A 57671-nucleotide genomic window follows, 5' to 3' on the forward strand; every position below is an offset into this window, starting at 1 on the left:
ATTGGGATCGCCCAGCCAGTCGAGCAGGGTGGTGGCCCAGCGGGGTGGCGGTCCAATGTTTCGGTTTGGATGATCTGGCCGTTTGATGGGCTCCATGTTTTTTCAATATCAAATATCAAATGATGAATATTAAATAATAAAGAGGCCACCCGCGCGGTGAATAATGATAAAGTATCCGCCCTTTATCATTTTACATTCATTATTTGATATTTAGCATTCATTAACTTTTCATTCCGAACGCAATGACTTCACCGGATTCATCAAAGCCGCTTTGATGCTCTGGAAACTGACGGTTAGCAACGTAATCACCAGCGCGCCCACACCCGATGCGGCAAAAATCCACCAGGAAAGCTCGGTGCGGTAGTCGTACTGCTGCAACCAGCTACGGAGGAAATACGCAGCAACGGGCGTGGCAATCCCGAAGGCAAGCAAGACCAATCCCAAGAAGTCTTTCGACAATAAACTCCACAGGTTGAGTACCGATGCGCCCATCACTTTCCGCACGCCAATCTCCTTGGTGCGCTGCTCCGCCACGAACGACGCCAGCCCAAACAAACCCAGGCAGGAAATAAAGATGGCCAAAACCGCAAAGAAGGTCGCCAGCTTGCCAATCCGTTCTTCGGCCCGGAACTTGGCGTCATATTCTTCATCAGCAAATTTGTACTCAAACGGGGCCGCCGGAATCAGCCTTTTAAATACCGCTTCAATTTGGGATAGCGCGTTGCCGGCATCAGCTCCGGGCCTGATTTTGATGTTGATCCAGTTGGGCGAGCCAAACAGGAAGAAAACCGTGGGTTTGATCGGCTTGAAGGGTGACTCCATCACCATGTCTTTCACCACCCCCAAAATCCGGAATTGTTTTTCCACATTGTTGGTCATCCATTGGCTCTTCCAGCGGACGAATTCGCCCACGGGTTGCCGAAAACCCAGCAGTTTGGCGGCTGTTTCGTTAATGACAAACCCGGCGGAATCGGACGCCAGTTTTTTCGAGAAATTCCGGCCCCCAATAAATTGCCAGCCGACGGTTTCGGCGTATTCGGGCGAAACCGTTAGCGTAGCAAATCGCTCGTTCAAACCGGGCGGCATGCCTTTCCAGCTAAATCCCTCACCCGACGACCAGACACCCGTAATCGGGCTTTGCGATTCAGCCACTTCGCTCACCACGCCGGTGTTTTTCAGTTCATTTCGCAGCAACGCAGTTTTTCCGTAAAAATCGTCCGACTGCATCGGCACCAGCAACAGCCCATCGCGGGCGTAACCGACCGGACGGCTTTTCGCAAACTGAATCTGCCGGTAAACGACCAGGGTGCTGATGATCAGCGCAATGGAAACCGTGAACTGCGTCACTACCAGAATCTGGCGGGGTATGGAAGCCGACCGACCCCGCTGCAATCGCGCCGATCCACCCCCCTTCAGGACCTGAATGGGCTGAAACGAAGTCAAATACAAGGCCGGGTAGCTGCCCGCCAGGAAACCCGTTACCCCAATGAAACCAAGGCAGAACAACCAAAAATAGCCATTCGCCCAGGGAATCTTCATCTGCTTGGCGGCCAGGTTGTTGAACCATGTCAACGAAACCGTTGCCAGCAGCAGGGCAATCAGAAAGGACAGGAAAACCACCAGCAGGGACTCGCTGAAAAACTGCCCCACCAACTGAGAACGACGCGAACCGACGGTTTTCCGGATGCCCACTTCCTTGGCGCGTTTTTCGGAGCGGGCTGTCGAGAGGTTCATGAAATTGATGCAGGCCAATAGCAGCACGAAAAAACCGATCAGGCCCACCATCCAGACGTATTGAACCGGCCCTTTCCCGACTACACCGTTTTTGAAATCCGAATACAAATGCCAGTCGCGCATCGGATGCAGCCACATTTGCGGCCGGGTTGCGGCTTCTTCCTTCATGCTCTCCAGGTGCCGAATGACGTTCAGTTCAGAGTCTTTGATGGTCGCCGTGGCCTTGTCAAAGTCAGTATTCGGCTGAATTTCCACGTAAATTAAAAGGGCGTGGTTATCCCATTTCTTTTCCCTCATATACCGGTTATGGGCCACAAAATATTCCCAGGACGCCAGAAACTGCGCATCGTGGAACTGGGTATTTTGCGGCAAATCTTCATACACTCCGGTCACTTTTACCAGCCAATCCGTATTGATCTTCACCGGTTTATTGATTGGATCAGCGTCGCCGAACAGGGCTTTCGCCGTTGAAGCCGACAGCAGAATGGATTGGGGGGCCTGCAAACCCGACCAGGTGCCTTTTACCATCTTCAACGTCAGCATTTCCGGAGCTTCTGCGCCAATAAATTGCCCCCGTTTCGAGAGCTTCGTTTCACCCGCTGTTAAAATGTGATCGTCCAGGTGCGTTGAGGTTACGATGTGTTTAAAGGGACTGCTGTAGTTACTTTTCAGTTCCTGAATAAAAGGATACGGCAGGGATTGCGACGTGTGCAGTTCGCCATTGACCACCTGATTCTGCATTATCCGGGCAATGCGGTCGTAATGCTGGTGGTACCGGTTAAACGATAATTCATCGTAAATCCAGAGGCCCGTCAACAGGGCCACCGCCATGCCCACCGCCAATCCCCCCATGTTGATACCCGAATACCCTTTGTGTTTGACCAGGTTGCGGAAGGCAATTTTGAAATAATTTCGTACCATAGCAGGATGTAGGAAAAATGGATTCGACTCGGCTTTTTTTCGTTTGGCCAGCGGCCGCAACAACTTCAACGCACTCAGGACATACCGCCAGCGGGCTTTTTGCACCCCCACGGTTTTCACCCAATACGCATACAGTTCGAGCAAATCGCCCTGTACTTCTTCCACCGTATTGGGATCACCCAGCCAGTCGAGCAGGGTGGTGGCCCAGCGGGGCGGTTTTGGGGTAGAAGACTTCATAAGTTTTTAATATCGAATACTGAATATTGAACACTGAATAGCGAAGTGCGTGATTTGGGTTGCGGTGTTTGATTTTGGTACCGCGCTGGCGGCCCAATCGTTATTCGTTCGTTATTCGTTCGTTATTCGATATTCAGTGTTTAATATTCATTTTTCATCAGCTATCCTCCCATCAACTGCAACGTCTGCGGAGGCAGGGCATCCCACAATTGCTCACGGATGCTTTTGACTTCCATGAGAGCTTTGCGACCAGCGGCAGTCACCGTGAAAAACCGCTTCCGACGACCTCCGCGCTCGGCTGTGGCTCCGCTCATTTTCGACGCCAGATACCCTTTTTCCTCCAGCCGTTGCAGCGTCGTATGAACCGTGCTGAAGCCCACCGCCCGCCCGGTTTTCTGTTCGATTTCCTGCGTAACGGTCACGCCGTACGCACTTTCGTCCAGCACGGCCACCGTCAACAAAACCACCTCTTCAAATTCTCCTAAAAAAGCCCTTTTCATGGCGCAGTGATATGATACGATAATGCCGATCAAATGCAGTGCCAACTGATAGAAAACCGCTTCAACAGGCGTTAAACGCATATTTTAGCTAAGCCGCATGGGAAACGTGTCCGGTTTTGGACATTATGACGTACCAAAACGGACAAGCCGGATGGCCGGTCGGCGTCGGTGGGGGGTGCGAAATGAAACCTTGTACATCGGCGGACAAATGATTGTACGATTTCGGACAAAAAAAGAAAAATAGATTTACAAAATATTGATAATCAGTACTATAATAGGCGCGGCATGGAAGTTGAGCGACCCAGGGCAACCGAACCGCTTTTCTAACTGGACCTATGATATGCTGCGAAACTACCTGACCATCGCCTGGCGGAATCTTCTGAAAGACAAATTCTACAGTCTGATCAATATTCTGGGCCTGACCATTGGCGTCACCTGTGGCCTGTTGCTGCTGCTCTACGTCACCGATGAGTTGAGTTTTGACCGGTACCACAAAAAAGCCGACCAGATTTACCGCATCGTCTCGTACATCACCGAACCCGACAAAATCAACAAGTGGCAGAGCACGCAGCCGCCCCTGGTGACATCACTGAAACGGGACTATCCTTTCGTTGAAAACTACGTGCGGTTTTTTCCCAACGGCCGGGTGGCCTTCCGGCAGGGGGAGAATCGGTTTTACGAAGAAGAGGTCTACGCAGCCGACTCCACGGTATTCGACGTCTTTACCCACAAATTTATTGAGGGCGACCCCAAAACCGCTTTGGCCCGGCCCGGCAGCGTGGTGCTGACCGAGAAAACCGCCCGGAAATTCTTTGGCGAAGGTGCCGCGCTGGGGCAGACGCTGCGTACCAACGACACGACTTCGTACCAGGTCACGGGCGTCATTGAAGACGTACCCCGAAACTCGCATTTTACGTTCAACGCACTGCTGTCGCTGAGCCCGAACGAGCGGAAGGCCGACGGCTGGGGCGGTTTTTACATCGTCAGCTACCTGGTTTTGCCGAAAAACTTCGACACCAGCATATTGGAAAGCAAGTTCCCGCAACTGTACGACAAAAACATGGCGTCGATCTTCAAGCGGATGGGCATCAAGATTACGTACCAGTTGCAGCCGCTGACGAGCATTCACCTGTACTCCAAACTCGACGGCGAAGCCAACGGCGATATCAGTTACGTCTACATTTTCAGCGCCGTCGCCTTTTTTATGTTGTTGTTGGCCAGCATCAATTACATGAACCTGGCAACGGCCCGCTCGGCCAAACGCTCGAAGGAAGTGGGGCTGCGGAAAGTGATGGGGTCGCTCCGGAGTGCGCTGATGGCCCAGTTCCTGACCGAATCGGTGCTGATGACGGTTTTGTCGCTCCTGCTGAGTCTGTTGTTTGTGGCGTTGCTGCTCCCGTTTTTCAATTCGGTTTCGGGAAAAGAGATTCAGTTTCGGGAATTGATTCAGCCGCAGTTTATGCTGATTGCCCTTTCCATTGTCGTTTTTACCGGTTTTATCAGCGGCAGTTACCCGGCTTTTTATCTGTCGTCCTTCGAACCGGCCACCGTGCTGAAAGGCTCGTTCAATGCCAAAGGCGGCAGTTTTTTCCGGAAAACGCTGGTGGTGGTTCAGTTTGCCATTTCGCTGATCATGCTGATTTGTACCTGGATTGTGTACGATCAATTGAACTACATGCGGGACAAGGATCTGGGGTATGACCGCGAGCAGGTGTTGACCATCGACTACCAGGACCGCCAACCCCGCGACCGCTACAACCGGCTGCGGAGCGACCTGTTGGCCAATCCGAACGTCCGCAGCGTGGCCACGGCTTCGTCGCCCACCAGCAACATTGGCGGGCGGGTTATTTTCGGCATTGAATCCAACGCCGGACTGAAAGAAATGGGCTTCAAACCGATGGGTGTCGACCACGACTACCTGCAAACGATGGGAATGAAAGTGGTTGCCGGACGGGCTTTTTCGGATAAAATTCCGGCGGATACGTCCAACGGCGTGCTGGTGAACCAGGCCGCCGTCAAACGCATGGGCTGGAAAGAACCGCTGGGCAAGAAAGTGTTGCTGGGTGGGTTGCCGCAGGCCGGTCAGCCAGCTCCGCCGGAGGCCAAGGTTGTGGGCGTGGTGAAGGATTTTCACCAGCAGTCGCTCTACATGCCCATCGAGCCGATGATTATGCTGTATCGGCCAAACAACGGGGTGATTCACATTAAGATCGATGCTAAAAATGCCGACAAAACCGTTGCGTTCATTGGCCGGAAATGGCGCGAAACCTACCCGGATCGCCTGTTTGAATACCGGTTCCTGGACCAGGATTTCGAGTCGGCCTACAAAGCCGACGAACTGCGGGGCCGGATTTTTACGGCCTTCTCCGGTCTGACGATTCTGATTGCCTGCCTCGGTTTGTTTGGTCTGGCGACGTTCACGACCGAACAGCGGGTGAAGGAAATCGGCGTTCGCAAAGTGATGGGTGCGTCGGTGTCGAGCGTGGTGCTGCTGCTTTCCAAAGATTTTACGAAGCTGGTGCTGTTCTCGTTCCCGATTGCCATTCCGGTCGCCTGGTATTCGATGGACCAATGGCTACAGCATTTTCCGTATAAAACCGACATTGGCGTCGGGGTGTTCGTGGTTGCCTGCGTGCTGACGCTGCTCATCTGCTGGACCACCGTGGTGTATCAATCCATCAAAGCGGCCATCGCCAACCCGGTGAAGTCGCTTCGTTCCGAATAAGGTTATGCTGAAAAACTATTTCAAAGTGGCCTTCCGCACGCTGTTGCGGCACCGGACCTACAGTCTGCTCAATGTGATTGGGCTGGCGGTGGGGCTGGCCTGCGGTATTCTGATTTTTCTGGTCGTCGGGTTTCAGCTTGGATTCGATACCTATCATCAGAAGGCCGACCGGATCTACCGCGTGGTAACGGAGCTGACCTACGAAACGGCCACCTATTCGCGTGGAACGCCGAAAGCACTGGCCGGGGTGTTGCGACGTGATTATCCCTTCATCGAAACGGTCGCCCGGATCAAACGGCTGCGGGGAAATTTGCTGAGTATACCCCGGGCCGATGGCGGTTTTCTCCGGAAGTTTCAGGAAGAGCGCACGGTTTGCTTTGCTGATCCCGACCTGTTCAGTGTGTTTGATTTTCAGTGGAAAACCGGTACACCGAAAACCGCCCTAACCGCGCCGAATTCCGTGGTGTTGACGGAAAAATACGTCCGCAAATACTTTGGTGATGCCAACCCGATCGGTCGAACCCTGCGACTGGATAATAACCTGAATCTGACGGTGACCGGTGTGCTGGAAGACCATCCGGTGGCGACCAATCTCAGCGATGAGGTGTATATCTCCTACAGCACGGTGTTGGGTTTGGAAGCCCGGTCGTTGCAGAACTGGGATGACCTCAATAGCGAAGAAATGACCTACGTTACGCTGCCGGAAAATACGCCGGTCGGCCAGTTGGAAGCGGTTTTTCCGGGCATTATCCAAACATATTACACCCCCGAAAACGCCCGATTCTATCATTTCCACGCCCAACCCCTGCATGACATTCACTTCAATACGACCTACGGCGGTCGGATGCAGCTAAAACTGCTGTATGCGATGGCGATTGTTGGGGTATTTCTGGTGCTGGCAGCCTGCATCAATTTTGTCAATCTGGCCACGGCCCAGGCACTCCGTCGTTCGAAAGAGGTGGGCGTTCGGAAGGCACTGGGCAGCACGCGGGGGCAGTTGTTCCGGCAATTTATGACCGAAACCGCCCTAATTACGCTGGCGGCTGTTGCGCTGGCGTTGGCCCTGGCGCAGGCCGGGCTGCCACTGGTCAACCAGACGATGTCGGTTTTCAACGCCAATTTTTCGCTGACAGACCTGCTGCAGCCGAAGTCGTTGCTGCTTTTTCTGGTGCTGATTGGGTGCGTAATCGGGCTGGCTGGTTTTTATCCGTCGCTCATTGTGTCGGGTTTCAATCCGATAGCGGCCTTGCGCCGGAAAATGACAACCGAGCAGGTGGGCGGCATTTCGGTACGTCGCGGTCTGGTCGTGGTGCAGTTTTTCATCACGCAGCTCTTTGTCATCAGTGTGCTTGTGATGATGTCGCAGTTGCGGTATGTTCGCAATGTCGATTTGGGTTTTACGAAAGAAACCGTTCTGACCATTCCGGTGCCGACGCCTGATCCGCTCAGGCAGGAAACGCTGCGGAGCCGGTTGCGGGAAATCGGGGGGATTCAGAACGTGGCCTTCGGCAACACTCCGCCTGCGTCTTCCATCATCAACAAGAGCCCGTTTACGTTTGACAACCGGGCCGAGCCGGAAAAATTTGAAACCCAAACCAAAATTGGAGACGGGAACTATGTGCCCCTGTTTGGCCTGAAACTACGGGCTGGTCGTAATTTTCTTTCCGGTGATACCGTCGCCAGGGAAATTATTGTCAATGAGATGCTGGTGAAGCGGCTGGGTTTGCCCTCGCCCGATGCCATTTTGGGAAAAAACCTCAATGTGCTGGGCATCGACCGGACGGTGGTGGGCGTGGTGAACGATTTTCACGTCAACTCGCTGCGGATGGCGGTGGCACCGACGGTTATTTTCAAAGCGTTTAGTGAAAACCGCATGGCCGCCCTGAAAGTCAGTCCGGCTCACCTGGCCGAAACGCTGAAGCAGGTCGAAAAAACCTGGAACGGTTTATTTCCCGAACTGGTCTTTCACTACCAGTTCATGGACGAAATCATGGATCGCTTTTACACCGCCGAAACCATCATGCTGGGTTTTGCGCAGGTGTTTTCCCTGATTGCCATTCTGATTGGTTGTCTGGGGTTATACGGTCTGGTATCGTTCATGGCCGAATCGAAGACGAAGGAAATTGGCGTGCGGAAAGTGCTGGGGGCCAATGTCGGGCAGATTCTATGGCTGTTTGGCCGGGAATTTGGTCGGCTGGTGCTGTTGGGGTTTGCGGTGGCCGCTCCTTTGGGCTGGTGGCTGATGAGCCGCTGGTTGCAGGATTACACCTACCGAATCGAGATTGAATGGTGGGTGTTTGGCGCAACCGGTTTGCTGGCCAGCCTCATTACGTTGGCAACGGTTTCGGTCCAGTCCGCAAAAGCCGCTTTGATGAATCCGGTTACCTCACTTCGTTCGGAATAAAGAGTTAAGAATTAAAAATGAAGCGTTGAAAATGCGTTAGCCAACCGCAAGGGCGGCCCCGTCATCATTTTTAACTAAAAAAATATGCTCAGAAACTACCTCAAAATCGCCATCCGGAACCTCCGCAAACAGCGGGGCTTTACGTTCATCAATATTTTTGGCCTGGCCACCGGTCTGGCCTGCTGTCTGCTGATTCTGCTTTATGTGGTGGACGAACTGAGTTTCGACCGGTTTCACGAAAAAGCAGACCGGATTTACCGGATCAATACCGACATCAAATTTGGCGGCAATGATATGCACATGGCCGTTTCGCCCGATCCGATGGGACCGACCTTGCTGAAAGATTATCCGCAGGTCGAAAATTTCGTGCGGTTACACGGGCGCGGTACGTTTCTCGTCAAGCAGACGGGGCAAACGAATAACCTGCGGGAAAACGACATCATGTATGCGGATTCGACGCTGTTCGATGTGTTTACGCTGCCGCTGGTGGTCGGCAACCCGAAACGGGCGCTGGTGGAACCCAATACGGTGGTGATTAGTGAATCGGCGGCCAAACGGCATTTTGGAAATGAGAACCCACTGGGAAAAACGCTGTTGTTTGACAATGCGTTTACCTATCGGGTAACGGGTGTCATGCGCGACATGCCGACCAACGCCCATTTCCGAACCGATTTTTTTGTCTGCATGCGGAGTGACAATTATGAGTGGGGACGTTGGCTTAGCAATAACCATCAAACCTATATTCTTCTGAAAAAAGGTGTTGATGCCCAACGGTTTAGTCAGAATTTTGAAACCGTCATTCAGAAATATGTGGGGCCACAGGCTCAGGAGTTTGTCGGCGCAACGATCGACCAGTTGCGCCAATCCGGGAACCGGTTCGAATACTCACTCATTCCCATGACCGACATTCACCTGCACTCCAAACAGAACATTGAACTGGCGCCCAACAGTGATATTCAGTACGTTTACACGTTCTCGGCGGTGGCGGTTTTTATTCTGTTGATTGCCTGCATCAATTTCATGAACCTCTCGACGGCCCGCTCGGCCAACCGGGCCAAAGAAGTGGGCGTCCGGAAAGTGCTGGGATCGGTGCAACGGCAGTTGATCGGGCAGTTTATGACCGAATCCGTGCTGATGGCCATTCTGGCGATGCTGCTGGCGCTGGTGATTGTCGCGCTGACGTTACCCTTTTTCAATGACATTTCAAGCAAACAACTGACCATCGATCAACTGTTTATTCCGCAATTTTTACCGGTTTTGCTCGTCCTGCCGCTGGGCGTCGGGTTGCTGGCGGGAAGTTATCCGGCCTTTTTCCTGTCGTCGTTCCGGCCCATCAGTGTCTTAAAAGGCAAGATCAATCTGGGGCTGAAAAGCGCTGGTTTGCGGAGTGGACTGGTGGTTTTTCAGTTCATGATGTCGGTGATTCTGATTGTGGGAACGATGGTGGTCTATCGCCAGATCAACTTCATTCAGACGAAAAAAGTGGGTTTCAACCGCAATCAGGTGCTGACCATCAACGAAGCCTATGCGCTGGGAGAGCAGACGCAGACTTTTAAAGACGAGGTGCGGAAACTGCCCGGTGTGACGAACGGTTCGGTGTCAGGCTATTTGCCCGTACCCTCGAACCGCAGCGATAGTCCGCTGTTTCCGGAGGGGCAGAGAGAGCAAAGCAAAGCGGTTTCGACGCAGCAGTGGGGTGTCGATTATGATTACATCCCGACCTTGGGCATGGAACTGAAAGAAGGCCGGAATTTCTCGCGGGAGTTTGGGGCCGATTCGACGGGAATCATTTTGAATGAAACCGCCGTCAAAGTTTTCGGCTTTAAAGATCCCATCGGAAAACGGGTTTGGCGGATGCTGGACGATGAAGGAAAAGTCTTCAAAACGTATACGGTGATTGGGGTCGTGAAAAACTTCCATTTTGAGTCGCTACGGCAGAATATCGGTTCGGTGGCCTTGATGATGGACCCCAACCAGGGTGCGGTCTCCTTCCGGCTCAACAGCCACGATATTCCGGCGCTGGTGAAACAGATCGAAGCCAAATGGAAGCAAATGGCACCGGGAATGCCGTTTAGTTATTCCTTTCTGGACGATAGTTTCGATGCCATGTACCGCGCCGAACAACGCGTCGGGCAGATCGTGTTGACGTTCTCGGTACTGGCCATTTTGATTGCGTGCCTGGGTCTGTTCGGGCTGGCGGCTTTCATGGCCGAGCAGCGGACGAAGGAAATTGGCGTTCGGAAAGTGCTGGGGGCCACCACCGCCAGTATTGTGGGCTTGTTGTCGAAAGATTTTCTCCGGCTGGTGCTCATTGCCATTCTCATTGCCACGCCCATTGCCTGGTATGGCATGAATGCGTGGCTGAAAGACTTTGCCTACAAGATCGATGTGCCGTGGTGGGTGTTTGTGCTGGCCGGTACGGTTGCGGTTTTCATCGCGTTTGTTACGGTGAGCTTCCAGTCGATCAAAGCCGCTTTGATGAATCCGGTGAAGAGTCTGCGGAGTGAGTAAGCCGTCCGATCCCGGACAATTTTGGAATTGGATAATTTGGTAAAGCACTGATAGAGAGGGTTTTGTTGGTTGTGGTATATTCTTTGAGTGTCTTTCGTCAGAAACGATGCAACTCCGTTCGTGTATTCTGCATCTTTTACCCAACTCTCCAACAATCTCAAACACAAATACCATGAAACGTTCATCTTTCCTCTTAACCGCTGCGTGTGCCATCGCCTTATCCTTTCATGCCTTTGCCCAGGACAAAGATGAAACCCCCTACGAGACCAAAAATTTCTCCGGTAGCCTGAACACCGTTCGGGTGGAAACCTCCGGCGGCAGCATCTCGGTAGAAGGCAGTCAGTCGAGTGGCGTAAAAGTTGAAATGTACGTACGGGGCAACAACTGGCCGAGCAACAAACTCTCCAAAGACGAAATCGACGAAAGGCTGAAAGAATACGACATCAAACTGGGCGTCGAAGGCAATACCGTCATTGCAACGGCCAAACGGAAAAGCCGCGATAACTGGGATTGGAAACGGTCGATCAGCATTTCGTTTAAAGTATACACGCCCAAAACCGTCGCAACCGACCTGCACACCAGTGGGGGCAGCATCCGGCTGAGCAACCTAGTGGGGAGCCAGAACTTTGCCACCAGTGGCGGAAGCCTGCACCTGACCGGTGTCGAAGGGCTGATCAAAGGCCGGACGTCGGGCGGGAGCATTCACCTGGATCGTTGCCGGAAAGACATCGACCTGTCGACCAGTGGCGGTTCCATCCACGCCGAAGATTCTGACGGCAACCTGGACCTGCGGACGTCGGGTGGCAGTGTCCACTTGGCTAACCTGAGCGGCCGGGTCAATGCGCGCACCAGTGGCGGCAGTGTGAAAGGCGACGGTATCAAGGGCGAACTGGTAGCCGGTACGTCCGGCGGTTCGGTTCGGTTGTCGGGCATTTCGGGCAGCGTCGAAGCCAGCACCAGCGGGGGCGGAATGGATGTTGAAATTACGAAGCTGGGCGAATACGTCCGGTTGTCGGGTGGTCCGGGCAGCGTGAAAGTCCGGATGCCGCTGGATCAGGGCATCGACCTCGATTTGTCCGGAAACCGGGTCGATATTCCGCTGAGTAAATTCGACGGAACGGTGGAGAAAGACCGCGTCCGGGGCCGCCTGAACGGGGGCGGTGTTCCCGTCCGCATCTCCGCCGGCAGCGGGAGTGTGTATGTAAATCGGTAAAAAATAATGATGAAGTATGAATGATGAACGATGAATGCTTACTGGTGAAGCTCACTCATCGTTCATCATTCATACTTCATCATTCCCTTTGTCCGTTTGTGAACAAAAGAGTGTCCGTCACCGGACACTCTTTTGTTTTTAATGTGCGTATGGTGTTAATTATCAGCCTTTTGGTTTTCTGGCATAAGCCTTGAGTCTTCCTAAGCAGTCTGATCCTCTGAACGCCATGTTCCGCAATTACGTCGTCATCGCTTTTCGCAATCTCTGGAAACACAAGCTGTTTTCCTTCATCAATGTCATCGGCCTGGCGTCCGGCATTATGGTGTGTCTGCTGGCGCTGATTGACATCAAAGGTGCTTTCGATTACAATAATTTTCACCCGAATTCAAACCGGACGTACCGGGTTCTGACCGATGTCACCGGCAATGACAATCAAAAAATCGCTTTTGCCTCGACGCCCCTGCCGTTGGCCGATGTACTGAAGCGGGAGTACGGTTTTGTGGAAAAAACCGCACGCATCATTCGGGATTATACGGAATTTACCGTTGATCAGAAAAAACTGGGCGATTATTACTGCGCCGTGGATCCGGCTTTTTTTACCGTTTTGGGATACAAACTGGCAACCGGGCAACCGGCAACGGCTCCCAACACGGCGGTTGTGACGCCCCAAACTGCCGAGAAATTCTTCGGGTTGGCCAATCCAATTGGCAAAGTGATTCATACGAAAGAATTCGGTTCGATCACGGTTACCGGTGTTTTTCAGACACTTCCGATCCGTTCGCACCTACACTTCGGCCTGGCGCTTTCGATGCCGACGCTTTCGACGGCAAACCGCAAACAGCAGCAAATTGACTGGAAACAATACACGATCGGTTATACGTATGTCTTGCTGAAAGAAGGTGCTTCTGTTGATCAGTTTGAAAAAATACTGCCCACCATTGCCGCGCGGGCAACCAAGGCTATTCGTTTCAGGTCTGAAAAAGGGTATACGTTTCGGGCACAATCAATGACTACCCTATCCCCTTCCCGTGAAGAGCTTCAAATGGGAACCTGGGAGCCAAGCTGGGGCAAACTGGCCACCGAGATGTCCGTCGGGTTGGTAACGCTGTTGCTGGCGGTTTTCAATTACGTCAATCTCACGCTGGCCCGGTCGTTGAGTCGCGCCCGCGAGGTCGGTATCCGGAAAGTGTCCGGGGCGGTACGCTGGCAACTGATGGGGCAATTTATGGCCGAATCGGTGGTTTTATCGGTGTTCGCGCTGGGCGTTGCTTATGTGTTCCTGATGCTGATCGAACCAATGCCGTTTGTGCAGCAGTGGCTGATTGGAGGGGTGCAATTGGATACGACGCTCTGGGCGGTTTTTGTTGGATTCAGTATCGTCACCGGTTTACTGGCGGGATTTGTTCCGGCACGGGTATTATCCGGTTTCCGACCCGCGCAGGTCTTGCGGAGCCAGACCGGTTTGAAAGTTTTTAAAGGAATTACGCTGCGTAAATCATTGATTGTGGCGCAGTTCGCCATTGCCCTGATTGCCATGATCGCGCTGCTGTCGATGGCGCGGCAACAGAATTACATGGCGACGGCGGACTATGGTTTTCGGAGTGATCGCATTTTAAACATTCCCCTGAACAATGTTCCCTACCAGCGACTGGCGAACGAACTGAACCGCATACCGGGTGTGGAGCACGTATCCGCAACATCGGAACTGTTTGGTAGCCACGGCGGAGCTTATCAAAACGTTCGTCGGCAAAAATCCGGAGGTGATTCAACCGCGGTTTTCATAACGGCCATTGATCAGAACTTTATCGCCAACATGGACCTGAGGTTGCTGGCGGGCCAGAATTTGCCGGAGATGGTGGCTGATACAACCGGAGAAGGTTCGCCGGGCCGGTTTGTGCTTATTAATGAAGAAGCCGTCAAAGCCTTCCGAATGGGGAATCCGCGGGAGGTTGTGGGGCAGTCGCTCTGGTTGAATGACACAACGGAAGTACAGATTGCCGGTATCGTGAAAGATTTCCGGTTTACAACCTTCAACTGGACCATCAAACCGCTCATTCTGAATTATCAGCCAAAGCGGTTTCGGTTTGTTAACGTCAGGATTGCCGAAAGGACTACGGAAACCACGCTTGTCGGGATACAGCGCGTCTGGAAAAGTCTGAATCCACGTGAGCCGTTTGCGGGCGAATGGTATAGCGATTTTCTTTACAAGCGCCACAGTCACGAAGACGATGTGAATTTCATGGGTTTGCTGACGGCGCTGGCCTTTTCCATTGCCTGTCTGGGCTTGCTCGGGATGGTTACCTACACGACCGAAACCCGCATAAAAGAAGTCGGCATCCGGAAAGTGATGGGCGCCGAGGTGCGGCAAATTATCTGGCTGCTGTCGTGGGATTTTGTTAAATTACTGCTCATTGCCGGTGCAATTGCCCTCCCGTTGGGGTATCTGGCCGGAATGGCTTTTCTGATTAATTTTGCCTATCATGTTTCGATCGGTTTCGAAACGCTGGGCGGCTGCATTGGTTTGTTGCTGGGCCTCGGCGGATTAACGATCGGTTTTCGAACCTACCGGGCCGCGCTGTCGAACCCGGCGGATAGTTTGCGGAGTGAATAATTAAGAGTGGTCCGCCAATGCAGTGTGTTTTTAACTCATAACTCTTAACTTTTAACTCCTTTAGGGAAGAGTTTACGATTTTCAACTATACCAAATTATGATTTCACTACAGAACGTTTCCAAGTACTACCCCGCCGGTTTCGGTAAGACGTACGTGCTTCGTAATATCACACTGGATATCAACGAAGGCGAGTTTGTCTCCATCATGGGGCCATCGGGATCGGGAAAATCCACGCTGCTGCACATTCTGGGGATGCTGGAAGAGCCGTCGGAAGGGGAGTACCTGTTTTTTGACCAGCCGGTACAGAAATTGTCGGAGAAACGTCGCACCGAATTGCACCGTAATTATATCGGATTTGTGTTTCAGGCGTATCACCTGATCGACGAACTGACGGTGTATGAAAACATCGAGACCCCTTTGCTCTACAAAGGCATGTCGTCGTCGGAACGGAAAAGCCGGGTGGCCGAATTGCTCGACCGGTTTAACATGGTGGCGAAAAAAGACCTTTTTCCGTCCCAACTCTCGGGTGGTCAGCAGCAGTTGGTCGGTATTGCCCGCGCCGTGGCATCGCAGCCGAAGGTGATTTTTGCCGACGAACCCACCGGTAACCTGCACTCCGACCACGCGAAGGAGATCATGGACCTGTTTAAAAAATTGAACAAGGAAGACGGCGTGACCATTGTGCAGGTGACGCATTCGGAAGTGAACGCCGAATACGGCAACCGGATTCTGCGGCTGAAAGACGGCTGGCTGGAGTCGTTTCAGGTGCCGACGCTGGAGCGCGAGTAAAACAGCCGAAAGCTACAAGTCAGTAAAAACCGGTCTGATTCGATTCATCAGCGTCTCGTCAAATGCGGTTTCGCCAATGCGCCGAATCCATTGAATACCGCTGATGTTGGTGCAGAAAACCGCATCGGCTTTGGTGAGCACCTCGGGCAGGAAGAGTCCTTCCTGCACCGAAAGGCCGTGATTGGGCGCCAGCCGGATCAGTTGTCGGCGCAGAATGCCCTCGATGCAGCCACTGGTGGGCGATGGTGTGAAGAGCACATCGGCCACCAGCCAGAAGAGGTTCGATGCAATGCACTCCGCGAGGTGGCCGTGCGTATCCAGCAGAATCAGGTCGTCGGCCTGTTGCTGCTGTTTGGCAATCCCGGCCAGCACATAAGGTAACGCATTGAGGGTTTTATAGGCCGAAACCGCTGAGGGCGACAACCGGACGGCGTCAAAGAAGCCCACAGTGGTTTTTTCGGAGAGGGCAAAATCCGAACCGGCTCGGGCGGTAATGAGGTAGTGGCTCTGAAAACTCGTTGGCGTGTATAGACCTCCGGTTTGCCGCCAGACCTGGAGTTTGATGCGCGAAGTCTGCTTGAGCAGGCGGTTGGCTTTCAGGAGTTCGATGACCTGGCTTTGGAGCCTGTCGGGTGTGAATTGGGGAGGTAACCGGAGCGAAAGGGCTTCCATTCCACGGGTAAGCCGGTCGTAATGATCCGGCCAGAACCGGACTTCATGGTGTTGGTAACGGAGGGTCTCAAACAAGCCGTCGCCGTACTGAAATGCCCGGTCGTTGAGGGGTAGCCCAACGGCGTCTTCCGGCACTACATCCCCGTTTAAAACCACGTTCATTTGCATTTTCACCGTTTATCTAAAATAGTTAATGAGTACGCAAGATACTTTGTAACATTGAACAACCATGAAGCGATTTACTATCAACAACGGTCCGGCGATCCGGTTTAGAACAACGATCCTGGCATCGCTACTGGGGCTCATCGTGAACGCAACGAATGCCCAGACAACGGTTCAGGCCAGCCAGACGGCCCCGGTTTCCCAGCGGTATTCATTGCGGCAATGTATCGACATCGCCTTGCAAAACAACCTGCAAATCAAGCAGGGCCAGTTGGACGTGCAGGGTAGTGCTTTGCAATTACGACAGGCAAGATTAAACTTGTTGCCCAGTGTGAACGGCTTCGCCAATCAGTCGTTCAGTTCAGGCCGGAACATCAACCCCGCAACGAATACATTTGTTACCTCTTCCGTTCGATCCAACAATTACCAGCTTCAGGGGCAGGTAACACTATTTAATGGCTTTGCCTTGCGAAATGCCATCAAACAGAATGATCTGTTTTTGCAATCGACCCAGCAGAATTTAAAGGCTACCCAGAATAACGTATCTATCCTGGTGGTTCAGAACTACCTGAACGTATTGACGTACCAGGAACAACTCGACATTGCCCGGCGTCAGGTTGAAACATCGCGTGGTCAGTTGGATCGCACGACGAAACTGGTCAATGCCGGCACATTGGCGGAGGCCCAACTGTATGACCTGCGTGCGCAGGTGGCCAATGATGAACTGGCGGTTGTGAATGCACAAAACAACCTGGATCTGGCTAAACTGGCGTTGTTACAGGCGATGAATGTACCCGCGGGCAGCAATGGTCTACCGGCATCCAGCACACTGGAAGTGGAAAAATACCAGCTTGATGATCCGACGCTGGAACCGTATCCGGCAACTGCACAGACGGTTTATGAAACGGCTCTCCAATTTATGCCTGATGTTAAAGCTGCCGAATTACGAGTGCGTAGTGATGCAGCAGGTGTGGATGTAGCCAGAGGAGGATTGTATCCAACTTTGACACTGAATGGTAGCATAAATACTATTTATTCCAGTGTGGCACAGCCTTATTTTGTGAAGGATGGAACTACCGTTCAGGAATTCTTTGGGGATTTTACAATTGGAAATATTACACAACCAGTCTACATAAATCGGGAAGGCGGTCGTAATGTAAACTATACCTACGGAGAACAACTCAACAACAACCTTAACCGCGGGGCATCGCTGAGCCTGAACATCCCCATTTTCGGCCGCTTTGTGGCCCGAAACCGGATTACGAGTGCGACAATCACCCAGAAAACGTCGGAGATTGCGGTTGATAATACGAAATTGACGCTGCGTCAGAATATTGAAACTGCCTATACCAACATGCTGGCCGGTGCTAACCGCTACCGGGCTACCCAGATTCAGGTGGAGTCGCTGGAGAAAGCATTCCAGGCCGCCGAAAGCCGGTTTAATGCCGGCGCATTGAACTCGGTGGATTACAACATTGCCAAAAATAACCTGGATACGGCCCGTGCCAATCTGGTACAGGCCAAATTCGACTACGTGTTCCGAACCAAGATTCTTGATTTTTACCAAAATAAACCGTTATCTTTTTAACGAATAATGGACAATGAATAATGAATATTGAATAATTTGCAAGTTCTGCCATTCAGGCGTTTGCGTATTCCGTATCACATTCATGCTCATTATTCATTGTTCATCTCTATGAAACGCAAATCGAACCGCATCTGGTGGATCTTAGGTGGAATTGTTATTCTACTGGTGGGTGGCCTGGTGGCTGCCAAACAAACGGGGCTAATCGGGAAGGCCAAGCCGACCGAAGTTGATTTTACCGCCGTCAAAAAAGTGGACATCATCGAACGGGTGAGCGCTTCGGGGCGGGTTCAACCCGAGGTGGAGGTCAAAATCAGCCCGGATGTTTCCGGTGAAATCATTGCCCTGTACGTCGCCGAAGGTGACTCGATCAAGCAGGGGCAATTGCTGCTCAAAATCCGGCCCGACAACTACGAGTCGTTGCTGGCCCGCGCCCGCGCCACGGTCAACTCCAGCCGCGCCCAGTATCTGCAAACCAAAGCCCTGGCCGCGCAGTCGGAAGCCCGTCTGATTCGGGCGAAAGCCAATTACGAACGGAACAAAAAACTGCTGGCCGACAAAGTAATTTCAGCCTCGGATTTTGAACAGATTGAAGCCGACTACAACGTTGCGAAACAGGACATCGAATCCGTTCAGGCGAACATCAAAGCCGCCGAGTTCAACGTCGCCGGTGCCGAAGCCGGTTTGCGCGACGCCACGGAAAACCTGCGCAAAACGACCATCTACGCGCCGGTGAACGGTACGGTTTCCAAACTCAATGTCGAATTGGGCGAACGCGTTGTGGGAACGTCGCAGATGGCCGGTACCGAAATGCTCCGGATTGCCAACCTCAACAACATGGAAGTTCGGGTCAATGTCAATGAAAACGATATTGTGCGGGTTAGCCTGGGCGATACAACGGACATCGACGTTGATTCGTATTCGACCACGGGGCGGAAGTTTAAGGGAATTGTTACCGAAATTGCCAATACCGCCAATGGATTGACCGGAACCGGAACCTCTACAGCGAGCATATCGACTGATGCCGTCACCGAATTTGAAGTCCGCATCAAGGTGCTGAACAGTTCGTACAAAGATTTGATGGCGCAGCGGGCCAAACGCAGCTATCCCCTCAAACCGGGAATGACCGCTTCCGTTGAAATCATTACGGATCGCCGTCCGGGTGTGCTGGCCGTTCCGATTGCCGCCGTTACGACGCGCGGAGCTGCCCAGGAAGCGATGAATCGCAGCCCGAACGACAATAACGACAACAATAACAACAACGGAGACAAACCGGCTAATCAGGCTCCCGCCAAAAAAGAGGAGATCAAAGAGATTGTGTTCGTTCACCAGAACGGCAAAGTAGTTCAGCGGGAAGTAAAAACCGGCATCAGTGACTTTGAAAACATCGAGGTTAAATCGGGACTGAAAGCGGGTGACGAAGTGATTTCCGGACCCTTCATTGCGGTTTCGAAGCGCCTGAAAGACGGCGACCCGGTGGTGAAACGTGACCCGAACAAAGACAAAAAGACGGAAAAGCCGGAAGAATAACTCCGCTTGAGCGATACGGTTGAAAAAGCGAAAAACGTCTGCCCGGTTAAAGGTGCAGGCGTTTTTCGTATTTTGCGAAATCAAATTTCAAGAAAAAGGACAATCGAGGTGAGACAAAAGACTTCATAACGGGTTGTAGAAGTCTCTGGTCCTTATTCTCACCTCGCTTGTCCACAATAAACACCTATGAATCAACCCGCTCGGATTACCGTCGTGGGCGGTGGCAGTTGGGCCACGGCGATCATTAAAATTCTGTCGGAAGGAAACAACCACATTCGCTGGTGGCTGCGGAGCCAGCGTGATGCCGGGCATATCCGGAAATTTCACCACAATCCGAGTTACCTCAGCGATGTTCAGATCAGTCCCCGCAAGGTGCGGGTTTGTACGAAAATCAAAGACGCACTCAGTACCAGCGACTACATCATTCTGGCAGTTCCGGCGGCTTTTGTCAGCGACGCCCTGCAAGGCGTCAAACCGGAACAGTTGGCAGGAAAGAGCATCGTTTCGGCGATCAAGGGCATGATTCCCGAAAAAAACCAGTTGATTACCGATTGGGCCGAGCAGGAATTTGGGGTGCCGTCGGGCCGGATCGCCGTCATTGCCGGGCCGTGTCACGCGGAGGAAGTGGCCCTCGAGAAACAGTCGTATCTGACCATTGCTTCGCAGAACCTGGATTTTGCGTCGGAAGTAGCGCAGTTCCTGAACGGCCGCTTTGTCCAGACCTCGGCGCTCGACGACATCTATGGGGTGGAATACTGCGCCGTCATGAAAAACATCATCGCGCTGGCTTGCGGTATCACGCACGGGTTGGGCTACGGCGACAATTTTCAGGCGGTTCTGGTCTCCAACGCCATGCAGGAAATCCGGCGGTTTGTCGACCGGGTGTATCCCATGCCACGCGATCTGAGCGCGTCGGCGTATTTGGGCGATCTGCTCGTAACGGCCTATTCGCCTTTCAGCCGCAACCGGACGTTCGGGCATCTGATTGGCCGGGGCTACAGCGTACAGTCGGCCCAAATGGAAATGAATATGATTGCGGAAGGCTATTATGCCGTGAAGAGCATTCACGAAATCAACCGGCAACACGGTGTTCTGATGCCGATTATGGAAATGGTGTACACGGTCTTATACGAAAAAACGTCGCCGGTCGTGGCGACGAATGCGTTAAAAACCGTATTGAAGTAGGTTAGAGGAAACTCCGGATGCGGGCGGCTATTTCGCTAAACTCTTCCGGGCTCACTTTCAGCTTGTTGTTGAAATTCATATCCGCCATGCTGTTCATCGGAATGAGGTGGACGTGCGCGTGCGGCACTTCCAGACCCACCACCGCCACGCCAATCCGCTGGCAGGGAACGGCTTTCTCGATGGCGGGCGCAATCTGCTTGGCAAATTTCATCAGCCCGAGATACAGCTCATCATCCAGATCAAAGAGGTAATCGACCTCTTTTTTCGGAATGACCAGCGTATGTCCCTTCACCGTTGGGAACACGTCCAGAAAGGCCAGGTAATCGTCGGTTTCGGCAATTTTGTAAGCCGGAATTTCGCCACTGACAATGCGGGAAAAGATGGAAGCCATGAGGGTAAGGAATAATGAACACTGAATTTGAATATCGAATTACGATGCAGCTCCGCATTCGACCCAGATTCGAAACTCAGTGTTCATTTTGAAACTTATCGTCCGATTTCGAGAACTTCAAACTCCAGCGTTCCGGCTGGCACTTTGATTTCGGTGGTGTCGCCCACTTTTTTGCCCAGCAATCCCTTGCCGATTGGAGAGCCCACCGAAATCTTTCCTAATTTCAAATCGGCTTCTTCTTCCGACACCAGGGTGTAGGACATGGTCGCGCCGTTTTTTCGATTTTTTATTTTAACCGTCGATAAGACCGATACCTGCGAAGTATCGATCGACGATTCATCCAGCAGCCGGGCGTTCGAAACAATTTCTTCCATCTTCGAAATTTTCATCTCCAGCAGTCCCTGCGCATCTTTGGCCGCGTCGTACTCCGCATTTTCGCTCAAATCTCCTTTGTCGCGTGCTTCAGCAATCTGGCGGGACATATCGCTCCGTCCTTTGGTCTTCAGGTCGTTGAGCTCAGCTTTCAGCCGGTTTAGACCTTCTTCAGTGTAATACGAAATTTTACCCATGTTACATCTACTCTATAAATTTCTTTGCCTTTGGTTTCGCTGCTCCCAAGACCCTACAATTCCCACTATAGCCGCTTATTTGGTGGTAAATGGCTACAAAAAAGAAAAGAACGGTTCGCTGACCGTTCTCCATACAAAATCTTGTTTCTTTGTAGGAAGCGTCAGGAGCCTTTCTGCGGAATTGTATGTATAGCTGTTCGACTACTCATAGTGGAACTCAGGAAGACAAAAATAACAATTCCGTGGCATTCTCCCAATGTCCTAATCAGCAATTCGAGCAAATAACCCGTTACTGTTTTGAGAAGTGATTCTTTTCGCATCGTATTTATGGGCACACCCGATTTTGCGGTCGCCAGCCTGAGCAAACTGCTCGGCGACGGCTGCCAGGTCGTGGCCGTGGTGACAGCGCCCGACCGACCTTCGGGGCGGGGGCAGCAATTGACGGAATCGCCGGTGAAACGGGCCGCCGTTGCTGCCGGCATTCCGGTTTTACAGCCCGAGAAACTGCGCGATCCGGCTTTTTTGGAACAATTGCAAAGCTACCAGGCTGATTTGCAGGTGGTCGTGGCTTTTCGGATGTTGCCGGAAGTGGTTTGGGCGATGCCCCGGATTGGTACCTTCAATCTGCACGGTTCTTTATTGCCGCAGTATCGCGGAGCGGCCCCGATCAATTGGGCCGTCATCAATGGTGAAAAAGAAACCGGTGTGACGACGTTCTTCATCGAAAAAGAAATTGACACGGGCCAGATGATTTTTCAGGAAACCGAACCCATTCATGCGGATGACACCGCCGGAACGCTTCATGACCGGTTGATGGAAAAAGGTGCCACGCTGGTGCTCAAAACCGTTCGGGCGATTGAAGCAGGTACTTATCCGCGAAAACCGCAGCCACAGGTCGGCGAACTGAAACTCGCTCCGAAAATTCACCGCGAAACCTGCGAAATCAACTGGTTTCAGCCCGCCGAAGCCGTTCGGAATTTTGTGCGTGGCATGTCGCCCTATCCGACGGCCTGGACGAAGATCAACGGGAAGGTGTACAAGATCTATGCGGTTTCGTTTGCGGATCATTCACCCCTTCCGGCTGAACCGGGTGAAGCCTGGTCCGATGGCAAAAAAACGCTGCTTATCAAAGCGGTCGACGGCTGGCTGTCGGTGGATGAATTGCAGGCCGAGGGAAAACGGAAAATGACCGTAGAGGAGTATTTTCGGGGGAATAAAATTTAACGTATGCTAATCAGCTTAATTGCAGCCGTGGCCGAAAACGGCGTTATTGGTCAGGATAATGACCTGGTCTGGCGTTTGCCTGACGACTTTCGATACTTCAAACAAACGACGTCTCATCACCCGATTCTGATGGGTCGAAAGACGTTCGAATCCCTCGGCAAACCGCTGCTGAATCGGCTTAATGTTGTGATTACCCGCAATCCGGACTACCAGCCCGACGGCGTTGTGGTGGTCGATTCGTTGGAAAAAGCGATTGACGAAGCCCGAAAAACCGGTATCGATGAAGCTTTTGTGATTGGGGGTGCCGAAATTTACCGGCAGGCCATTGACTCGGCCGACCGGCTTTACCTGACTGAAGTGAAAGCCTCTTATGAAGGCGATGCCACCTTTCCGGATGTTGACAAAAGTCACTGGCAGGAGATTAGCCGACGGCATCATGGCATTGACGACCGGCACGCCGTGGCGTTTGATTTTGTGGTTTGGGAGCGAAAACAGTGATTCTTAGCGTAACAGACTGAGATTAAACGTAAAATCCGGCAGCACATTCTCCCCAGAAAGGGTGTTGTCGAAGCCCTGGATAACCTGCACCGAACCGTCAAACCGGTAGATTCGGACGGTTTCGGTTTTTGGGTCAATGAGCCAGGCCAGACGGCAACCGTTGTCGATGTATTCACGCATTTTGTCCTCTGCCATGCGCAGCACGTCTGATTCGCTCATTAATTCAACTAGGAATTCGGGGCACAGGGGCGGGAATTTTTTACGTTCGTCGGATGACAAGGCATTCCAGCGTTCGGCCGTAACCCAGGCCGCATCCGGCGAACGGACGGCGCTATTTGGCAGTATAAACCCCGTTGATGAATCGAATACAAAACCGAGTTTTGTACTACGGTTCCAAATTGCTAAATCGGCATTCAGTTCGCTGTTGCGTTTTCCGGTTTCTCCGCCTGTTTGTCCCATTACAATGATTGTTCCGTCGGCAGCACGCTCAAATTTATGGTCCGGGTTTTCCTGACAGTAGTAGAAAAACTCATCATCGGTCATGGGACGAAAGTCCCGGGGCATCTTCAATACAGAAAACCCGTTGGTGAGTAGCATATTCATAGCCTGCTGAGTTGAATACGAAGATACAAATTCCAATTAACCCTTCATAAACCGGATCACTGCCACTTCGGCCAGCAGAAACATCAGGGCGGCAATGACGAAATATTTCCAGAGATTGGTGCCCAGATTTTGCTGGCGTAGTTCCTCCACAAAATCATCGTCCTGAATGCTGTCGAAAATCTCCACGTTGGGCTGGTTGGCAAAAATCCGCCGGAGTTCGTCGGGTTTGTAAAACTCCATCTGCGACTCCCGGTTGCCGTGGTTGAAAGCCAGCAGCTTTTCGGTTTTGCCATTCAATTGCAGCTCGTAATAGCCGGAGGCCAGTTGCTGTCCGTCGTTCAACTGATTGCTTTTCGGGAGTTCCATCAGCAATTGTTGCCCGTTGACGCGCTGTACGGGAATGATCTCCAGTTTGTCCCGCACCAATTTATACACGGCATTAGGCGACGCATTGCTGACGGGGACTTCAATGGTATTATCATCGAACGAATACGCCGTGCGTTGTGGGCGAACGCTCTGGGCGGCAATTTTGTACATGATCGGCACAAAAAGAGCATGTTGGGCGACATTCCCGTATTCGACATTCAACGGGCTGGCAAAAATGTAAACCTGTCCGGCTGTGGAGCCGCCCGTTCGGGATTGCGTCAGGTACGGGGTGCCATTGCGTAGTGTCAGGAGCCGCTCACCCACCACGCGCCATTGCCAGACCGGAACCGCATTGGGCAGGTTTTCGATGCCTTGTTGATTGGTCTGTTCAAAAATGTCGCGGAAAAACGGATTCTGGCGATTCGGAGCCGACAGCGGCTGCTGGGGTGGCAGGGGAGAAGCCTGCGTTTGCAAACCGCCAACGCCTAAACCGGCAAAAAACGGTGACCAGGTGGCCGCATCCGGCGTCGTCGGCGGAATGATCACCAGACTGCCGCCCTGCCGCACAAACCGTTCGAGTTCGCTCCGCAACGTTCCATTCACCTGGTTAACGCCCTCCAGAACCACCAGGTCGGCGGTTTTTAACTGGCCCACGTCCACGTTTTGCGCATTGAAACTCCGGCGGACAAACAGGCTGTCGTTGCCATAAACATTCTCGACGTAATTGGCTTCCGATTTCTGGTCGAACAGGTGCAGAACCCGGATCGAGGGCGATGCCTGAATGACAAAATAATATTCGTTATCGAACGTAATCGGGTAATCCTCGAAGGTGATGCGCCCCCGGCGGAACCCTTTCTGGGTCACGTTAAAATTGAGCGTGGCCGTAGCGGCTCCTTTGCCCGGCAGCGTGACGGAAGCCGTGGAAACCTGCGTCTGGTCGATGAAAAGTTTGATGGGCAGATTCCGCACCGACTCATCGCCACTGTTCCGAACGCGGACGTTGAGCGTATTGTTTTGCAGTTCCCGAATGAAGGGTGTACTGAGCCAAACCGAGTCGACAAAAACGTTTTTGGTCGGCTGGGTTTCCAGCGGGACGAGAAAAAGCCGGTTGGTCGTATCAATTTTCAGTCGGGACAAATCGCCGGTGGTGCTTTTCTGAAAATCGGAAAACCAGAACAACTGGTTGGGGCCGGTCGGATTGTGTGAGGCAAGGAGATTCAACTGTCGGCGGTATACATCGGGCAACGTGCGGGGTGTGTGAGCAAACCGGACGGTGGTGACGCGGTCGCGCAGGGCGTCGGCGGTTCCTACGGTTTGTTCCTGGCTGCTGAAATCGTTGGTGACGAGTTGCAGCGAGGTGGCGTTGCGAAACAAACCCAGCAGTTGATCCAGTTTGCTGGTTGCGATATCCAGGTACCGTTTCTCGTTTAACTCATTCTGCATACTGTACGAATTGTCGAGATACAGGCTCGTCAGGCCCTTTCGCGACAGGCCCAGTTTGCTTTTGCTGGGTAGAAACGGTTGGGCAAAGGCCAGCACGAGACAGATCACAAACAGCGACCGGAACAGCAGAATCAGGTAATGTTTCAACCGCCGGAACGACTTGGTTTCGGTCTGGACGGTTTTGAGCAGGGCGACGTTGGTAAAAAACACCCGGCGCGTCCGGCGAAAATTAAACAGATGGATGGCGACAGGGACAGAGACCGCCAGGAGCCCAAAGAGAAACGAAGGATATAGAAAACTCATTCAAACGGGTCGTTGTAGCGATTATTTTCTTTTATAACGGCCAAATAAACCAATGTTGTTCTGACCGTTACGAATTTAACAAGAATAGCACGCGGATAACATGAATTGGCCGGATTTACCCGGATAAATCGACGAACGCCTGATTTATATCGTCGAAATCGATGGTGTAAAAAGCTTGCCGCGTCTGTAAAACGTCCGTGTATGTAATCGAACCGGTTTCGTCGCCGATGGTGGTAAATTCCGGAACGGGCGTATGACCCACAATCTGGTGTAAACCGGGCAGGTAATCCGTCGATGTTTCGCGTTGATCGGCCCATAACGGCCCACCGGCTTCGTCGAAACCACCCCGCAGGTGGCTGACATCGAACAGCGATGTTCGCAACATCCGGTCCTGGTGCATTCGGTTCATCGCATTGGCCAATTGACCCAGGCCCTGTAAATTTAGTTCCAATTTTGCGCTTAGATTGCCTCTGGGGATATGCGCCAGCCAGCGATTCGTTACGCCCGCATGGGTGAACAGATAAAATCCTTCCTGGTAGGCAATCTGAAACAGGGATAGATTTTCCTTGAACAGGGATGTCAATGCGGGCTGCATCGACGGCCGAAAACCGGAGCAACGGTAATGCGGAAAATGCAGGTACTGGGCATCATGGTTGCCAATAAGCAGAATAACTTTATCGGGCGCCTGCTGTTTGAGCCGGATAATTTGGGAGAGATTTTCTAAAATAGCCGCATCAGTCAGGTCGTAGCTGTCGGTATAATCGCCCAGAAAGATCACTTTATCGTAGTGCCCGACATCGATTTGAAGCCAGTTGCTGCGTCCGTGGAGGTCAGAGATTGTAATAATTTTCATGGAACTCCAATATATCGAAAAAGCCTTTCCTGCAAATCGCAGGAAAGGCTTTTTATTGTGTTACCGGAATGACTTACAACGTCCGCTTCACTTCTTTCAGTTCGAAGCTTTCGATTACGTCGCCAACCAGAATATCGTTGAAATTTTTGATACTCAAGCCACACTCATAGCCAAACCGTACTTCGTTGACGTCTTCTTTGTACCGTTTCAAGGCACTGATTTCGCCGGTATGAACCACGATGAAATCGCGAACCACGCGGACTTTGTTGTTCCGTTTGATGGTTCCTTCCGTTACCATACAACCGGCTACCGTTCCGACGCGACTGATCTTGAACACATCGCGCACTTCGATATTGCCAACAATGACCTCTTCGGTGGTTGGGGCCAGCATGCCTTCCATCGCATCCCGGATTTCGCCAATGGCATCGTAGATAATGGAATACAGGCGGATTTCGATCTGCTCCTGTTCGGCCAGACGACGGGCACTGACCGAAGGCCGTACCTGGAAGCCGACAATGATCGCATCCGACGCCGACGCCAGCAGAATATCCGATTCAGAAATCTGACCCACGGCTTTGTGGATGATGTTGACCTGTACTTCTTCCGTCGAAAGCTGCAACAGCGAATCGGAAAGGGCTTCTACCGAACCGTCCACGTCACCTTTCACAATCACGTTCAGTTCTTTGAAGTTACCGATGGCTTTCCGGCGACCGATTTCTTCCAGCGTAATGTGCTTGCGGGTCCGCAGGTTCTGCTCACGCAACAACTGCTCCCGTTTGTTGGCAATTTCGCGGGCTTCACGCTCCGTTTCCATCACGTTAAACTTATCCCCGGACTGTGGAGCACCCGGCAGACCCAGGATCTGCACCGGCGTCGAGGGTCCGGCTTCTTTCAGCCGCTGACCGATGTCATCCGTCATGGCGCGAATGCGGCCAAAGTGCGCACCCACCAGCACGATGTCGCCCTGTCGAAGCGTACCGGTTTGCACCAGCATCGTGGTCACATACCCCCGGCCTTTGTCCAGCTCGGCTTCAATGACGGTACCAGTTGCCTTTTTATTTGGATTGGCTTTCAGATCGAGCAATTCGGCTTCGAGCAATACTTTCTCCAGCAGTTCCGAAATACCCAAACCGGATTTTGACGAGATTTCCTGTGTCTGGTATTTACCACCCCATTCTTCAACGAGCATGTTCATCTGCGACAGTTCTTCCCGTACTTTTTCGGTATTGGCACCCACCTTATCGACCTTGCTGAAGGCAAAGACAATCGGCACCCCGGCGACCTGCGCGTGGTTGATGGCCTCGCGGGTTTGTGGCATGACGCTGTCGTCCGCAGCAATAACGATGATAACAATATCGGTTACCTGCGCACCCCGTGCCCGCATGGCCGTAAAGGCTTCGTGACCCGGCGTATCGAGGAACGTAATCATGCGGTCGTCCGTGGTTTTTACGCTATAGGCACCAATGTGCTGCGTAATCCCCCCGGCTTCCCCGGCTGCAACGCGCGTCCGGCGGATGTAGTCAAGCAGCGAGGTTTTCCCATGATCAACGTGACCCATGATGGTCACAATCGGTGCGCGATGTACCAGATCTTCTTCGTTATCCGGTTCATCGACCAGACCCGATTCGATCTCTTCCTCGGCTGATACAAACTGCACTTCGTAATCGAACTCATCGGCAATGACCGTAATCGCTTCCGCATCGAGACGCTGGTTGATGGATACAAACATCCCCAGGCTCATACAGGTAGCAATCACTTCGTTGACCGACACATCCATCAGCGACGCAAGGTCGTTGGCCGATACGAATTCGGTTACTTTCAGGATTTTTGCTTCTTCGTTCTCCTGGTCGATCCGTTCGCGTTCGCGTTCGGCGCGTTCCTGGCGACGATCCCGGCGACGGTCAGCACCCCGATTCGGTTTGTTACCGGTCATCCGGGCCTGCGTTGCCTTGATCGAATCTTTTACTTCGCGTTGGGTAGGCTCTTCCCGGCGGTCACGTGTACCTCCCCGGGCTCCGGCTTTCCCTTTATTAGCGGCTCCAGCACCCGCGCCCGTTCCGGTGGCGGGCTTGTTGGCCTGACCCGGTGGTTGATTGCGGTTGGTGGGTGCGTTTGCATCCCGGGTGCGCGGTGCGCCACCCTGACCTTGGGGTTGTGCTGCTCCGCCGGCTGTCGGGGCACCACCGACCGGGTCACGACGCAGGCGTTTGCGTTTGCGTTTTTTATCCCGTTCGTCGGTCGACGCAACCGGGCCATTTTGTTTTTTCGAGCGTTCGGAAGGCAGTTCGATGGTTCCCAAAACCGTCAGACCACGCAGTTGTGCACCCCGGGCGCGGATGGTTTCAACAGGCTCATCGACTGGCAGATCAACGACGGGTTCGGACTGAACCGGCGTTTCTTCCATGCGGGGCGTAACGGGCCGTGGTTCTACAGGACGCGGGGGCTGTTGGCCCCGGTTGTCCTGCGGACGATTCCGGTCACGATCGGATGGCCGATTGCCACCCGGTCCCTGGCCTGGAATACCGGCACGGTTTTGATCACCGGGCCGATCCGGTCGGGGACCCACATTTCGTTGGTCATTCCGGTTCGGTTGTTGACCGGGCCGGTTATCGGGCCGCTGGCCATCCGGCCGGGGACCCGCATTCCGTTGATCATTCCGGTTGGGTTGTTGCTGCCGCGCATTCGGGTCGTTGGCCCGTTGCGAGGGCTGCGGAGAGGGTTTCCTCTCCAGGTCGATTTTACCCAAAACCGTCAATCCCGGTAATCGGGGACTGGAGATTTCCGGTTGGGCGGGTTCTTTGTTTTCCGGTGAGGTCACTTGCGGACGATTTTCAACCTGAGGGGTTTCGATTGGGCGTGGGGGCTCAACCAGTGTTGGTGCCACAGGCTGAATGGGTTCCGGTTTATTCTCTATAACGGGTACAGGAGCCACTGCTTCCGGTTTAGGGGCAGGTGCTGGTGTCGGCGCAGGAGGAGTTTCCTTTGGTTCCACCGGTGCGGGCTGCTGACGGACTTCAACAGGAGCAGGCTGGGGCGGAGCCACAGGTGCCGGCGCCGGTTCTGGCTTGGGCTGGCTCGGCTCGGGGGCCTTTTCTGCTACAACGGGTTCTGGTTGGGTAACCGGCTGCGGTTTCGGCGTTGCCGGTGCTTCCTGTACAGGCGCAGGTTTGGCAACAACCGGGTTGGCAACAGGCTGAGGTGGCACCGGCTGGGAAGGCCGGGCGGGTTCGCTGCGGAAATATTGCGGCAAATCATCATCTTCCCGACGTTTGGGTTCGGGCACAAAAGTCTCTGAAGCTGGTTTGCGAACAGCTCCACCATTCAACAGTTCAGTATTACCGAATTCTTTCGCCAAGATTTCCACTTGATCCGTAGAAATCTTGCCGTTAGGGTTACTATCAACCTTAATCCCTTTGGCAGAAAGACGACTCACCACAGTAGACGAACCTACTCCGAGTATTTTTGCCACTTGGCTAAGGCGCATGGATTTATCTTCTGCCATACAAATGGTTTAGAATGAAAAAAGCATTTTAATGATACACTATGTATGATGAACGATGAATGGATCGACTTAATTCATCGTTCATCCTCAATAGTTCATCATTTTACTCAAATTCCTGGCGCAAAATGGCCAGAATCTCTTCAACCGTATCTTCTTCCAGATCCGTCATCCGGACAAGTTCTTCTTTCGAACGGGCCAATACGCTCTTGGCGGTATCCAAACCAACCCGGCGCAGTTCCTCGATCATCCAGTTGTCGATTTCGTCGTTGAATTCTGACAAATCCACATCCTCATCGTCTTCCTGTCCTTCGACATCCCGGAATACGTCGATCTCCATACCCACCAGCCGACCGGCCAGTTTGATATTCTGACCGCCTTTGCCGATGGCCAGTGAAACCTGATCGGGTTTCAGGAAAACCGATACGCGTTTGGCTTCGCGGTCGACGGTCATCGTGCTGATTTTGGCCGGACTCAACGCCCGGCTGATCAACAGCTCAAAGTTGTCGGTATAGTTGATAACGTCAATATTCTCGTTCCCCAGTTCCCGAACAATGCTGTGAATCCGGGATCCTTTCATCCCGACACACGCACCCACCGGATCAATCCGGTCGTCGTACGATTCCACGGCGACTTTGGCCCGTTCACCCGGTTCGCGAACGATCCGGCGAATGGAGATCAAACCGTCGTAAATCTCCGGAATTTCGTTCTCAAACAGGCGTTCCAGAAAAACCGGCGATGTCCGGGACAAAACGATCTTGGGCGTGCCATTGATCATTTCAACCCGGTGGACGACGGCTTTGGTGGTTTCCCCTTTCCGATACCGATCTTTCGGAATCTGCTCGCTTTTGGGAAGGCTGATTTCATTGCCTTCATTGTCGAGCAAAATTACTTCATTTTTAAGCAATTGGTAAACTTCTGCGTTCAGTAAATCACCAACCTGGTTTTTATATTTATCGTAAAGAATTTCTTTCTCCAGATCTTTGATCTTCTGAATCAGCGTTTGGCGGGCGGTTTGCACAACCCGGCGGCCAAAATCCTCCAGCTTTACCTCTTCGGCTACCTCTTCACCCACTTCAAAGTCGGCCTGAATTTTGCGGGCTTCTGCCAGCGGGATTTTGTCATAATCCCAGATGTCTTCCGAATTGTCATCCACAATCTCGCGGGTGCGCCACATTTCGAGGTCACCGCTTTCGGCGTTGATGATAACGTCAAAGTTTTCGTCAGTGCCGTATTTTTTGCGAATCATCGTCCGGAATACATCTTCCAGAATTTTGATCATGGTCGGGCGGTCGATATTTTTCGACCGTGCAAACTCTGCAAACGACTCAATGAGTACTCCGCTATCCATAATTTCAGTTCTCAGTTTTCAGTGTAGGGATTCAGTTATAGGTTTCCAGTCAGAATAAACAGAAACTACGAACTGAAAACGCGACTTAGAAACCGACCTTCCTTTATTTAAATGAAACTTGTATTGTGCTCTTCTTGATTTCGGTAAACGGGATGGCCGTCGGTTCGATCGGAGGATCGTTTTTCTTCGGTTTTTTGAGCGGTATTTCGGTGATCACAATGTGATCGTCTCCAATGCTCTCCAGCTTTCCTTTCCGAATCTGACCGTCATTCAGTAATACTTCCACCTCACGACCCACGTTTTTCAGATACTGCCGTTTCAACACCAGGGGTTCATCCACACCCGGCGATGAGACCTCCAGGGTAAATGCCTGTCCGTCAAACACTTCCAGTTCTTCCAATTGGTTGCCCAACTGACGGCTGATTCCCGCGCATTCCTCAATAGTGATTCCGGTATCGCTATCCAGCAAGACGGTTATTTTAGCACGAGTACGGGAAGGGGATACCTGAATGCCAACGATAAAATACTGATCTTCGTTCAGATACGGCTGTAACAGTTCGTTGACTTTCGCCTTTACATCCATAAATTAACAAAAAAGGGAGTCGAAAACTCCCTGCCATGCACAAATGCTGATAAGTGGTGCAAAGATAAGTATTTTATGAATTGTTTCCCAATCAAATTGCCGAACTGCCGCTAACAATTTTTACGGCTGATTAAACGGGCTATTTTCCGAACAAACGTTCGTAACTTTGTACTCCTACGCCCTACATCTGTCGTTACTGAAAAAAGGCGGTCTGCGTGACCCGCACCCATCTGATTCGTTCGTATGAAATTTTCGCTTAGGCTTGGCGTACTGGTTTCTTCGTTTTTTTCGTCGCTGCTCTGGTCGCTGAACCTGTTGTTGTTTCTGTATACGCTGCTGGTTTATTACCTGCTCTACGAAGTGCCGATTGGACACTGGACCGCCAGTATTCTGATGATTTCATTGCCAGTCGCCTGGGCCTGCAATCTGTTTTTTATCCTGTTCTGGGTGTTGGTTCGCCCCTGGCGGGCGGTGCTGCCCGTGCTGACAATGCTGATCGGAATCCCGTTCTGGCGACGTACCCTGACGTATAGCCAACCGGCCAGCAACAGCGAGAAACGTCCGACACTGCAGGTCATGAGCTACAACGCAATGGGATTCAATAAATATGACATCGTGGATACCCAGCGCCCCGATGATGCCAATAAGATGATCGAATGGGTCCTGAAAGAACCATCGGACGTAAAGTGTTTTCAGGAATTTTACAACGACAATAGTTCGGTCGTCTTTAAAACCATCCGGCGACTGGAGAAAGCCGGGTATCCGTATTATGCCGTGCTGCATCCGCCGGAGCGGGAGGGGCCGGGAAAGTTTTTCGGCGTGGCGGTTTTTTCACGCTACCCCATCGTGAAGCGGGGTGATGAGGTGTTCGATAATTTCAACGGGCTGGTTTGGGCGGATGTCAAGGTGGGTGCCGACACCGTCCGGGTGATCAGTGTCCACATGCAATCGATGGGCATTCGGGTGGGCGGAATGCTGGATCAAACGGAGACAAACCGGGTCAAAAGCAACACACGTACGGTTTTACGGCAGCTTCGGCAGGGCCTGACCCTGCGTCGAAACCAGATTGTCAGGGTGGAGGAGTTTTACCGAAACAGCCCGCATCCCATTATCATCTGTGGCGATTTTAACGACACGCCCTACAGTTATACGTACGGAAAGCTGCGTCGGCTGCTGCGAAATGCCTTTGAAGATGCCGGGCGCGGGTTTGGCTTCAGTTACAACAAAGCCCCCGGTTTTCTGCGTATCGACAACCAGTTTTACAACGCCCGGTTTCTGGAACCGCTCAACTACGTCACCTACCGCGACGTCAAATTCTCCGACCATTACCCCATTATGGCCCAATACGCCATCAAACCGCGCGAAATCAGCAAAGACCGGACACCCCGAACGCATGTGGAGTTTGATTTCTAAATGATTGAAAAGTAAATAACGAATATTGAAAAAACGCAGAACGGTTATTTCTTTCCGTTTCTCCACAATTCGGCGTTCGCTATTCTGTATTCGATATCCGTTATGTAGAACTCTACGGATGGGCATCGACCCAGACCTGTCCGTCTTCAAAAATTTCCTTTTTCCAGATGGGCACCTGTTGTTTGAGGGTGTCGATGATGTAGCGACAGGCATCGAATGCATCGGCCCGGTGGGGCGTGGCCACGGCAATCAGAACGGCCATGTCACCAATCGCCAGGTTACCTTTGCGGTGAATGATCGCGTATTTTCGGACATCCCAGCGCTGGCAGGCTTCGTCGGCAATCTCCTGCATTTTCGTTAACGCCATGCGGTCATACGCTTCGTATTCCAGCCGCTCGACTGCGCGCTCGTTGGTGCTGTCGCGAACCGTTCCGAAGAAAAACGTGATGGCTCCTGCCGCATCCGTCGAAACGTATCGGTAAGCTGCATTCATATCGATGGGATCAGTCGTAATCGAAACCATAGAGGAGTTATGAGTTAAGAGTTATGAATTAAGAGTTAATTCCGATAAAAAGAATTGAACGCGTCAGCCAACTCTTCACTCATAACTCTTCATTCCTAACTGATTTTACCCTCCGCTGACGGGCGGGATGAGGGCGATTTCGTCGTTGGGATGTAACGGTTGATCCGCTTCGGCGTATTCGCCGTTGACGGCCACCAGCAAGGATCGGAGGCCATTCAGCGCGGGATAGCGTTCTTTCAGATTATTCAGTAATTCGCCCACCTGACCGGGTTGCGGCAGGTCGAGCGTGAGGGCCGAAGAGCCGACAATCTCGCGGGTGATGCCAAAAAGCTGAACAGAAATTCGATTGCTCATGCCCAAAGATACAAAACAGAACGCGGGTTTGGAAATGGCGAAACCGCTTACCGAAGTTCAAACAGCAGAACCACCTCGCCCCCCAGTTCGATCTGATCGCCATGCTGAAGCGGGTAGCCCATCCCGGCAATATCGGCCCGCTCGATGGTGTTGTCGGGGTGCATGATTTTCGTCTTGTTGCCGCTGGCGGGCAGCCCCCCCGGATCGACCAGCAGGGAATATTGTTTCTGCCCGGGATCATAGCGGATCGTGGCATGCGCCCGGCTAACCGCCCCATTTCCCGCGCCTTTGTCCGGGTCAAAACCGGCATCGTCGTCGTTGAGAATTACGATGTCGTTGGTTCGCACCCGGCCCGAGTTGGTTTGGGCGGTATGCCCGCGACCGATGCAAAACGTGCCTTTTCGGGACGAATCAAGGAGGTATTCTTCCTGCTCCGTCTGCCCTACCAGCGCCACAATGCGGGCCAGCAGCGGGGTGGCGTCGGGTTTTGACTGATCCTCGACCAGCAGACCCAGGTTGCCTTCCCGGTAGGTCGTAGCGGGCCATTCATCCGAAAAAAGGGCATAGTCGAACCGCCAGTTTTTGGGCAAAATAATGTAATTGTCGGCTAGCTGGCGGTTTAATTCCCGCTGAAACTTCCCCGGCTGGTTGGTCCACAAAACCACGCGGTAGAGTTCTTCTTCCTCCGGGGTTGCACAAAAAATCACAACCTTGAGTCCCACGGGAGCGGTTTCCGGCTCGTTCTGATAAGCCCGCAGTTTATGGATTATAAACCGGATGAGCTGCTCCCGTCGCGGAGCAGCCGGGGGCGGCCCGGACGGAGCCGGTTTGGGCAGAACAGGGGCCGGTTCGACGCGCCTGACCACCTCCGCCGGATGCTCCGCTGCGATTGGCGGTTCTGCCGGTGTAAATCCGAATAGTTTCTTTACCGTGTCCAGAATGCTCATAAAAAAGGGTGGTTTGGGTTTAAAAACTGCCCAGATACCGGCGTTGTTTTAAAATGGGCGCCACAACGGTATTGGCCAGGTTGACCGCATCGGCGGAGGATTTTCCCAACTCGATGCGCACCGTCACCACGGTATTCGATCGGCCGTCGGGCGTGGGTGCAAAAAAGACGTACCAGCCGTCATTCTCCTGAACGCCCTGCACAATCCGTTCGGGCGTACCGGTTTTGCCCGCTACCCGCGCCAGGCTGATCTTGCTGCGCCCCGCCGGGTTCGATTGTTCGATCATGAATTCCTTCAATTGCCCGGCGTAATCGGAACTTCGGGCTACGGATTTGCCGGTTCCAATCGGCTGCGTTTGTCCTGCTTTGGCCACCACGTAGCGAGAGGGCTGCAAGACGCCTTTGTTGGCAATCGCTCCCGCCATCCGGCCCAGGGCTGCGGGCGTGGTACTCAGTTGCCCCTGCCCCCAGGCCAGTCCCGAAAACTCACCGCGGTACCGTCTCGGATACTGCAAACTTTGGTAGAGCTTCCGGCGAACGACAAACGAAGAATCGCGCCAGTGCTGTCGAATCTGAACGCGTTCGGCCTCGGTGTGCGTATCCGAAAAGGAGTATCCGCCAATGTAATCGACATTCATCCCCGTGGCTAAATACAGATCAGCCAGTTCTTTATCCAGCGCCTGGTCGTTTGCCAGCCGGATAAAATAGACGTTACTCGACCGGACAATGGCCTTCCGCATATCGACGGATTCTCCACAGGGCTCCGACTCCCGCTCACCCCGCCGGATGATCTCCTGACACGAAATGGAATACCGAACCGCCGATGCCGACGACCCCAGTTTGTTAAAGGCCGCCATCGCCGTCAGAATTTTCGCCGTCGAACCGGGGGCCGTCGGAAAGGTCATGCCCAAATCCCGTTCTGTTACCAGATAGGGCAGTTGCAGCCGCTCCCGATCCGACAGCAGCATGGCTTCCGGGGTTTTCAGATTGGGCAAGGGGTGCATGGCCGACGCTAAAACGTCGCCCGAAGCCGCATCCAGTACCACCACCGAAAGCCGTTTGTCCCGGTATTCGGACTGGGCCAGTGACTTTTGCAACGCCACCTGAAGATCCGCATCGACGCTCAGAAACAGATCACGGTTTTTGGATTTTCGATTCGCGACCTCCCGGCTATCGACCCCGGCCCGCAAAGCCGGTGCCAGTTCCCGGTAATCGTAAACCGACAGCGTCCGGGTTTGCTCAACTGTTGGGCTGAAGCGGTCGGCCCGGTAGCTGGTAGCCACGAGGTTGGTTTTGCGGGGACGGCTGTTGAAACCGCGCAACTCGCTGAAGTGGGTGGCTTCCGCATAATATCCGTTGCTCTGGCCCCAGAATAGTTGCGTATTGAGATCACCCGTCCAGAAAAACAGGTGTTCGCCGAAGGGATAATACCGTTGCAGCCGCTTCTGGCTCATGGCCTTCACCTGATCCGGTTCCAGCCCGCTTTTTTTCAGCCGGGACAATTGCCGGGTAACCCGCTCCGGCGAACTGGTGGCCAGCACCAGGCCCTTCCGGTCGTAAATAGTACCCGAAGCCAGAACGCGGGTCAGTCGTTCAATCCGGGGATTATAGCTGTAAATGGGGTCGCCGTTGCGGGTGATGACCCGGGCGGGCCGGACAATATATTCGCTCCCGCGCCAGCCCACAATCGGCAACAACCGGCCAATCAAAACCGCTACGCCCAGTAGAAAACCGGCAATACCGGCCATCAGCACCACATCGTAGTTTTTTTCCAGGTATTCACGCTGTTCGGCCTGGCCGGGCCGATGGGCCACGCTGAACACAATACCCATCGCCATGAGGTTGATGATGAGCGAAATTTTTCCGTAACTCAGAAACGGTACGCTGATTCCGGTCAGGGGCAGCAGTCCGATGGAGCCACTCGCAATGATCAGAAACTGCACCCCCGTTGCGATGGCAATCCCGGCGACCAGAAAAAAACTGAACGGCTGACCCGCCCGGCGGGCGTGCAGGAAGGTCCGGTGCAGCAGAAGACCCATCAGCAGAAATACCGCAATGACCCCTAATCCGCCCAACTCTTCCCCGATACTGGGCAGAATCATGTCGGTGTGGGCGGCTGGCATCGCATTCGCAAAGCCTTTGCCCAGACCCTGTCCCGTCCAGCCGCCCGACGCCAGTGTCCAGAAGCTATGGGCCAGGTGATCACCGCCGTAGACGTCGTTGTTCCAGGGACTCAGCCAGATCGCTTTGCGGTCGGCCAGACGGCTTCCTACAAAAGGCAACTGATCGCCAAAGGCAAACATCGCGATCACCATCAGCAGCAGAACCGGCGCTTCCGTCAGCAAAGCGGCCCAACCCAGTGCGGTTTTGGAACGGGCCTCTCCCCGCCAGAACAGATACCCCATCAGCACTGCCAGACTCAGAAGGGTGGCGATCCAGCCCGGCAAAAACCACAGAGCAATGCCGTAGCCGACTCCTGTCGCGAGTGTCAGCGGCAGGTTGCCCCGGGCAATGCTGTAGAACAGCAAAAAAGTGAAGCAGACAACCAGCGCGGGGCCCATATCGCCCAGCAGGAGGTAAAGCAGCATGAGCAAACCGGCACCGGCCAGCGCGCCAAAACTCACCGCAAACCGCCAGCGCAAATCCGGGAGTTGCCGGATCTGTTGTTCATTCGCAGCAAAAAAACCGGCAAAAAAGACCAGCAACAGGTATTTGGTGATTTCGCTGGGTTGAAACGTCAGTCCCAGAACCGACAGGTTTACGCGGACGCCACTGCCTTCCGGCCCCGAACCGATGAACAAGGTCAGGGTCGCCAGACCGAGGGCGAGCACCAGCCACGTCCAGCCCGATAAACGCACGGAAGACCGGTTAAAAAGCGTAAACAGCCAATCAAACCGCCAGTCGGCATACAGGCGGCCGATGTTGATCTGGGATACGATGAGCAAGCCGAACAACCCAGCCGCCACGCCCTGCAAGGTTTGCCAGGCGTACAAGGTGTCCTGCAATGGGTCCTGAATGGCTAACAGCGTCAGCACGGAAATGCCGGTGAGCAATAAGAGAACCGACAGCAGCAGCGGATCGGGGTAAAACCGCCGGAGCATCCAGACGCCCTGCACGGCCCAGAAAGCCCCGATAAACAGCACGACGATGACCCAGAATTGTACGGTAAAAGCCGTTGGCGTGCGAACAAGGAAAGCGTGGTCCGACTTCAGTTGTCCGTAAACGACGGAACCAATCAGCCGCAGTTGGTGGGGGCGGGCCGTAAAGGTATAGGATTGATCGCTGGTCAGTTGGCTCGTTCCCCGGCGGCTGCCGAACTCAAAACCGGGTTTCAGGGCGACGACGCTGTAGCCTAGATCCGTCGTCAGGCCGGTGAACGAAAACCGCCCCCCGGCATCGGTGCGGGCGTAGGTAAACTGGTTGGGAAGCGTGTCGGGCTGGGCGGTGGCGGGGTGGCGTTTGAGTTGCACCAGCACATTTGCCACGGGTTGTTCCGTTTCCGTAAGCACCACCTGTCCCGAAATGGTGGCAGTTCCGCTCCCCGCGCTTACGGTGGCCGGATACGGTTTTGGATTGCTCAGTTCGCGGACGTACAGGATGGAGTCGAAGCCCATTTGCTGGCGGGACAGTTGCAGGCGGTTTTGAAAATCCGCTCCGCCAATCCGGCTGCGCCACGCCACCGGCGCCCGGATCGAAAATTGTCGCTTGTTGATGGCTCCCAGGTTGTCGGGTGAGCCGTTTATGCCCAGTTTAGCCGCCAGGGAGTCGGCTACCAGCGTCCGGTCGGCCGGATCGCTGTAGTAATTACCGCTGTTGAGTAAACGCTGGATCGGGGTGGGTTTCAAACCGGGCTGCAGCGTGATGGCCTGCCCGCTGGCGAGGGCTTCTTTGGCCTGATTCAAACCGGGAAGCAGGTTGATGTACAAACGCACAAACAGCAGAAGCAGCACGACGGATGCTCCCAGTAAATACAAACGACCAGACGATACAGACGTACCTTTCATGCAATGGGTTGAGTAGTTAATTTCCCGTCTTTGTGGTGTCAACGACGGTTTTCGATGAATCCGGGGGCGATGCCGGGACGACAGGGATTTCGGGTTCCGTCGTTGTTGCCGGACTGCTGTCCGATTGGGTCGAATCGGTGGTGCTTTCGATAAAACCATCCGACGGCGTCGTTGCAGTATCCTCGACCATTTCGCCTTGTGTTTCCGACGCGTTGGAGTCGATTTCCATCCGCGTCGAATCCGGTGCCGCCGTTGTGTTGACGTTGGTTTCCCTGGCCTGGTAAGTATAAAAAACTGCCAAACCGATCAGAATAACGACCAGGATACCCAGACCGATGTACCAGCCCGTCGGGCGGTTCGCGGGTTCTTCTTCCGGCTCTTCGGGTAGTTCCAGTTGCGGCAGCGGTTCGGCGGCTACCAACGTACGCGACGACACCGGCCCCCGGCGATCGTTCGACCGGCCGACCTGCAATTGCTCCACATTGGCCTGGCCGAACAGCAATACCAGCTCGTTGACATCACTCAGCCGTTCCGCCGGGTTTTTGGTGAGCATCCAGTCGAGGAGTGTGTTGAGGCTGGGGGGCATAAACTGCCCCGTCGGCAACACCAACGCTGGCGGGGGCGTACGCAACACCTGCCCCATAAAGGTGGCGATGCCGGCGTTATCGGCCATCGAAAAAGGCACCCGGCCCGACAGGCATTCGTACAGAACGACGCCCAGCGAATAGTAATCCGTGGATACATCCACGCCCCGGGGATTGTCAAACTGCTCGGGGGACGCGTATTCGTATGTCATCAGCGATTGCCCCGTCATGGTTTGCGACTGTTCGCGCAGCCGGGCCACGCCGAAATCCGTCAGCAAAAAATGCAGTTCACCACTGGGCAGGAGCCGGAAAAGGATGTTCTCCGGTTTCAGGTCGCGGTGGATAATGCCCTGCGGGTGAATGGCTTTGAAGGCTTCGGCCATTTGCAGACCCAGCCGGATGACCGTCGGTATTTCCAGATGGCCTTTTTCCGCCAGGAGCGTCCGCAGGTTGCCGCCCTCAATCCATTCCATGACGATGAAGGGCATGGGCATGTCGAGTTGAACCTCCCGGACGCGCACCACGTTCGGGTGGCGGATGTCGGTCATCAACTGCGATTCGAGCCGAAACCGCCGGAGCGTTTCGGCGTCGGTGTTGAGGGTAAAATGTTTAATCGCCACCAGATCACCCGTTGCCAGGTGACGGGCCTTTAGAACGCGGGCGTTCGAGCGGCCCAGTTCGCCGATAATTTCATAACCCGGAAAATGCGTATTGACGCTTATGGTTGGCATGAGTTATTAAAGTAACGAGTCGGTTTTGACGGGCATCGTCTGCATCAGGGAGTCCAGATTCCTGGGTAAATCATACTTTAAGATCTTGCAACTGATTCGGATGCCCCGGTCACTGTCCGGCGCTGGCCGAACGGGGGAGGAATTGGGCTTTACATTCATAAAAAACATCTTTTCGGTTTTATACAGACCGCCTTTCTCCTTGAAATAACTCACCTGAACCGCCACCGCCGGAAAGGGAATGGCACTGGGATTGTTGAGTTGAATCTGCGCTTTTTTGATTCCGCCGAAGAAACCGACTTTAAAATCGAGGGGCTCTACGGTCAGGGTTTTTCCGGCCGCCAGAACCTGCGCCCGGAACTGTTCCCGTCGCCGGGCTTCTTCCGCGAGTCGCAGGCTTACCGTGTCTTCTTCTTGTTCCAGATCACCCGGCACATCCGTCCCCGCAGTCTGATTCCCTGCTGGCGTATGGGTCGTATCGTTTGGTGCCAGCACGCTGGCGATGGGTTTCGTTCCAAAACCGGTAAGAACATAATACAGCCCCGCTCCGCCCGCCAGCATCACCAGCACGAGAGCCGCCAGTTTCAAACTTTTGCCCGACGACTGGCTTTGGGGCGGTTTAATCGATTCGGGTTTGACAACGACCGGATCGGGTGAAGGAACCCTGGCTGCTTCGGGGTCTGGCTTCGCTGGATTCGGTTGCGTAACCCGGGTTGAAGGGGCGGTTTTAGGGCTGATCCGACCGGCCTGCAAATAATTCAGTTCGGCCCGTTTCAGCAACCAAGTCAGTTCGTCCGGATCATTCAGGCGTTCACTGGCTTTCTTTTTCAATAGTCCCTCCAGAAGCTCAGCGAACAGGCCCACGGTTTGGTCCTGGCTGGTCAAGGTCAGGGCTGGTGGCGCTTCGGTCAGTACTTTGTTCATGAATGTCACGATGCCCGAATCATCATCGAGTGCGAAGGGGACGCTTCCGTGCAGGCATTCATACAGCACGACGCCCAGCGAATAATAATCCGTGGCCGTTCCGACGCCTTTCGGGTCATTGAACTGCTCGGGCGACGCATATTCGTATGTCATCAAGGATTGCCCCGTCAGCGTGCTCGATTGTTCGTGAAGCCGGGCAATTCCGAAATCCGTCAGCAAAAAATGCAGTTCACCACTCGGCAACGGGCGGAAAAGAATATTTTCCGGTTTCACATCCCGGTGAATGATGCCCTGCGGATGAATGGCCTTGAAGGCACTGGCCATTTGCAGCCCCAGCCGGATGGTGGTCGATACGTCGATGCGTTGCTGACCGGTAATGAGCTGTTTCAGGCTCCCGCCCTCAATCAGTTCCATCACGATGTAAGGCAGTTCGGCTTCCAGTTGCACCTCCCGAACCTTGACTACGTTGGGATGGGCGATGCTGGTCATGATGGCCGATTCCCGCTGAAACCGCCGGAGCGTTTCGGCATCCGTGTTGAGCGCAAAGTGCTTGATCGCCACCAGATCGCCCGTAGCCAGGTGACGCGCCTTGAGAATCCGGGCGTTGCTGCGTCCCAATTCACTCAGCACTTCGTAGCCGGGAAACCGTGTATCAAACCGAGTGGTAGACATCAGCGAGGGAGTGTTTTGGATGAATCAGTCTGGTTCTGCAAGGTAACCACAATAACGGCATCGCGGAAGGTTTCCTGTCCGATAACGGCCTGAACGGGCTGGCTCACGTTGCGAAAAGAGACCTTCGACAGATGCAGTCTCGTTCCGGGACTGGTCTCAATCCCGGTCTTGAAACCGCTAATGACCAGGTTTTGAAGCGCAACCGGCCCCGAACGGGTGATCCGTAACGCGACTTGTGCCACTGCTGTATCGGCGGGAACGAAAACCGTCAGTCCGTTCGCGCCCACAATGCTTTGCAGCGAGTCGGTGAGCAGCAGGGGTTGGGTCAGCCGAACTGTATCCACAGGCAGCGTCAGCCGGTGATCGCTGCTGCGATACGCCGTTTGCAACAGGGAATCAAAGCGAGAAACCGCTGGCGTTAACACCTGCGTCGAGTCGACCGGGTCAGTGACCATCGGTGGATTATCGGAAACCAGCGGATCGGATTGGCTGGGACTCTGGTTTTGATACCACACCAGTCCCGCGATGGTTCCCGCCAGCACCAGCCCGATCAGAATCCAGAAACCCGTCAGGCTCCGCTTGGCCGGTTCGGTCTTCCCCGAAGTCGGCTTGGGATTATCAACCGGAGCCGGTTTTGACACGGTTTTCGACTGTAAAGTCTGGTCGGCGGGGGTAGGAACCACCGGCTGCGGGCTGGCCGGTGCCGTGTTCCGGGCCAGAACGACGGTAATGTTGTCGTTGCCGCCCTGTTTATTGGCGAGCCGAATCAACTCAGTTACCTGTTTTTCAAGGGAAAGGTTCTGGTCCAGAACGCTCCGGATTTGGGCCTGGGTAATCATGTCGGTCAGGCCATCGCTGCACAGCAGCAGCAAATCGCCCGGCAGAAAGTCCGTTTCGCCGGATTCCAGGAAGTCCGGATCATCGACCCGGTGCGCCATCGACCCCACTTCGCGCAGAATTTCGTTCCGTCGCGGGTGTTGCATGGCTTCGGCTTCCGTCAGTTCGTTGGCATCTTCCCGAACGCCCACCATCGAGTGATCGTGGGTGAGTTTTTCGAGAACGCCCCGGCGGTACCGGTACAGGCGGGTGTCGCCTACATGCACAAAATACAGTTTTTGAGTACGGCTATCGGCTACCGCCGTCGTCAATACGCAACACATCTGCGCCAGTTGGGGATTTTGCTCGCGCTGCGCATTGATCTGGTTGTTGGCAAACACGACGGCTTCGCGCAGCATCGACAGCGGATCACCGTTGGGCGTCGCCATATACTGTTCGATCGACTCCTTCGCGATGGCCGCAGCCCGGTCGCCCCCGGCATAACCGCCTACGCCGTCGATGGCGGCCAGCAACGCGCTGGATTCTGACCAGATCGTCGAGCAGATGAACGTATCCTGGTTATTTTTTCGGCGTTGGCCTACATCGGTCTGACCGGCAATGAGAAACGGATTCATTGAGCAAGGGAACGTGATAAAGGAAACAGTTCTACTGGATAGAACCGCTGGCAGCGCATTCTGTTGGCTTTATCGGGGTAAATCCTGAAAATGCCGGACAACCAACACCAGCACAAACAGGAGCAGCAACACGACAAACAAGGCATCAATCATGGCGTTGAAAGGTTAGGGTGACCATGCTATTGAGCAGAATCTGAGCCTGATCCGGCAGCGCGTACCATTGCGGACTGGCGGGTTCGCTGCGCGGAATAAGCTGTTCGTTCACCCGGGTTTCGTTGCGGCTGAACGATGCAATCTGAAAAGCCTGCATCTCGTCGTTGTAGCGAATTCGGGCGTGGGGGTTCGATACATAAGCCGATTCGAGCAACAGGTAGTTGGGAAAATGCTGGTTATCGGGTTCCTTCCGCGCCACCACAATTTCGCGGTCGCGCATCAGGTACGAATCTTCCTTGTTCAATTCCGCAATGTAATGGTTGATCTGAGCCAGTCCGGCACCCAGACTGCGGGGCAATCCCGGCGCGTGACGGGTCGCGGGGGCTCCGGCTGGTGGTCGTGCGGTGGTCGGTGCCGGTGTCGAAAACGTAAACTTCACGACAAACGCACCCGGTTCCCGAAAATCAATGTGCTGGAAGGTGTTCGGATCAATGTCCACTTTCTCAAACCGGTTGGTCTGTTTGACCCGTCGCGTGACGTGAATCCGGTCGGGTGATTGCGCCGGGTCGTTTCCGGGTAAAATACCGGTCAGGGCACCCACCACTTTGACATCCGTTGGCGTGACCGGTTCTCCACCAAATTCACGGCCGCCCCCAAACTTGAAGAACCAGTTGGCGGCCACCGGCACCACGCGTTCGTAGTTCGACTTTTGGGACTCAATGAAAGTCGTAAAGGCATTTACCGCTTCGTTGACAATCACCGGGAACGCATTCTGGCGTGCTTCGTAGGTGTCGGGATGCAGAATGATCAAAAAATGCGCATTGAAAAGCATGCTTTTTCCGACGGATTCCCGCGGCACGGAATCCTGAAACGACGCCACCAGTTCGTTCAGAATGCGCGTATTGGAAACGGTAGCAACCGGATTGGTTTTGGGCTGACTGGAGGACGGCACCAGGAGATTCCCTAATTTACTAAGCCAGTCGCTGGGCTGATCTGCCATGAATGAATTCCGTTAGGATGGTATTGTCTCTTTAACGCTGAATGTAAAAGATTTCTTTTGATGAACCAATAAGTTCCTGCGTCCGGTTTGGAGTAGGTTATACCGGTTCCAGCCCTTTTCCGTTCAGATTTATAGTTTTTACAAAATAAGTCTGATATTTGATGCCCGGCTTTCCATTCGAACCCGAAGAGAGATAGCCGGTTTATAAACCCCGATACTTCTAAACGTTCGTATGAAACAATTCTTTCTCTCCGCCGTCCTGCTGGGGATGCTCGTCGGCTGTAATAACTCCCAAAAACAACAAGAATCGTCAACCATGTCGGATAGTACAAGCACAGCGGCCGCTGATTCAGCCAGCGGTTTGCCTGATCGTTCGCGTTTTCAGAAAGACGTCGAAGGAAAACAGGCTGATTTATTCGTTTTGACCAATGCCAGCGGAATGAAAGTCGCCATCACAAACTACGGCGGCCGCATTGTCAGCATTCTGGTGCCGGATAAAACCGGTAAACTGCTGGATGTAAACCTGGGCCATAGCAGCATCGATGACTACCTGGAAAACGAATCGTTCTTCGGAACGCTGGTGGGTCGGTATGGCAACCGGATCGGAAAAGGAAAGTTTACGCTCGACGGTAAAACGTATCAGCTCGCGACCAACAACGGCCCTAATTCCCTGCACGGGGGCAAAAAAGGTTTCAACGCCAAAATGTGGGATGCCACGCCGGTGGGCAGCAACGGCCTGAAACTGCACTACGTTTCGCCGGACGGGGAAGAAAATTATCCGGGAACGCTGACGGTCGATGTGACGTATACGCTTACCGATGACAATGGCATTAAAATTGACTATCAGGCGACTACCGACAAAAGCACGGTCGTCAACCTGACCAACCACGCTTATTTCAACCTGAATGGCGAAGGCTCCGGCTCCGTGGCCGACCATCTGGTGGAAATCAAGGCCGATCGCTACACACCGGTGGACGCGACCCTGATTCCGACGGGCGAACTGGCTCCGGTGGATGGAACGCCGTTCGATTTGCGGAAACCGGTTGCCATTGGCGAGCGCCAGGATGCCGACCATCCGCAGATTAAAAACGGGGGCGGTTTCGACCATAATTTCGTGCTGAACGGCGGCCAGACCGCTGAACCACGGCTGATTGCTACGGTGACTTCGCCCAAAACCGGCATCTCGATGGATGTGCTGACGACGGAGCCGGGGGTGCAGTTTTACGGTGGTAACTTCCTGAATGGAAAGCGGACCGGTAAAAGCGGCAAACCGTACGACAAACGGTCGGCGTTCTGTCTGGAAACCCAGCACTTTCCCGATTCGCCCAACCAGTCCAAATTCCCAACGACGGTTTTGAAACCGGGTGAAACGTACAAAACCACGACGGAATACCGGTTTTCGGTGAAGTAATGTTTCCTTTTAATCATAAATGTAAAATGATGAATGCTAAATGTAAAAGTGATCGGCTGGCTGCTTCTAACTTTTACATTTAGCATTCATCATTTTACATTGAGCGTTAACAATCCTTATAACTCGTGAAAAACACAATTCAATTTAAGCTAAAAACCGCCATTCTGGTCTTGCTGGCGGTTTTGTCGCTCCAGGCAAAGGCGCAGCAGTGGACGCCCAAACAGGCCAACGATTGGTATAAAAGCCAGCCCTGGCTGGTGGGAAGTAACTTTATGCCGGCCACGGCCATCAACCAACTGGAAATGTGGCAGGCCGAAAGCTTTGATCCGAAAACGATCGACAAAGAATTGGGCTACGCCGAGAAGCTGGGCATGAACACGATGCGGGTTTTTCTGCACGACATGGTGTGGCGGCAGGATGCCAAAGGCTTCAAAAACCGCATCGATCAATTTCTGGCGCTGTGTGCCAAGCATAAAATCAAACCCATGCTCGTGTTGTTCGACTCATGCTGGGACCCACTGCCGAAGCTGGGCAAACAACATGCGCCGGTTATGGGGCGGCACAATTCGGGCTGGGTGCAGGGCCCCGGCGCGGCCATTCTGAGCGATAAAAGCAAGTGGGAAGGGCTGCGGAATTACGTGAAAGACATCGTGGGTTCATTCCGGGCCGACAAGCGGATTCTGGCGTGGGACATTGTCAACGAACCGGATAACGACAATGCCAACAGCTACGGCCGCAACGGCAAGATCAAAACCGAATTGCCCAACAAAGCCCAACTCGGCACCGAACTGGTGAAGGCCGGTTTTGGCTGGGCGCGGGAGGCCAAACCAACGCAGCCCATTACGTCGGCTCCCTGGAAAGGCGATTGGTCGTCGCTCGAAAAAATGGATGACATGAACCGGTTTCTGGTTCAGAATTCCGATGTGATTACGTTCCACAACTACGGAAAGCCGGAAGATTTCAAGAAGCGGGTAGCGGATCTTCAGAAATTTGGCCGACCGCTGATTTGTACAGAGTACATGGCTCGTCCGGCGGGCAGCACGTTTGAAGGATCGCTGCCCATTGCGAAAGCCGAGAATGTGGGCATGATGAACTGGGGCTTTGTGTCCGGTAAATCGAATACCATTTATCCGTGGGACTCGTGGCAGAAGCAGTACACCGCCGAGCCGCCGGTATGGTTCCACGATATTTTCCGCGAGAACGGACAACCGTATATCCCGGCCGAAACGGCTTTTATAAAGAAGATGACCGGGAAGAAATAATGGTTTTAATGGCTGAAAATGGTTAGATGGTTTTGATGGCTAAAATGGTTGAATTGCTACTAACAATTTTCAACCGTTTCGGCCATCAAAACCATCTAACCATTTTTAACCCTTCAATTCTTAATTCTCCTGCATTTTCTCACCGGCTTTTTCTACTTTCTTGCCGGTTTTGCGTTTCGCTTCACGCGCTTTCTGCTTGGTTTCTTTGGCCGTTTCCCGAACTTCATCGCCCGCGTCGTCGGCGGCTTTGTCTATTTTCTTACCGGCTTTTTTGGCTTTCTGTTTCGCTTCCTGCTTGGTTTCGCGGGCTTCGTCTCCTACCTCATCGGCGGCTTTTTTCACCGTTTGGCCGGCATGATGCGCGGTCTCCTTCGCTTCCTCTTTCACTGTCTGCGCATTTGCTGTGAAACCGAATGCGGCCAGCAAAGCAACAATCCACAATTTTTTCATGATGTTGGTTGGAATTATTTTGAATCTCCTTCTATAACCAGCGTCGAGGGGCAATTGTTGGGTAAAAACAGAAAATCCTCCCGGCAAAGGAGGATTTTCTGTTTGCTCTAAAAGCTAAGCGGCTGATTACTGGACGCTTGAGAAAAAGAGATACGTATTCAGGAGGTAGTCGATAACCGCCGTGCTATGGTCCTTTCCTTCCAGCGGTTTTCGTTCGACATTGGTAGCTCCCCGTTTCCGCATGGCGTCGTAGGCATCCTGCGTATTGAAAAAGAACACCAGATTGTCGGCGGTTCCGTGATACAAATGCGTTGGAGTTTTAGGCTTCCAGTCGTAAACATCGTTGTCTTTGACTGCATTCAAAAAACCGGTTTCGGTGCCGTCGTTCACCGCTTTCTTGAAACTATCCGTGAAGATATCGCTGATGCTCACGTTGATGTTGATGTTTATTCCATTCTGGGTGGCCTGCGTCGCATACGGCTCTTTCAGGTAATAACTCATCGGTTTGTTGAGCTTATACAAGCTGTTGTAGGTGAGCATCGTCCACAAATACAGGCGGTTGTAGCTGGCAATGCCGTGCGTTTTCTGGTTGATGATGTACTTCATGAAGGCCGTTTTGTGGTAGGCTCCCGCGCCAATGCTGGAAGCTGCCAGCGTAAATTCGGACGGAAATTCTTCTTCGATCTTTTTCTGCAACGACATCGTGGCAAAACCGCCTTCCGAATAGCCGGTGAGCAACAGCCGGTTATCCCATTTGATCGACTTTTGCTTGATGAATTCTTTCGCGGCCCGGATCATGTCCAGCGAGGCCGTGGCCAGCCCTTCGCGGTGTTCGTAGGTGTGCGGAATGGCCTTCGATTCGCCGTAACCGATGTAGTCCGGGCAAACCATGATGTAGCCGTTGGAGGCAAAAAACGTACCGCCAAAAGCGGCATCGCTGCCCGGCCCGAAATTGGACGGCGCATCGGCATCGTTCAGAATGGTTCCGTGTTGCTGGCTGATCATCGGCACCGCCGTTGGCACTGTCGGAACAATAATCGCTCCCGACGCTTTGGTGGCCGTTCCGTCGGGCAGTTTGGTGTTGTAAACCAGTTTATACACCTTGACATCGTAGCGCAGAAATCCCTTGATAAGGCTCTGGTACTGAACCGGGAATTGCTGGGCAATCTGCGCGCCAAGCTGATCCTTGGTGAATGCGTTGATATCGGAACTGCTAACCAGATACACATCCGGTTCGGGCTTGGGGTCAGAACCGGTTCCGGTCGTATCACAGCCCGACAGAAGAACCGTGATGGACAGAAGAAGGGACAGCAGAAACGCCTTGCGATTAATAAGCATACGAATGAGTTGGGTCGTAAAGGGGTAGAAAAAGGGCGTTTCCCGGATTCAGAAAACGCCTGTTTTGACAACAACGCTCCAAAGCGCTTAGTTCGTGTCGGTTAAAGCCGTTCTTCAAATAATTTCAGGATTCGCTTGTACTCGTCCATCCAACTGGTGGGTTCCACAAACGCGTGGTCTTCAACGGGATAGGAAGCCACTTCCCAATTTTCTTTCCGAAGCTCGATCAGTCGCTGGGTGAGCCTGACAACATCCTGATAATGAACGTTTACGTCGACCATGCCGTGGCAAATAAGCAGATGCCCTTTCAGGCCGTTGGCGAAATAGATGGGCGAACTCCGGCGGTAGGCCAGCGTATCGCTAAACGGTTCATTCAGAATGTTGGCCGTGTAGCCGTGGTTGTAAGCTGCCCAGTCGGTTACGGGCCGCAGGGCGGCTCCGGCCGCAAACACGTCGGGCGTCGTGAACATGGCCATAAGGGTGATAAAACCGCCGTACGAACCGCCGTACAGACCGATCCGTTTGGCGTCCACGCCCTGGGTTTTGACGAGCCACTGGGCTGCATCGACGTTGTCCGTTAAATCCTTGCCGCCCATGTGCCGATAGATGCCCGTCCGCCAGTCGCGACCATAGCCCGCACTGGCGCGGTAGTCGATGTCCAACACCGTGTAGCCCTTGTCGGCCAGCAGGTTATGAAACATGTATTCCCGGAAATACTGACTCCACCATTTGTGTGCATTTTGAAGATACCCCGCACCATGCACAAACACCACTGCTTTTCCATTCGGTTTGGTAGGTTTGTATAGCCGTCCGTAAATGGTTTGTCCATCGCGGGCCGGAATGGTTACAATGGCCGGGTCCCGCCAGGGATACGCCTGAAATTCAGGGGTTAGCGATGTTGTAAGCTGAACCGGTGTCGATGCAGGCGACGGTTTTTGTTTCCCTTTGTTCAGGCTTACCACTTCGTTTTTCATCAAAAACAACTCCCACGGTTTGTTGCTGTAGGAATAGCGAATGGCCAGTTGGGTTTCGTCGGGCGAAAGCGTTACGTCGTTGGCACCGGTCATCGTGGTCAGTTTCACACGTTCTCCGCCATCGACGGCCATCCGGTAAAAATGCTGCTCGCCGGGATGAAGCTCATTGGTGGTCAGGTAAAAGAATTTCTTGTCGTTCGACAATTGGATCTGCTGCACCTCGAACTTTCCCTTTGTCAACTGCTTTTTCTCGCCCGTCTCCACATTGACCGTGTAGAGGTGAGAATAACCGTCGGCTTCGGAAGGGAAATAGAAGGTCTGATTATCCGCCAGAAAACCGGTCATGCCCGTCAGAGGGCCAAAACCGCTGACCCACGCTTCGTCGCGCTGGCGGTCGAGGAGTTTCAACTGGCGGGTGGCGGGGTCGAGCCGCATGATCCAGCGGTCTTTGTTGTCGAAGGCGCGGATGATCACCACGGCGTATTTTCCGTCTTCCGACCAGATTGGGCCACTAATCGTCACGCTGCGATCCGCCAGTTTTTTCGTCTTTTTGATCGTGTCGGTGGTCACTTCGGCGGCCGATGGGCCGCGCCGGTTGCCATCCGGAACGGAGGCCGGCGACGGAGCGGTTTTGGCATAATCCGGCGCATCCGTAATGCCCGGAATCGATTTGGTCGAAACCGCCTGGATCGTATCCCGCTGAATATCATAAACGTAAAACTCGGAACTGGCAAGAGGAGCACCAACTTTGGTGCGGGCGGTGAGGTCTTCCGTAAAACCGGATTCCGTTACGTAGCTCGGCACAATGGCGGTTTTGGCCCCCTGCGCCGACTTTTGCAGTGAGAACGTCACAAACCGGCCGTCGGGGCTGAGTCGCTGATTCTGAACGGTTTTTCCTTCGGTATAGAACTGCTTCGGACGTTTGGGTTGCCCGGCTTTCGTAATTTTCTCGCCCTCGTCCTTCTTCGCTTTCCGTTCTTTCAGCACATCGAACAGGGCCAGTTGGTCGCGTTTGAGCCAGGTTTCCTGATCGTTGGTTTTGGGGTCCGGTTTTTTGGTGCCGGGGTCGAGGTGCGTGACCTGCATCCATTCGCCGGTTGCCAGCGAAACCGTGAAGATATTGTTCGACCGGGCAAAAACCACTTTTTGCTCGTCGCCACTGAACGTTGGATTGCTTTCCCGCTCAACGGTATTGGTCAGTTGCCGGACGGTTTGCCCGCCGGTTTTGCCCGGTTTGCAGTCGAGCAGAAACAGGTCGCCGTCTTTTTCGTAGAGTTTCAGGGTGCGGGCGCGGTTGTAGATTCCGCCGGTAGCGGGAGGTAGTTTTTGCCGTTCCGCAGCGGCCACTTTGACGGGTTTTCGGTCGCCGTTGAGGGGTATTTTATACAGCGAATCCCCTTTGGCTTTTGTCGGGTTCCAGTTGAAATAAATCGTTTTGGAATCTTCCGCCCAAAAAATGCCCGATGGCGACGTTCCGATCCACCCCTTCGGGTCCTGCATGATTTTTTCGACGGTGAGCGGGGATGCAGTCGGCGTTTGGGCTGTTGCCCTGACAATCAGCAGGCAACCCAATCCGATGAGTAGTTGTTTCATTGATGAATAAGAGGCTAGTACGGTTTTAAACAATGAAATTAGCGAGAAAAAGGGAAAAGGATTAGATTTGGACAAAAACAAGCGTTGGAGCCTCCAACTTTGGTGTTATTTTTTGTTTTAGTATTGAAAAAGGATGCGGTACGTTATTCACGCTTACGATTATACCGACGATCAGGCCATGGACCGGCGTCTGGCTGTTCGTCCAAACCACTTCGATGGTGCCCGTCAATTGAAAGCCGATGGGCATTTCGTCCTGGGTGGCGCGTTACTCGATCCCGAGGGCAAGATGATCGGCTCCATGATGTTGCTCGATTTTGATACGGAAGACCAATTGAACGACTGGTTGCAGAGTGAGGTGTATATTTCAGGGAAAGTTTGGGAACGAATTGACATCAAGCCGTTTAAGCAGGCGGATATTTAAGAAATGATTCAGGCAGCAATATTTGACATGGACGGCCTTCTGGTCGATTCAGAGCCGTTCTGGCGGGAAGTAGAGATTGAGGTATTTCGCACGGTTGGTCTGGAAATGGACGACGAGATGTGTAAACGGACGACTGGTTTGCCCACCGACACCGTGGTGCGGTATTGGTACGAAAAACACCCCTGGCACAACCGGAGCGTGGAGGAGGTGAATGCCGACATTATTCAGGGGGCCTACGATCAGATTGGAAAACACGCGGGGCCGATGCCGGGCGTTCCGGCCATTCTGGAGTTGTTTCAGCAGCAGGGGATTCCGATGGCAATTGCGTCGGCATCGCCCATGCACCTGATCGAAGTGGTGCTGGACCGGCTGAACATCCGGTCGTATTTTACCCTCTGGCATTCGGCTACCCTGGAAAAACGCAACAAACCGCACCCGGATGTTTATCTGGGAACGGCCCGTAAACTCGGCGTTGAGCCCCACCGCTGTATCGCGTTTGAAGATTCCGGAAACGGGCTGAAATCGGCCCACGCGGCTGAGATGCTGACGGTTTCAGTGCCCGCCGATTACGAATTCGATGACCCCAAATTCGACCTGGCTACGCTGAAAATTCCGTCGTTGACGGCGTTTACCCTGTCCCAATTGCGGGAACTGGAAAATCAATTGTCAATCACACAAATAACCCGCTGAAAACCTAAACCCACTATGCCTATCCGCCTTTATCAACTTGATGCGTTTACCGACCAGCTTTTTGGCGGAAACCCGGCTGCGGTCTGCCCGCTGACGGAATGGCTACCCGACGAAACCATGCAGGCCATTGCGGCAGAAAACAACCTGGCCGAAACGGCTTTTTATGTTCCGACCGATCAGGAAAACGGTTTTTATCACATTCGCTGGTTTACGCCCACGGTGGAAGTCGACCTTTGCGGCCATGCCACGCTGGCGTCGGCCTACGTGGTGTTTTTCCTGGAAAAAACCGCCGAAGGCGATGCCATCGCGTTCGATTCACGCAGCGGACTGCTGCGGGTTCGGCGCGAAGACGACTGGCTCGTGCTGGATTTTCCGACCGACAGCACCCACATTGCCATTCAGCCACCGGCCCTGGAAACGAGTCTGGGGGGGATTAAACCGATGGAAGTGCTAAAGGGAAAAACAGACTACCTGATTGTTTTCGAGAACGAGCAGCAAATTCTGGACATGCAGCCCGACTTCCGCGAACTGGCAACCATTCCGGCGCGGGGGGTGATCGTGACGGCACCCGGTAATCCGACCGAAAGCGGCCCCATCGACTTTGTTTCCCGGTTCTTCGGCCCGCAGTCCGGCATCGACGAAGATCCGGTGACGGGTTCGGCGCACACGACCCTCATTCCGTATTGGGCCGAAAAACTCGGCAAAACGGAACTGACGGCCCGGCAGGTTTCCAAACGGGGCGGTTTTTTGCGGTGTAAATTGCTGGACGATCGCGTTGAAATTGCCGGGCAGGTGAAACTCTACCTGACGGGCGAATTCGAACTTTAAAGTCCCTCGTCGACCGACGGTTTTCCGGGGCCATTCAGGAGCAGAAAGACACTCATTGCCACCAAATTAAGGGCTGGCATGGTGTTTTTGTACGTATCCTGAATGGCTACATGCCCCACCAAAACCGCTAACACAAAATTGATCAGCAGGAAAAAAGCCGCCCAGCGCGTCCAGAATCCGGCAATCATCAGAATCGCTCCCAAAAACTCCGCATAGGCCGACAGCGTTGCGCCGACCAACGGCAACGGAAATCCCAGACTTTTCAGCCAGTCGGCATACCCCGGAATCCCTTCGGCGGGATGCAAAGCCGTGTGCCCGGCCGCATCGATGAGCTGATAGCCGAACGCCAGCCGGAGCAGGAAGGGCGCATAGGGGCGAAGCCGGGATAGGCGGGCGAAGGTATCTTTCATGGAAAATTCTAATTAGTGGGTTTATCAGTTCGTGTCCCGTTTAAAAACAATATTTGTACTTATTCTAAATAAGTAATACTTTTGTTGCGCAATGTTGAAAGCGCCATGAATGAATTGACCGAAAAATCGTTTGAGTTCTCTTTTGTAGCCGAAAACGCCAAAGCGTTTGGTGCCAACCCTTTTCTGGGCGAAGCGGATTGTGTGTTCAAAAAGTGCTGCAAAAAATGGAAAAAGAAAGGGAATCACTGCAAAAAGTGCCCCGAAAAGTAAAAGTTTTTCCCAGTATACCTTCTTCTTTTTTAACCGTACCGTAAAAAGATAAGCGGTATTTCTGCCAACTTTGTGGCATGAAATGCCACTACGAAATTTACGACGGTTTTCCCCCCGAAACCACGCTGCAAGGAATAATCCAATTGCACCAGCGGGTATTCACCGGTCAGACACCCGAACAGCTTTTTCAGGAATTTGAGGAAATGAAAAACCGCCGGTTGCTGACGATCGTGGCGACCGACGATCAATCGATTGTGGGCTATAAAATGGGGTATCAGCGTAAACCGGGTCATTTCTACAGTTGGCTGGGCTGCGTAAACCCGGATTATCGGCGGCAGGGCATCGCGGGCGAACTGATGCGACAACAACACGACTGGTGCAAAACCAACGGCTACCAGACCGTTCGGACTCACACCCGCAATCAATGGCGCGACATGCTCATCCTGAACCTGCGACACGGTTTTGACATTATCGGAACCATCACCAGTACCAATAGCCACACCACACTGGTGCTGGAAAAGACACTGTAAAGCCCGACTTTCTACGGATACACCAGGTTCGCCCCGTCGGTTGCGGGGAACTTGATCCGGTTCAGATTTGTAGTTTCGCCGATGCATCTGTACATCCACATCCCTTTCTGCAAACAGGCCTGTCATTACTGTGACTTTCATTTTAGCACCAGTCTGAAGCAGAAAACGGCGCTGGTCGAGGCACTTTGCCGGGAAATCGAACTGCAAAAAGATTACCTGCCCACCCGCCATCTGGAGACCATTTACCTGGGCGGAGGCACGCCCTCGCTGCTGAACGAATCCGAATTGCAACAGCTTTTCGAGACGATTCACCGGTTTTATACCGTAGCGCCGGATGCGGAAATCACGCTCGAAGCCAATCCGGACGACTTGGTGGGACCGGCGGCCGACCCACTGGCTCCGTTGCGGCTTTTTCGGCAGTACGTCAACCGGTTGAGCATTGGGATTCAGTCGTTTCACGAGCCGAATTTACGCCTGATGAACCGCGCCCATTCGGCCACCGAAGCCGAAAAATGTGTGCAATTAGCCCGGGAAGCCGGTTTTGATAACCTCACGATCGATCTGATTTACGGCATGCCTGCCGAAACAAACGGTATTTGGGAGGCCGATCTGGCAAAAGCACTTTCGTTTGGCATCCCGCACATTTCGGCCTACTGTCTGACCATCGAACCAGGGACGGTTTTTGGGAATTGGCAGAAAAAAGGCCGGTTGCAGGCTGCCGACGACGAATTTGCCGCCGACCAGTTTACGATACTCATGCAAACGCTGGTGGCGAATGGTTACGAACAGTACGAAATCTCGAATTTTGCGCAGCCGGGCTGGGAAGCCCGCCACAACAGCAGCTACTGGAAACGACGGCCCTATCTCGGCATTGGGCCGAGTGCGCACTCGTTCAACAACCACAGCCGCCAGTATAATGTCGCCAACAATGCACAGTATGTCCGGGCCATCGAAAAGGGCGAAATTCCGGGTACAGTCGAGGAATTGTCTCGGGCCGATCAGGTAAACGAGTATGTCCTGACGGGAATCCGGACGAAATGGGGCTGCGATGTTCGGGAGCTGACGGCGCTGGCCGGAACCGATTTTGAAGCACTTCATCGGGCTGAATTACAAACGCTCTACAGCCGGGGCTGGCTCATCCTGCAGGACAACCGGTTGACGTTGACCGAAGCCGGCAAACTGTTCGCCGACCGCGTAGCTGCGGAGCTTTTTATGAGTTAAAAGTGAGGAATTAAGCGTTATGAGTTGGCTGACGTATGCTAACCACAAGAGCGGCCCCGTCTTAACTCTTAATTCTTCACTCATAACTCATCACTCTTTACTATTTTTACGTTTAATGAGTACTCTTCGTTCCGCTAAAGTCAATCGTTTGCGCTCGTCAACCCCTTCTTCGGCTTCCTCCCGTTCGGGCCAGTCCCCGCGCATGGGGGCTTCTCTCCGTCAGCGTCCGTGGCTGGAGCGGTCGGTTCGACTGGTTGCTAAATTGATCACGCTGTCCTTTCTACTTTCGTTTGGTTGGGTGGTGCTGCTGAAATACCTGCCGGTTTCGTTTACGCCCCTGATGATTTCGCGGAAACTGGAAGCGATGGGTGAGGATCAGGACAGCAAGCTCTACAAGAACTGGACGCCCTACGAATCCATTTCAAAGGAAGTGGCGCTGGCCGTCGTGGCGTCGGAAGACCAGGCGTTTCCAACCCATTGGGGATTTGATTTTGACGAAATTCAGGATGCGATCAAAGACAACCAGCACCGGAAACGACCGCGGGGTGCCAGCACGATTTCGCAGCAGGTGGCCAAAAATGTTTTTCTGTGGAATGGTCGCAGCTATCTACGCAAAGGGCTGGAAGTCTATTTCACGTTTCTGATCGAACTGATCTGGGGCAAGGAACGAATCCTGGAAGTGTATCTGAACGTGGCCGAAACCGGCCCGCTGACCTTCGGTGTCGAGGCCGCTTCCCGGCGGTATTATGGTCATTCGGCCCAATCCCTAACGCGAACCGAGGCTGCCCGCATTGCCGCCGTTTTGCCCAATCCCCGCTTGTTCTCCATCAAAAAACCGTCGGCTTATACCCAGAAACGGACCCGCCAGATTGCCCGCCAAATGCGCTACCTGGGTGGGCGCGCATACCTTAAAAATTTGTAAAACCGTTAATTTTTTGTATTTTTAATACGAAACAAAGGCTTGATTTAAAATCGTTATAAAGCATTCTAAATCTTACATCAAAGTAAGCAGGTTTTCATTTTAAGACGACTTGTTCCGGCCTTTAATTCATATGAAA

Annotated in this window: 44 protein-coding genes; 21 read left to right on the forward strand and 23 right to left on the reverse strand. The window is 53.3% G+C overall.

Features of this window, described 5'->3' with window-relative positions:
* Nucleotides 1–228: 228 nt before the first annotated feature.
* Both FH871_RS28035 and FH871_RS28040 read right to left on the reverse strand, forming a co-directional pair.
* Complete coding sequence (locus FH871_RS28035) at nucleotides 229–2892, reverse strand: ABC transporter permease (RefSeq protein ID WP_138994739.1); 2664 nt, start codon at nucleotides 2890–2892, stop codon at nucleotides 229–231.
* Nucleotides 2893–3053: 161 nt separating this feature from the next.
* Entirely contained in the window at nucleotides 3054–3392 is a 339-nt protein-coding gene (locus tag FH871_RS28040; protein WP_138994740.1) for a PadR family transcriptional regulator, read from the reverse strand.
* Nucleotides 3393–3732: 340 nt separating this feature from the next.
* On the opposite strand from FH871_RS28040, the gene FH871_RS28045 reads away from it, so the two are divergent.
* The 6 genes from FH871_RS28045 to FH871_RS28070 all read left to right on the forward strand — a co-directional run bounded on the left by FH871_RS28045 (nucleotide 3733) and on the right by FH871_RS28070 (nucleotide 15646).
* Nucleotides 3733–6117, forward strand: coding sequence for an ABC transporter permease (locus tag FH871_RS28045; protein ID WP_138994741.1), 2385 nt, complete (start codon nucleotides 3733–3735; stop codon nucleotides 6115–6117).
* Nucleotides 6118–6121: 4 nt separating this feature from the next.
* Complete coding sequence (locus FH871_RS28050; RefSeq protein ID WP_138994742.1) at nucleotides 6122–8521, forward strand: ABC transporter permease; 2400 nt, start codon at nucleotides 6122–6124, stop codon at nucleotides 8519–8521.
* Between the two features lie 84 nt (nucleotides 8522–8605).
* On the forward strand, nucleotides 8606–11032 hold the full coding sequence (locus tag FH871_RS28055) for an ABC transporter permease (protein WP_138994743.1): 2427 nt from the start codon (nucleotides 8606–8608) through the stop codon (nucleotides 11030–11032).
* Between the two features lie 172 nt (nucleotides 11033–11204).
* The gene (locus FH871_RS28060; protein WP_138994744.1) at nucleotides 11205–12245 is read left to right on the forward strand and encodes a hypothetical protein; all 1041 of its coding nucleotides are present in this window, start codon (nucleotides 11205–11207) and stop codon (nucleotides 12243–12245) included.
* 226 nt (nucleotides 12246–12471) lie between these two features.
* Nucleotides 12472–14856 carry an ABC transporter permease gene (locus tag FH871_RS28065; RefSeq protein ID WP_138994745.1) on the forward strand — a complete coding sequence of 795 codons (2385 nt, stop codon included), beginning with the start codon at nucleotides 12472–12474 and terminating at the stop codon, nucleotides 14854–14856.
* Nucleotides 14857–14953: 97 nt separating this feature from the next.
* Nucleotides 14954–15646 carry an ABC transporter ATP-binding protein gene (locus FH871_RS28070; RefSeq protein ID WP_138994746.1) on the forward strand — a complete coding sequence of 231 codons (693 nt, stop codon included), beginning with the start codon at nucleotides 14954–14956 and terminating at the stop codon, nucleotides 15644–15646.
* A 12-nt stretch (nucleotides 15647–15658) separates the two neighbouring features.
* Here FH871_RS28070 and FH871_RS28075 read toward each other — a convergent pair whose 3' ends face one another.
* On the reverse strand, nucleotides 15659–16480 hold the full coding sequence (locus tag FH871_RS28075) for an aminotransferase class IV (protein WP_171062981.1): 822 nt from the start codon (nucleotides 16478–16480) through the stop codon (nucleotides 15659–15661).
* 67 nt (nucleotides 16481–16547) lie between these two features.
* Between FH871_RS28075 and FH871_RS28080 the strand changes: the two genes are divergently transcribed.
* The 3 genes from FH871_RS28080 to FH871_RS28090 all read left to right on the forward strand — a co-directional run bounded on the left by FH871_RS28080 (nucleotide 16548) and on the right by FH871_RS28090 (nucleotide 20780).
* Complete coding sequence (locus FH871_RS28080; protein ID WP_138994748.1) at nucleotides 16548–18068, forward strand: TolC family protein; 1521 nt, start codon at nucleotides 16548–16550, stop codon at nucleotides 18066–18068.
* Between the two features lie 108 nt (nucleotides 18069–18176).
* A complete protein-coding gene (locus tag FH871_RS28085) occupies nucleotides 18177–19595 on the forward strand; it encodes an efflux RND transporter periplasmic adaptor subunit (RefSeq protein WP_138994749.1) in 1419 nt (472 codons plus the stop codon).
* Nucleotides 19596–19781: 186 nt separating this feature from the next.
* Nucleotides 19782–20780, forward strand: a complete 999-nt coding sequence (locus FH871_RS28090) for an NAD(P)H-dependent glycerol-3-phosphate dehydrogenase (protein ID WP_138994750.1) — start codon at nucleotides 19782–19784, stop codon at nucleotides 20778–20780.
* A 1-nt stretch (nucleotide 20781) separates the two neighbouring features.
* Here the strand turns inward: FH871_RS28090 and FH871_RS28095 are convergent, their stop codons facing one another.
* Nucleotides 20782–21171 carry an HIT family protein gene (locus FH871_RS28095; RefSeq protein WP_114409927.1) on the reverse strand — a complete coding sequence of 130 codons (390 nt, stop codon included), beginning with the start codon at nucleotides 21169–21171 and terminating at the stop codon, nucleotides 20782–20784.
* A 95-nt stretch (nucleotides 21172–21266) separates the two neighbouring features.
* Nucleotides 21267–21740 (reverse strand): transcription elongation factor GreA, encoded by a 474-nt coding sequence (gene greA, locus FH871_RS28100; RefSeq protein ID WP_138994751.1) that lies wholly within the window; start codon nucleotides 21738–21740, stop codon nucleotides 21267–21269.
* Between the two features lie 297 nt (nucleotides 21741–22037).
* On the opposite strand from greA, the gene fmt reads away from it, so the two are divergent.
* Both fmt and FH871_RS28110 read left to right on the forward strand, forming a co-directional pair.
* Nucleotides 22038–22964, forward strand: a complete 927-nt coding sequence (gene fmt / locus FH871_RS28105) for a methionyl-tRNA formyltransferase (RefSeq protein WP_255516986.1) — start codon at nucleotides 22038–22040, stop codon at nucleotides 22962–22964.
* Between the two features lie 3 nt (nucleotides 22965–22967).
* Complete coding sequence (locus FH871_RS28110) at nucleotides 22968–23462, forward strand: dihydrofolate reductase (protein WP_138994753.1); 495 nt, start codon at nucleotides 22968–22970, stop codon at nucleotides 23460–23462.
* Between the two features lie 3 nt (nucleotides 23463–23465).
* Here FH871_RS28110 and FH871_RS28115 read toward each other — a convergent pair whose 3' ends face one another.
* The 6 genes from FH871_RS28115 to rimP all read right to left on the reverse strand — a co-directional run bounded on the left by FH871_RS28115 (nucleotide 23466) and on the right by rimP (nucleotide 32463).
* Entirely contained in the window at nucleotides 23466–24065 is a 600-nt protein-coding gene (locus FH871_RS28115; RefSeq protein WP_138994754.1) for a Uma2 family endonuclease, read from the reverse strand.
* 36 nt (nucleotides 24066–24101) lie between these two features.
* A complete protein-coding gene (locus FH871_RS28120) occupies nucleotides 24102–26177 on the reverse strand; it encodes a BatA domain-containing protein (protein ID WP_138994755.1) in 2076 nt (691 codons plus the stop codon).
* A 115-nt stretch (nucleotides 26178–26292) separates the two neighbouring features.
* Nucleotides 26293–27030 (reverse strand): metallophosphoesterase, encoded by a 738-nt coding sequence (locus tag FH871_RS28125; protein WP_138994756.1) that lies wholly within the window; start codon nucleotides 27028–27030, stop codon nucleotides 26293–26295.
* Between the two features lie 73 nt (nucleotides 27031–27103).
* The gene (gene infB, locus FH871_RS28130) at nucleotides 27104–30532 is read right to left on the reverse strand and encodes a translation initiation factor IF-2 (RefSeq protein ID WP_138994757.1); all 3429 of its coding nucleotides are present in this window, start codon (nucleotides 30530–30532) and stop codon (nucleotides 27104–27106) included.
* 103 nt (nucleotides 30533–30635) lie between these two features.
* Nucleotides 30636–31880, reverse strand: a complete 1245-nt coding sequence (gene nusA, locus FH871_RS28135; protein WP_114409919.1) for a transcription termination factor NusA — start codon at nucleotides 31878–31880, stop codon at nucleotides 30636–30638.
* Nucleotides 31881–31983: 103 nt separating this feature from the next.
* A complete protein-coding gene (gene rimP, locus FH871_RS28140; protein ID WP_138994758.1) occupies nucleotides 31984–32463 on the reverse strand; it encodes a ribosome maturation factor RimP in 480 nt (159 codons plus the stop codon).
* A 243-nt stretch (nucleotides 32464–32706) separates the two neighbouring features.
* Here rimP and FH871_RS28145 point away from each other — a divergent pair, with 243 nt between their 5' ends.
* Nucleotides 32707–33876, forward strand: a complete 1170-nt coding sequence (locus FH871_RS28145) for an endonuclease/exonuclease/phosphatase family protein (protein WP_138994759.1) — start codon at nucleotides 32707–32709, stop codon at nucleotides 33874–33876.
* A 112-nt stretch (nucleotides 33877–33988) separates the two neighbouring features.
* Here FH871_RS28145 and FH871_RS28150 read toward each other — a convergent pair whose 3' ends face one another.
* The 8 genes from FH871_RS28150 to FH871_RS28185 form a co-directional block, all read right to left on the reverse strand.
* The gene (locus tag FH871_RS28150) at nucleotides 33989–34399 is read right to left on the reverse strand and encodes a molybdenum cofactor biosynthesis protein MoaE (protein ID WP_138994760.1); all 411 of its coding nucleotides are present in this window, start codon (nucleotides 34397–34399) and stop codon (nucleotides 33989–33991) included.
* A gap of 105 nt (nucleotides 34400–34504) precedes the next feature.
* Entirely contained in the window at nucleotides 34505–34753 is a 249-nt protein-coding gene (gene moaD, locus FH871_RS28155; RefSeq protein ID WP_138994761.1) for a molybdopterin converting factor subunit 1, read from the reverse strand.
* A gap of 47 nt (nucleotides 34754–34800) precedes the next feature.
* Entirely contained in the window at nucleotides 34801–35700 is a 900-nt protein-coding gene (locus FH871_RS28160; RefSeq protein WP_138994762.1) for an FHA domain-containing protein, read from the reverse strand.
* Between the two features lie 19 nt (nucleotides 35701–35719).
* Nucleotides 35720–39703, reverse strand: a complete 3984-nt coding sequence (locus tag FH871_RS28165; RefSeq protein ID WP_138994763.1) for an FtsW/RodA/SpoVE family cell cycle protein — start codon at nucleotides 39701–39703, stop codon at nucleotides 35720–35722.
* 16 nt (nucleotides 39704–39719) lie between these two features.
* Entirely contained in the window at nucleotides 39720–41018 is a 1299-nt protein-coding gene (locus tag FH871_RS28170; protein ID WP_138994764.1) for a serine/threonine-protein kinase, read from the reverse strand.
* 6 nt (nucleotides 41019–41024) lie between these two features.
* Nucleotides 41025–42611 (reverse strand): serine/threonine-protein kinase, encoded by a 1587-nt coding sequence (locus FH871_RS28175; protein WP_138994765.1) that lies wholly within the window; start codon nucleotides 42609–42611, stop codon nucleotides 41025–41027.
* Nucleotides 42611–44062, reverse strand: a complete 1452-nt coding sequence (locus FH871_RS28180; RefSeq protein WP_138994766.1) for a PP2C family serine/threonine-protein phosphatase — start codon at nucleotides 44060–44062, stop codon at nucleotides 42611–42613. The genes FH871_RS28175 and FH871_RS28180 overlap by 1 nt, the downstream gene beginning before the upstream one ends.
* Nucleotides 44063–44207: 145 nt before the next feature.
* A complete protein-coding gene (locus FH871_RS28185) occupies nucleotides 44208–45215 on the reverse strand; it encodes an FHA domain-containing protein (RefSeq protein ID WP_138994767.1) in 1008 nt (335 codons plus the stop codon).
* A 232-nt stretch (nucleotides 45216–45447) separates the two neighbouring features.
* Here FH871_RS28185 and FH871_RS28190 point away from each other — a divergent pair, with 232 nt between their 5' ends.
* Nucleotides 45448–46626, forward strand: coding sequence for an aldose epimerase family protein (locus FH871_RS28190; protein WP_138994768.1), 1179 nt, complete (start codon nucleotides 45448–45450; stop codon nucleotides 46624–46626).
* A 125-nt stretch (nucleotides 46627–46751) separates the two neighbouring features.
* Nucleotides 46752–47888, forward strand: a complete 1137-nt coding sequence (locus FH871_RS28195; RefSeq protein ID WP_229317665.1) for an endo-1,4-beta-xylanase — start codon at nucleotides 46752–46754, stop codon at nucleotides 47886–47888.
* Between the two features lie 120 nt (nucleotides 47889–48008).
* On the opposite strand, the gene FH871_RS28200 is transcribed toward FH871_RS28195, so the two are convergent.
* The 3 genes from FH871_RS28200 to FH871_RS28210 form a co-directional block, all read right to left on the reverse strand.
* Entirely contained in the window at nucleotides 48009–48338 is a 330-nt protein-coding gene (locus FH871_RS28200) for a hypothetical protein (RefSeq protein ID WP_138994769.1), read from the reverse strand.
* Nucleotides 48339–48464: 126 nt separating this feature from the next.
* A complete protein-coding gene (locus tag FH871_RS28205) occupies nucleotides 48465–49676 on the reverse strand; it encodes a S9 family peptidase (RefSeq protein ID WP_138994770.1) in 1212 nt (403 codons plus the stop codon).
* 101 nt (nucleotides 49677–49777) lie between these two features.
* Entirely contained in the window at nucleotides 49778–52150 is a 2373-nt protein-coding gene (locus tag FH871_RS28210) for a prolyl oligopeptidase family serine peptidase (RefSeq protein WP_229317672.1), read from the reverse strand.
* 226 nt (nucleotides 52151–52376) lie between these two features.
* Here FH871_RS28210 and FH871_RS28215 point away from each other — a divergent pair, with 226 nt between their 5' ends.
* The 3 genes from FH871_RS28215 to FH871_RS28225 are packed head-to-tail and all read left to right on the forward strand — an operon-like array spanning nucleotide 52377 to nucleotide 54182.
* The gene (locus tag FH871_RS28215; protein WP_138994772.1) at nucleotides 52377–52664 is read left to right on the forward strand and encodes a YciI family protein; all 288 of its coding nucleotides are present in this window, start codon (nucleotides 52377–52379) and stop codon (nucleotides 52662–52664) included.
* Nucleotides 52665–52667: 3 nt separating this feature from the next.
* Nucleotides 52668–53354 carry a hexitol phosphatase HxpB gene (hxpB, locus tag FH871_RS28220; protein ID WP_138994773.1) on the forward strand — a complete coding sequence of 229 codons (687 nt, stop codon included), beginning with the start codon at nucleotides 52668–52670 and terminating at the stop codon, nucleotides 53352–53354.
* A 15-nt stretch (nucleotides 53355–53369) separates the two neighbouring features.
* Complete coding sequence (locus FH871_RS28225) at nucleotides 53370–54182, forward strand: PhzF family phenazine biosynthesis protein (RefSeq protein ID WP_171062982.1); 813 nt, start codon at nucleotides 53370–53372, stop codon at nucleotides 54180–54182.
* On the opposite strand, the gene FH871_RS28230 is transcribed toward FH871_RS28225, so the two are convergent.
* The gene (locus FH871_RS28230; RefSeq protein WP_138994774.1) at nucleotides 54179–54592 is read right to left on the reverse strand and encodes a DoxX family protein; all 414 of its coding nucleotides are present in this window, start codon (nucleotides 54590–54592) and stop codon (nucleotides 54179–54181) included. The two genes, FH871_RS28225 and FH871_RS28230, sit on opposite strands and share 4 nt — an antisense overlap.
* 81 nt (nucleotides 54593–54673) lie before the next feature.
* Between FH871_RS28230 and FH871_RS28235 the strand changes: the two genes are divergently transcribed.
* The 4 genes from FH871_RS28235 (at nucleotide 54674) to mtgA (ending at nucleotide 57535) form a co-directional block, all read left to right on the forward strand.
* Nucleotides 54674–54862, forward strand: coding sequence for a hypothetical protein (locus FH871_RS28235; protein WP_138994775.1), 189 nt, complete (start codon nucleotides 54674–54676; stop codon nucleotides 54860–54862).
* 77 nt (nucleotides 54863–54939) lie between these two features.
* Nucleotides 54940–55392: a GNAT family N-acetyltransferase gene (locus tag FH871_RS28240; protein ID WP_138994776.1), complete on the forward strand. Its 453-nt coding sequence runs from the start codon at nucleotides 54940–54942 to the stop codon at nucleotides 55390–55392.
* Nucleotides 55393–55473: 81 nt separating this feature from the next.
* Nucleotides 55474–56613, forward strand: a complete 1140-nt coding sequence (gene hemW, locus FH871_RS28245; RefSeq protein ID WP_138994777.1) for a radical SAM family heme chaperone HemW — start codon at nucleotides 55474–55476, stop codon at nucleotides 56611–56613.
* A 232-nt stretch (nucleotides 56614–56845) separates the two neighbouring features.
* Complete coding sequence (mtgA, locus tag FH871_RS28250) at nucleotides 56846–57535, forward strand: monofunctional biosynthetic peptidoglycan transglycosylase (protein ID WP_138994811.1); 690 nt, start codon at nucleotides 56846–56848, stop codon at nucleotides 57533–57535.
* The last annotated feature ends 136 nt before the right edge of the window (nucleotides 57536–57671 follow it).

This window comes from Larkinella sp. C7, assembly GCF_006149005.1.
Lineage (GTDB): Bacteria > Bacteroidota > Bacteroidia > Cytophagales > Spirosomataceae > Larkinella.

Excerpts from the sequence above, each read along its gene's own strand:
- hxpB (WP_138994773.1), top strand. The coding sequence starts at position 52,668 with ATGATTCAGGCAGCAATATTTGACATGGACGGCCTTCTGGTCGATTCA.
- FH871_RS28190 (WP_138994768.1), top strand. The coding sequence starts at position 45,448 with ATGAAACAATTCTTTCTCTCCGCCGTCCTGCTGGGGATGCTCGTCGGC.
- hemW (WP_138994777.1), top strand. The coding sequence starts at position 55,474 with ATGCATCTGTACATCCACATCCCTTTCTGCAAACAGGCCTGTCATTAC.
- FH871_RS28240 (WP_138994776.1), top strand. The coding sequence starts at position 54,940 with ATGAAATGCCACTACGAAATTTACGACGGTTTTCCCCCCGAAACCACG.
- FH871_RS28115 (WP_138994754.1), bottom strand. The coding sequence starts at position 24,065 with ATGAATATGCTACTCACCAACGGGTTTTCTGTATTGAAGATGCCCCGG.
- FH871_RS28110 (WP_138994753.1), top strand. The coding sequence starts at position 22,968 with ATGCTAATCAGCTTAATTGCAGCCGTGGCCGAAAACGGCGTTATTGGT.
- FH871_RS28090 (WP_138994750.1), top strand. The coding sequence starts at position 19,782 with ATGAATCAACCCGCTCGGATTACCGTCGTGGGCGGTGGCAGTTGGGCC.
- FH871_RS28145 (WP_138994759.1), top strand. The coding sequence starts at position 32,707 with ATGAAATTTTCGCTTAGGCTTGGCGTACTGGTTTCTTCGTTTTTTTCG.
- FH871_RS28205 (WP_138994770.1), bottom strand. The coding sequence starts at position 49,676 with ATGCTTATTAATCGCAAGGCGTTTCTGCTGTCCCTTCTTCTGTCCATC.
- FH871_RS28200 (WP_138994769.1), bottom strand. The coding sequence starts at position 48,338 with ATGAAAAAATTGTGGATTGTTGCTTTGCTGGCCGCATTCGGTTTCACA.
- FH871_RS28035 (WP_138994739.1), bottom strand. The coding sequence starts at position 2,892 with ATGAAGTCTTCTACCCCAAAACCGCCCCGCTGGGCCACCACCCTGCTC.
- FH871_RS28085 (WP_138994749.1), top strand. The coding sequence starts at position 18,177 with ATGAAACGCAAATCGAACCGCATCTGGTGGATCTTAGGTGGAATTGTT.
- FH871_RS28160 (WP_138994762.1), bottom strand. The coding sequence starts at position 35,700 with ATGAGCATTCTGGACACGGTAAAGAAACTATTCGGATTTACACCGGCA.
- FH871_RS28065 (WP_138994745.1), top strand. The coding sequence starts at position 12,472 with ATGTTCCGCAATTACGTCGTCATCGCTTTTCGCAATCTCTGGAAACAC.
- FH871_RS28055 (WP_138994743.1), top strand. The coding sequence starts at position 8,606 with ATGCTCAGAAACTACCTCAAAATCGCCATCCGGAACCTCCGCAAACAG.
- FH871_RS28125 (WP_138994756.1), bottom strand. The coding sequence starts at position 27,030 with ATGAAAATTATTACAATCTCTGACCTCCACGGACGCAGCAACTGGCTT.
- FH871_RS28175 (WP_138994765.1), bottom strand. The coding sequence starts at position 42,611 with ATGTCTACCACTCGGTTTGATACACGGTTTCCCGGCTACGAAGTGCTG.
- FH871_RS28210 (WP_229317672.1), bottom strand. The coding sequence starts at position 52,150 with ATGCAGGACCCGAAGGGGTGGATCGGAACGTCGCCATCGGGCATTTTT.
- FH871_RS28185 (WP_138994767.1), bottom strand. The coding sequence starts at position 45,215 with ATGGCAGATCAGCCCAGCGACTGGCTTAGTAAATTAGGGAATCTCCTG.
- FH871_RS28180 (WP_138994766.1), bottom strand. The coding sequence starts at position 44,062 with ATGAATCCGTTTCTCATTGCCGGTCAGACCGATGTAGGCCAACGCCGA.
- FH871_RS28225 (WP_171062982.1), top strand. The coding sequence starts at position 53,370 with ATGCCTATCCGCCTTTATCAACTTGATGCGTTTACCGACCAGCTTTTT.
- FH871_RS28170 (WP_138994764.1), bottom strand. The coding sequence starts at position 41,018 with ATGCCAACCATAAGCGTCAATACGCATTTTCCGGGTTATGAAATTATC.
- nusA (WP_114409919.1), bottom strand. The coding sequence starts at position 31,880 with ATGGATAGCGGAGTACTCATTGAGTCGTTTGCAGAGTTTGCACGGTCG.
- FH871_RS28070 (WP_138994746.1), top strand. The coding sequence starts at position 14,954 with ATGATTTCACTACAGAACGTTTCCAAGTACTACCCCGCCGGTTTCGGT.
- FH871_RS28050 (WP_138994742.1), top strand. The coding sequence starts at position 6,122 with ATGCTGAAAAACTATTTCAAAGTGGCCTTCCGCACGCTGTTGCGGCAC.
- FH871_RS28040 (WP_138994740.1), bottom strand. The coding sequence starts at position 3,392 with ATGAAAAGGGCTTTTTTAGGAGAATTTGAAGAGGTGGTTTTGTTGACG.
- FH871_RS28120 (WP_138994755.1), bottom strand. The coding sequence starts at position 26,177 with ATGAGTTTTCTATATCCTTCGTTTCTCTTTGGGCTCCTGGCGGTCTCT.
- FH871_RS28075 (WP_171062981.1), bottom strand. The coding sequence starts at position 16,480 with ATGAACGTGGTTTTAAACGGGGATGTAGTGCCGGAAGACGCCGTTGGG.
- FH871_RS28095 (WP_114409927.1), bottom strand. The coding sequence starts at position 21,171 with ATGGCTTCCATCTTTTCCCGCATTGTCAGTGGCGAAATTCCGGCTTAC.
- FH871_RS28080 (WP_138994748.1), top strand. The coding sequence starts at position 16,548 with ATGAAGCGATTTACTATCAACAACGGTCCGGCGATCCGGTTTAGAACA.
- FH871_RS28215 (WP_138994772.1), top strand. The coding sequence starts at position 52,377 with ATGCGGTACGTTATTCACGCTTACGATTATACCGACGATCAGGCCATG.
- FH871_RS28045 (WP_138994741.1), top strand. The coding sequence starts at position 3,733 with ATGCTGCGAAACTACCTGACCATCGCCTGGCGGAATCTTCTGAAAGAC.
- moaD (WP_138994761.1), bottom strand. The coding sequence starts at position 34,753 with ATGAGCAATCGAATTTCTGTTCAGCTTTTTGGCATCACCCGCGAGATT.
- FH871_RS28060 (WP_138994744.1), top strand. The coding sequence starts at position 11,205 with ATGAAACGTTCATCTTTCCTCTTAACCGCTGCGTGTGCCATCGCCTTA.
- rimP (WP_138994758.1), bottom strand. The coding sequence starts at position 32,463 with ATGGATGTAAAGGCGAAAGTCAACGAACTGTTACAGCCGTATCTGAAC.
- FH871_RS28230 (WP_138994774.1), bottom strand. The coding sequence starts at position 54,592 with ATGAAAGATACCTTCGCCCGCCTATCCCGGCTTCGCCCCTATGCGCCC.
- greA (WP_138994751.1), bottom strand. The coding sequence starts at position 21,740 with ATGGGTAAAATTTCGTATTACACTGAAGAAGGTCTAAACCGGCTGAAA.
- FH871_RS28150 (WP_138994760.1), bottom strand. The coding sequence starts at position 34,399 with ATGGTTTCGATTACGACTGATCCCATCGATATGAATGCAGCTTACCGA.
- FH871_RS28165 (WP_138994763.1), bottom strand. The coding sequence starts at position 39,703 with ATGAAAGGTACGTCTGTATCGTCTGGTCGTTTGTATTTACTGGGAGCA.
- infB (WP_138994757.1), bottom strand. The coding sequence starts at position 30,532 with ATGGCAGAAGATAAATCCATGCGCCTTAGCCAAGTGGCAAAAATACTC.